The 57,671-nt window shown below is 37.3% G+C and carries 43 protein-coding genes, 1 tRNA gene and 2 pseudogenes (1 of these 46 running past the window's edge); 38 read left to right on the forward strand and 8 right to left on the reverse strand.

What is annotated here, in order from left to right; genetic code table 11:
• The 5 genes and pseudogenes from PVV63_RS06295 to ndk form a co-directional block, all read left to right on the forward strand.
• Positions 1-1,019: autotransporter outer membrane beta-barrel domain-containing protein (locus PVV63_RS06295; protein WP_273791123.1), on the forward strand; the 1,019-nt coding region annotated here is incomplete at its 5' end.
• A 360-nt stretch (positions 1,020-1,379) separates the two neighbouring features.
• On the forward strand, positions 1,380-3,944 hold the full coding sequence (gene bafA / locus PVV63_RS06300; RefSeq protein ID WP_273791124.1) for a BafA family autotransporter: 2,565 nt from the start codon (positions 1,380-1,382) through the stop codon (positions 3,942-3,944).
• A gap of 339 nt (positions 3,945-4,283) precedes the next feature.
• Positions 4,284-4,518: pseudogene (locus tag PVV63_RS10505) on the forward strand (integrase arm-type DNA-binding domain-containing protein); the annotation flags it as partial.
• A 258-nt stretch (positions 4,519-4,776) separates the two neighbouring features.
• Positions 4,777-7,338 carry a BafA family autotransporter gene (gene bafA, locus PVV63_RS06310; protein ID WP_273791125.1) on the forward strand — a complete coding sequence of 854 codons (2,562 nt, stop codon included), beginning with the start codon at positions 4,777-4,779 and terminating at the stop codon, positions 7,336-7,338.
• Positions 7,339-7,723: 385 nt separating this feature from the next.
• Positions 7,724-8,146, forward strand: a complete 423-nt coding sequence (gene ndk, locus PVV63_RS06315; RefSeq protein WP_273791126.1) for a nucleoside-diphosphate kinase — start codon at positions 7,724-7,726, stop codon at positions 8,144-8,146.
• Between the two features lie 328 nt (positions 8,147-8,474).
• On the opposite strand, the gene pgsA is transcribed toward ndk, so the two are convergent.
• From pgsA to PVV63_RS06330, 3 genes are all read right to left on the reverse strand, one after another.
• Positions 8,475-9,056, reverse strand: coding sequence for a CDP-diacylglycerol--glycerol-3-phosphate 3-phosphatidyltransferase (gene pgsA, locus PVV63_RS06320; RefSeq protein ID WP_273723320.1), 582 nt, complete (start codon positions 9,054-9,056; stop codon positions 8,475-8,477).
• Between the two features lie 72 nt (positions 9,057-9,128).
• On the reverse strand, positions 9,129-11,108 hold the full coding sequence (uvrC, locus tag PVV63_RS06325) for an excinuclease ABC subunit UvrC (protein WP_273791127.1): 1,980 nt from the start codon (positions 11,106-11,108) through the stop codon (positions 9,129-9,131).
• Between the two features lie 397 nt (positions 11,109-11,505).
• Positions 11,506-12,369 (reverse strand): 23S rRNA (adenine(2030)-N(6))-methyltransferase RlmJ, encoded by an 864-nt coding sequence (locus PVV63_RS06330; protein ID WP_273791128.1) that lies wholly within the window; start codon positions 12,367-12,369, stop codon positions 11,506-11,508.
• A gap of 1,643 nt (positions 12,370-14,012) precedes the next feature.
• Here PVV63_RS06330 and tatA point away from each other — a divergent pair.
• The 9 genes from tatA (at position 14,013) to PVV63_RS06375 (ending at position 22,769) form a co-directional block, all read left to right on the forward strand.
• Complete coding sequence (gene tatA / locus PVV63_RS06335) at positions 14,013-14,315, forward strand: twin-arginine translocase TatA/TatE family subunit (protein ID WP_273791129.1); 303 nt, start codon at positions 14,013-14,015, stop codon at positions 14,313-14,315.
• 55 nt (positions 14,316-14,370) lie between these two features.
• Complete coding sequence (locus tag PVV63_RS06340) at positions 14,371-14,775, forward strand: twin-arginine translocase subunit TatB (RefSeq protein WP_273791130.1); 405 nt, start codon at positions 14,371-14,373, stop codon at positions 14,773-14,775.
• Entirely contained in the window at positions 14,772-15,554 is a 783-nt protein-coding gene (gene tatC / locus PVV63_RS06345) for a twin-arginine translocase subunit TatC (protein ID WP_273791131.1), read from the forward strand. The genes PVV63_RS06340 and tatC overlap by 4 nt, the downstream gene beginning before the upstream one ends.
• A 61-nt stretch (positions 15,555-15,615) precedes the next feature.
• Complete coding sequence (gene serS, locus PVV63_RS06350; protein ID WP_273791132.1) at positions 15,616-16,893, forward strand: serine--tRNA ligase; 1,278 nt, start codon at positions 15,616-15,618, stop codon at positions 16,891-16,893.
• A 133-nt stretch (positions 16,894-17,026) separates the two neighbouring features.
• A complete protein-coding gene (locus PVV63_RS06355; protein ID WP_273791164.1) occupies positions 17,027-17,686 on the forward strand; it encodes a protein-L-isoaspartate(D-aspartate) O-methyltransferase in 660 nt (219 codons plus the stop codon).
• Between the two features lie 155 nt (positions 17,687-17,841).
• Complete coding sequence (locus PVV63_RS06360) at positions 17,842-19,023, forward strand: peptidoglycan DD-metalloendopeptidase family protein (protein ID WP_273791133.1); 1,182 nt, start codon at positions 17,842-17,844, stop codon at positions 19,021-19,023.
• A 685-nt stretch (positions 19,024-19,708) separates the two neighbouring features.
• The gene (yajC, locus tag PVV63_RS06365; protein ID WP_273791134.1) at positions 19,709-20,161 is read left to right on the forward strand and encodes a preprotein translocase subunit YajC; all 453 of its coding nucleotides are present in this window, start codon (positions 19,709-19,711) and stop codon (positions 20,159-20,161) included.
• Between the two features lie 462 nt (positions 20,162-20,623).
• Positions 20,624-21,010, forward strand: a complete 387-nt coding sequence (locus PVV63_RS06370) for an Mth938-like domain-containing protein (RefSeq protein ID WP_273791135.1) — start codon at positions 20,624-20,626, stop codon at positions 21,008-21,010.
• An 898-nt stretch (positions 21,011-21,908) separates the two neighbouring features.
• Entirely contained in the window at positions 21,909-22,769 is an 861-nt protein-coding gene (locus PVV63_RS06375) for a phytoene/squalene synthase family protein (RefSeq protein WP_273791136.1), read from the forward strand.
• 913 nt (positions 22,770-23,682) lie between these two features.
• Here the strand turns inward: PVV63_RS06375 and PVV63_RS06380 are convergent.
• Positions 23,683-25,572 carry a peptidyl-prolyl cis-trans isomerase gene (locus PVV63_RS06380; RefSeq protein WP_273791137.1) on the reverse strand — a complete coding sequence of 630 codons (1,890 nt, stop codon included), beginning with the start codon at positions 25,570-25,572 and terminating at the stop codon, positions 23,683-23,685.
• Between the two features lie 154 nt (positions 25,573-25,726).
• On the opposite strand from PVV63_RS06380, the gene tpiA reads away from it, so the two are divergent.
• From tpiA to PVV63_RS06450, 14 genes and pseudogenes are all read left to right on the forward strand, one after another.
• Positions 25,727-26,491, forward strand: a complete 765-nt coding sequence (tpiA, locus tag PVV63_RS06385; RefSeq protein WP_273791138.1) for a triose-phosphate isomerase — start codon at positions 25,727-25,729, stop codon at positions 26,489-26,491.
• Positions 26,492-26,573: 82 nt separating this feature from the next.
• Entirely contained in the window at positions 26,574-27,026 is a 453-nt protein-coding gene (gene secG / locus PVV63_RS06390; RefSeq protein ID WP_273791139.1) for a preprotein translocase subunit SecG, read from the forward strand.
• 127 nt (positions 27,027-27,153) lie between these two features.
• Positions 27,154-28,782, forward strand: coding sequence for a CTP synthase (locus tag PVV63_RS06395; protein WP_273791140.1), 1,629 nt, complete (start codon positions 27,154-27,156; stop codon positions 28,780-28,782).
• A 36-nt stretch (positions 28,783-28,818) separates the two neighbouring features.
• Positions 28,819-29,655 (forward strand): 3-deoxy-8-phosphooctulonate synthase, encoded by an 837-nt coding sequence (gene kdsA, locus PVV63_RS06400; RefSeq protein WP_273791141.1) that lies wholly within the window; start codon positions 28,819-28,821, stop codon positions 29,653-29,655.
• A gap of 71 nt (positions 29,656-29,726) precedes the next feature.
• Positions 29,727-31,013, forward strand: a complete 1,287-nt coding sequence (gene eno / locus PVV63_RS06405; protein WP_273791142.1) for a phosphopyruvate hydratase — start codon at positions 29,727-29,729, stop codon at positions 31,011-31,013.
• Positions 31,014-31,105: 92 nt separating this feature from the next.
• Positions 31,106-31,513: an NINE protein gene (locus tag PVV63_RS06410; protein ID WP_273791143.1), complete on the forward strand. Its 408-nt coding sequence runs from the start codon at positions 31,106-31,108 to the stop codon at positions 31,511-31,513.
• 381 nt (positions 31,514-31,894) lie between these two features.
• Positions 31,895-32,340: pseudogene (locus PVV63_RS06415) on the forward strand (TM2 domain-containing protein).
• A 182-nt stretch (positions 32,341-32,522) separates the two neighbouring features.
• Positions 32,523-32,834, forward strand: coding sequence for a septum formation initiator family protein (locus PVV63_RS06420; RefSeq protein WP_012754998.1), 312 nt, complete (start codon positions 32,523-32,525; stop codon positions 32,832-32,834).
• Between the two features lie 136 nt (positions 32,835-32,970).
• Positions 32,971-34,011 (forward strand): pyruvate dehydrogenase (acetyl-transferring) E1 component subunit alpha, encoded by a 1,041-nt coding sequence (pdhA, locus tag PVV63_RS06425; RefSeq protein WP_273791144.1) that lies wholly within the window; start codon positions 32,971-32,973, stop codon positions 34,009-34,011.
• Positions 34,012-34,027: 16 nt separating this feature from the next.
• On the forward strand, positions 34,028-35,395 hold the full coding sequence (locus PVV63_RS06430) for a pyruvate dehydrogenase complex E1 component subunit beta (protein WP_273791145.1): 1,368 nt from the start codon (positions 34,028-34,030) through the stop codon (positions 35,393-35,395).
• A gap of 14 nt (positions 35,396-35,409) precedes the next feature.
• Positions 35,410-36,753, forward strand: coding sequence for a pyruvate dehydrogenase complex dihydrolipoamide acetyltransferase (locus PVV63_RS06435; RefSeq protein ID WP_273791146.1), 1,344 nt, complete (start codon positions 35,410-35,412; stop codon positions 36,751-36,753).
• Positions 36,754-36,966: 213 nt separating this feature from the next.
• Complete coding sequence (gene lpdA, locus PVV63_RS06440; RefSeq protein WP_273791147.1) at positions 36,967-38,427, forward strand: dihydrolipoyl dehydrogenase; 1,461 nt, start codon at positions 36,967-36,969, stop codon at positions 38,425-38,427.
• A 67-nt stretch (positions 38,428-38,494) separates the two neighbouring features.
• A complete protein-coding gene (gene lipA / locus PVV63_RS06445) occupies positions 38,495-39,457 on the forward strand; it encodes a lipoyl synthase (RefSeq protein ID WP_273791148.1) in 963 nt (320 codons plus the stop codon).
• Positions 39,458-39,459: 2 nt separating this feature from the next.
• The gene (locus tag PVV63_RS06450) at positions 39,460-39,921 is read left to right on the forward strand and encodes a type II toxin-antitoxin system RatA family toxin (protein WP_273791149.1); all 462 of its coding nucleotides are present in this window, start codon (positions 39,460-39,462) and stop codon (positions 39,919-39,921) included.
• Between the two features lie 577 nt (positions 39,922-40,498).
• Here the strand turns inward: PVV63_RS06450 and PVV63_RS06455 are convergent.
• The 3 genes from PVV63_RS06455 to rirA are packed head-to-tail and all read right to left on the reverse strand — an operon-like array spanning position 40,499 to position 42,642.
• Positions 40,499-40,987: a CinA family protein gene (locus PVV63_RS06455; protein WP_273791150.1), complete on the reverse strand. Its 489-nt coding sequence runs from the start codon at positions 40,985-40,987 to the stop codon at positions 40,499-40,501.
• Positions 40,984-42,174, reverse strand: coding sequence for a bifunctional 2-C-methyl-D-erythritol 4-phosphate cytidylyltransferase/2-C-methyl-D-erythritol 2,4-cyclodiphosphate synthase (locus PVV63_RS06460; protein WP_273791165.1), 1,191 nt, complete (start codon positions 42,172-42,174; stop codon positions 40,984-40,986). Before PVV63_RS06460 ends, PVV63_RS06455 begins: the two co-directional genes overlap by 4 nt.
• A gap of 24 nt (positions 42,175-42,198) precedes the next feature.
• Positions 42,199-42,642: an iron-responsive transcriptional regulator RirA gene (gene rirA, locus PVV63_RS06465; RefSeq protein WP_273791151.1), complete on the reverse strand. Its 444-nt coding sequence runs from the start codon at positions 42,640-42,642 to the stop codon at positions 42,199-42,201.
• 173 nt (positions 42,643-42,815) lie between these two features.
• Here rirA and PVV63_RS06470 point away from each other — a divergent pair, with 173 nt between their 5' ends.
• The 8 genes from PVV63_RS06470 (at position 42,816) to PVV63_RS06505 (ending at position 53,998) form a co-directional block, all read left to right on the forward strand.
• Positions 42,816-45,083 carry a PAS domain-containing sensor histidine kinase gene (locus PVV63_RS06470; protein ID WP_273791152.1) on the forward strand — a complete coding sequence of 756 codons (2,268 nt, stop codon included), beginning with the start codon at positions 42,816-42,818 and terminating at the stop codon, positions 45,081-45,083.
• A 1-nt stretch (position 45,084) separates the two neighbouring features.
• Positions 45,085-46,443: a sigma-54 dependent transcriptional regulator gene (locus PVV63_RS06475; protein WP_273791153.1), complete on the forward strand. Its 1,359-nt coding sequence runs from the start codon at positions 45,085-45,087 to the stop codon at positions 46,441-46,443.
• A 3-nt stretch (positions 46,444-46,446) separates the two neighbouring features.
• The gene (gene trkA / locus PVV63_RS06480) at positions 46,447-47,823 is read left to right on the forward strand and encodes a Trk system potassium transporter TrkA (RefSeq protein ID WP_273791154.1); all 1,377 of its coding nucleotides are present in this window, start codon (positions 46,447-46,449) and stop codon (positions 47,821-47,823) included.
• Positions 47,824-47,833: 10 nt separating this feature from the next.
• Positions 47,834-48,643, forward strand: a complete 810-nt coding sequence (locus PVV63_RS06485) for a hypothetical protein (RefSeq protein ID WP_273791155.1) — start codon at positions 47,834-47,836, stop codon at positions 48,641-48,643.
• A gap of 146 nt (positions 48,644-48,789) precedes the next feature.
• Complete coding sequence (clpP, locus tag PVV63_RS06490; protein ID WP_273791156.1) at positions 48,790-49,422, forward strand: ATP-dependent Clp endopeptidase proteolytic subunit ClpP; 633 nt, start codon at positions 48,790-48,792, stop codon at positions 49,420-49,422.
• Between the two features lie 183 nt (positions 49,423-49,605).
• Complete coding sequence (clpX, locus tag PVV63_RS06495; RefSeq protein WP_273723371.1) at positions 49,606-50,880, forward strand: ATP-dependent Clp protease ATP-binding subunit ClpX; 1,275 nt, start codon at positions 49,606-49,608, stop codon at positions 50,878-50,880.
• Positions 50,881-51,063: 183 nt separating this feature from the next.
• Positions 51,064-53,490: an endopeptidase La gene (gene lon, locus PVV63_RS06500; RefSeq protein ID WP_273791157.1), complete on the forward strand. Its 2,427-nt coding sequence runs from the start codon at positions 51,064-51,066 to the stop codon at positions 53,488-53,490.
• A 229-nt stretch (positions 53,491-53,719) separates the two neighbouring features.
• Positions 53,720-53,998, forward strand: coding sequence for an HU family DNA-binding protein (locus tag PVV63_RS06505; protein ID WP_273791158.1), 279 nt, complete (start codon positions 53,720-53,722; stop codon positions 53,996-53,998).
• Between the two features lie 1,101 nt (positions 53,999-55,099).
• Here PVV63_RS06505 and trmFO read toward each other — a convergent pair.
• Complete coding sequence (gene trmFO / locus PVV63_RS06510; protein ID WP_273791159.1) at positions 55,100-56,512, reverse strand: methylenetetrahydrofolate--tRNA-(uracil(54)-C(5))-methyltransferase (FADH(2)-oxidizing) TrmFO; 1,413 nt, start codon at positions 56,510-56,512, stop codon at positions 55,100-55,102.
• Between the two features lie 134 nt (positions 56,513-56,646).
• Between trmFO and PVV63_RS06515 the strand changes: the two genes are divergently transcribed.
• Both PVV63_RS06515 and tig read left to right on the forward strand, forming a co-directional pair.
• Positions 56,647-56,729: transfer RNA gene (locus PVV63_RS06515), tRNA-Leu, on the forward strand.
• Between the two features lie 135 nt (positions 56,730-56,864).
• On the forward strand, positions 56,865-57,671 hold the 5' portion of the coding sequence (tig, locus tag PVV63_RS06520; RefSeq protein WP_273791160.1) for a trigger factor. It continues 621 nt past the right edge of the window; 807 of the gene's 1,428 nt are visible here — the first part of the coding sequence; it begins with the start codon at positions 56,865-56,867; the stop codon falls past the right edge of the window.

The following is a 57,671-nucleotide window of genomic DNA, read 5'->3' on the forward strand; positions in this document are numbered from 1 at the left end:
TTTCAGAATCTTCTCACTCTTTAGCCGATCAGATGATTGTGCGTCCAGTTCATAAAGAACAGCCTTCTCCACAATTGAGTGAGACGCTTTCAGTTTCTCACTTTTTGACCACGCCCTCTACAGATGCGGTATTGTCTATGTCTGTAGCTCCAGCGATGGTGTTTCACAACGAAATGCAAACAGTGCGTGCGGGAAGAGGGATTCTAAATAAAAGTAAAAAGAATGCAGCTTTATGGACCTATGCGATTAAATCTAAAGAGAGTATTGCGACAGAGCATATAGATTTTAAGTTAGATCAGACAGGTATTGTTTTAGGGATCAATGGTTTAAGCGAGTGGGAAAATGGAGAATTTTATATAGGTGGTTTTGGCAGTTATGATCGTGTCCGTGTTGCGCATGCACGGGGGGGTATCAGTGGTATCAATACTTATGGTATTGGCGCTTATGTCACTTATTTGGATCATAGTGGATGGTATCTCGATGGTATTTTAAAATACAATCATTATCAAAATACTCTAAAGGCAGTTTCAACGAATGGTTTAGGGATTGAAGGAAGTTATAGGCAATGGGCGGTGGGCGCCTCCTTTGAAGCAGGTTATCGACTTCAGACGTCAAAGAACAGTTGGTTGCAGCCTTATGGACAATTTACATGGTTGCAAGTTGAGGGTAAAGAAATCAAGTTATCGAATGACATGACAGGTGACATGCGTCCATTCACTTCATTACGCAGTGAGGTTGGTTTATCTTTAGGATATGAATTTGGTTCTCACATGGATTCCTCATCGCTTGCGTATATTACAGCAGCATGGTTGCGTGAGAATAAAGATGACAATCAAACGTTAATTAATCAACGGCATTCCTTTACCACGGACTTATCAGGGAATGCAGGTAAATTAGGAATAGGTTTAAGCAGTTTAGTGAGTGAGAAGTTAAAGTTATATGGTGAGGCCCATTATATTAAAGGGCGTAAAACAAAACAGTCCCTTCAGGGAATTATAGGTGTACGCTATAGTTTCTAAATATATGGTTATTTTTTAGTTATCTTTAAATATATGATTGTTTTAAAGGTCTTTAATTAAAGGTTCAGAGAACAATTTTTCAGAGCATGCAGCTTCGTTGTTCATGATAAACTGTATACCCTTATATACTTGATTATGCATTACTTTTTATCTTTGATAAGAAAACTCCGAGAAAATGCTAAAGAAGCACTATAAGAGCGCTCTTATATTCTTGATCAAAAAAGTATTTAAAAACTATAAAGAACGGTTTTTTATGAGATAAGGAGGATTTTTAAGAAGGATTGTTGCAATCTAAGGTTGAAAATATATTTTGTAGAGCTAATTACGTTTAGTGTCTATGCAGGCGTGAAGGGGGAGGATATGGCTCTACAATATAAATGGAAACGACATTGTTGGATACTCATGTTGAGCAGCTGTTTTGTGCAAGCTGCTGCTGCAAATGAGGGGGGAACAGCACTTTTTTGTCAATCTTCAAGTTATGAAAATGATAAAGTATTTCAAGATCAATACAATGAGGATATGAAAACAGGCAGATGCATACTTGGAGCCTCTAATGATGCCATGGTAAGAACGCGCAATGAATTAGACTTTTTGAAAAAGCCTAGCGATTTTATCATGGATAAGGGTGCTAGAGTGTTTGCGAGTCAACAGGAACTTGACAGTAGTCATCGTGACAATGCTGGATATAATGCACAAGAACAAAATACTGCGTTTCTTAAAAAGCCTGAACTTATCTCCATTAAAGATGGGGCAATTTTAGAAAATTATATCCTTGATAATGAAGGTAAAGCATACATTTCAAATGATGGTGAGATTGATAGTCCAGGGCGATCCATTAATAACACTGTAAGGAATGGTGCAGAGCTTTATGTGTATGCAGGAGGACTCAGTGAGAATAGTAAAATTGAACATGGTGGAATTGAAAATGTTCAGGCTTTGAAGGGAAAACAAGGTTTTTCGAAAAATGCTGTTGTTGAAGAAGGCGGACACCAAAGTGTTGGAAATGGAGGAAAAGTAGAAGGGACTAAAATTTATGGTGGTGAGCAGCTTGTTTTCGGCGAGGGGGATATTGGAGGAGAGATTAAAGGGAGTAGTGCTTCTCATACTGTCATTTATGGTCAAGATGAAACACTAGGCCAACAAAAAGTATATGATGGCGGAAAAGTTTGGAATACGAAAGTTATGCGAGGGGGTGTCCAAGAGGTTGGAAAAAAGTCTCAGAGTGCAAAAAATGGTGGTTTTGCATTTGACACAGAAGTTTTTGGTGGTGGTAAACAACGTATCTTAAAAGGCGGTCAGGCTATTGGAGTCACTTTAAATGAGAGTGCTATTCAGGAAATATATACTGATGGATCTGTAAAGAATCTAACAATGAATGATCAAACAAAATCATGGGTGCATGCTGGAGCAACATTAGAAGGCAAGACACAGGTAAACCATTCTGGGCAGATCCATCTTTATGCTGGGAATGATCAACAACGCACCACAGTAGAAGATATTATTTTAAATGGAAAAGATACAAAACTGTACTCTGTTACTGATGAGTTTGATGGAAAAAGTTCTTTGATACAAAAATTAAGTGGTGAAGGGAGTGTTATTTTTTCGTTTACAGGTTCTGATCCATATTATTCTCAGCTTCATGTGAATAATCTTTCAGGAAATTTACATTTCGCGTTCAATACTACGATTGCCCATAACCGTGGTGATTATCTCTTGGTTGAGAAAGGCGCTGGGAAACATACAATAAGTGTTGCTGATTCTGGAGTTGAAATCACGGATCCTTTTTCAAATAAGCGTGATTTAATTACGGATCAAAGTGGTGGTGCGCATTTTACGCTGACAGATCTTAAGGGTGAAAAAATTAACGCCATTGATGGTGGAACTTATATGTATGATTTGAAAGAAAGAAAGGATGAAAATGGGAAAGTTTGGTTTTTATCGGCAGACCGCCTCAGTGGACCAGAGCCTTCTATGCCAGATCCGACAGATCCTTTTTTTCCTGGTGAAACATCAACAACCCCCTCTACAGATGCAGTGTTAACGTTGTCCGTAGTCCCTGGACTTATTTTTAATAATGAGTTGCAAGTTGTACGGAATGGTAGAAAAATTTGGGACAGAAATAAGAAAGATATCGAACTATGGACTTATGGGATTAAGAGCAGAGAACGTGTTGCGACAGGCCATACACACTTTAAGCTTGGGCAGACAGGTTTAGTCTTTGGTGCTGATCAGTTGAGTGAATTAAGGCATGGAGAGTTGTATGTTGGTGGTTTTGGGAGTTATGATCAAGCACGTGTTTCTCATGCACGAGGTGGTGATAGTGATTTGAGCTCTTATAGCATTGGAACTTACGCAACTTATTTTGATCATCGTGGATGGTATATGGATGGTGTTTTGAAATATAATTATTACCGAGATAATTTAAAAGCCATCTCAACGAATGGTTTAGCTATTCAAAGTCATTACAATCAGTGGGCGATAGGTGGATCATTTGAGATTGGCTGTTATTTTGAACCGGCACAGAATACTTGGATGCAGCCTTATATCAAGCTAACAGGTTTGCAGGTTGAAGGTAAAAGAATAAAACTTTCCAATGAAATGATAGGTGATCTAAGCCCATTAAATTCATTCCGCAGTGAAGTTGGATTGACTGCAGGACATGAATTTTTTGTGAATTCAGAAACTTCATTAACAGCTTACATTATGGCAGCTTGGTTGCGTGAGAATATAAATAATAATTATACGACAATTAATAAGCAGTATAAATTTATTACAGATTTATCAGGCAGTGCGGGTAAATTGGGAATTGGTTTAAACGGTACGGTCAATGATAAACTAACACTTTATGCGGAAGCACATTATCTAAAAGGACATAAGATTAAGAATGCTCTTCAAGGTATTTTAGGATTACGCTATAGTTTCTAAATATGTGTGTACACGGCTGATTAATTTTACAAATGTAATTGTTTTGCAAGCTTAAACAGATAACGCCCGGCTATGTCTTTTCGAGAGTATAGGGACTTTCTCAAATAGTAGGAATGTCTTTATACTCTCTCTTTTAAAGGCAACATACTGAATTTATAATAATAATTCATTTCTATGCATGTTGAATGAGAGTCCCGAGTATCATAGGATTCTCTCATTTCAAATCTGTTTATGTTGAATCAATCAAAATTATTCGCCTAGCACATCACAAGCGGGATGAACATGTGTATAAAAACTATATAAGAAAAGAGTAAAAATGTCTCTTATGAATCTTCTCTAGTGTCAAGGGCTATCATAACATTAGGATGGCAAAGTGTATGATGATATCGGCTCGCTTCTTCATAAGCGTAAAGATTGGGGACGCAATGGCTTTACCGGTATACCATTCATGGGATGACGTCGCGAAATGGGTTCGGGTGCGTTGAGAGATGTCTCTTTAAAACAAGCGCGTGAATGTACAATTCAAAGGCGTTTTGTGTTCCGTGAAGGACGTGACCTCGTTAGGCACGAGCATTTTGTTCATCTAACTTCAAATATTGAAAATTGTTCCTTGAACTCAAGTAAACAATTTGAATTTTATTAAGATTTTCAGCCGTAAGTTAGAACTTTCTAGTGGCTTTTATAGAAACACAACTTAAAGTTGTTTATATTAAAAAATACACTTAAAAAGTGTTTCTAAACATAAATAAAACACATTACGATACAATCTAAGACGAGTTACCTACGTAGCCGTGGGATATTTTTCTAAATAATTGAGAGTGGAGTGTCGATAATGCAGTATAAACATAAGTTGAGTTTTTCAGTATTGATGATCAGTAGTTGTCTTGTACAAGTTGCAAGTGCAGTTGAAAACAGGAATGAAGAGTTAAAAAGATTAGAAAATGTGGGAAGTGGAGGGAAGGTACCAAAAGGTTCAGCACTGATTACAACCCTTTTCAACAATAATGTTAAGATCGAAGGTGGTGGTGTTGAAATTGTTGAAAATGGAGCAACTTCTGTAGGTGCCACTATTGAAAAAGGAGGGATGCAAATAGTTACGCGTGGAGGAAATGCAATAGATGCTAAAATCCTTGGAGGTCAGCAGTTTGTTCATGAAGAGAAAAATATTGATCTTACAAGCGTGGAGAGAAAAAGTAGTGCATATAAATCCACAGTTTCGGGGGATAGTGGAGCAGTGGGACAGCAGAATGTGTATGATGGAGCGTGGGTGTGGTATACGAAAGTGGAAAATAACGGAGAACAAAATCTTTATGCAGGAGAAAGAAAAGAGGGGGGAAAATCAATGTATGCTGAGGTCTCTGGAAATGGGAGGCAGCACGTTTTAGCGTTAGGAGAATCTTTTGCTACTAATTTGAAAGATCATGCTATTCAAGTTGTATATCCTGAAGGGTTTGTGGATGGTCTGACTGTTAACAGCTTTGCTAAGTCGTGGTTCCATGTTGGTATAAAAGATGTCGTTGGAGAAGTAAGGATCAATGATCACGGAGAACTTTATTTATTCGCTGGTGATAGGACAAATCATACGACTAAGAAAAAAATTCCTATAAAGGACAGAGTTGAAGAAACAATATTTGAGGTTGGTGAACGGAATATGGGAGAAAAACCTCAGATTGAAATTGAAGATTTAGGGGGGAAGAATGGGACTGTTATTTTTACTTCTATCCCGTATGATCCACGACATATTTCACTTCATGTTGAGAAACTTTCAGGAAGTTTGCATTTTCGATTCAATATTAGTGCTACGGGGGATGCAAGTGATTACTTGTCGATTGATGAAGGTTCAGGTAATCACAAAATAAGCGTTGCAGATTCTGGTCGTGAAATTACAGGTCCTATCTCTCAGAAAAATGGTTGGACCACAGAGATTAATTTAGTTACTAATAAATTTGGAGGCGCTAATTTTATTCTGGAAGATCTTTCGGGTAAGGACATTACAGCTGTTGATGGTGGAGCTTATCAGTATGTTTTACGAAAGAGAGAAAGATGTGCTGATTCTAGTGGTTATTCTACAATTTGGTATTTAAGTTCTGCCTCTGAAGGTACGACACGTTCGAATACTGAAACACAGTGTGTAAACAAGAAAACGAAGATTCCTCTTGCATTGTCTGAGCAAGGTGCTTCTTCTAGAGGAAAAAATACCGGTTCTCGTAAACCTACTACAAAACAACCAGCTAAACTACGGCCTCCACGTCATTTAAGAGAAGCGCAGAATGTCTCTAGTGTTTCTGTATCTTCCTCTCAAGAAAATCAGAATCGTCTGGTGTTTCCTCTAGCCAGTTCTCATCCTCTTTCTGCTGAAGAGCAACAAACTGCTGTTTCAGAATCTTCTCACTCTTTAGCCGATCAGATGATTGTGCGTCCAGTTCATAAAGAACAGCCTTCTCCACAATTGAGTGAGACGCTTTCAGTTTCTCACTTTTTGACCACGCCCTCTACAGATGCGGTATTGTCTATGTCTGTAGCTCCAGCGATGGTGTTTCACAACGAAATGCAAACAGTGCGTGCGGGAAGAGGGATTCTAAATAAAAGTAAAAAGAATGCAGCTTTATGGACCTATGCGATTAAATCTAAAGAGAGTATTGCGACAGAGCATATAGATTTTAAGTTAGATCAGACAGGTATTGTTTTAGGGATCAATGGTTTAAGCGAGTGGGAAAATGGAGAATTTTATATAGGTGGTTTTGGCAGTTATGATCGTGTCCGTGTTGCGCATGCACGGGGGGGTATCAGTGGTATCAATACTTATGGTATTGGCGCTTATGTCACTTATTTGGATCATAGTGGATGGTATCTCGATGGTATTTTAAAATACAATCATTATCAAAATACTCTAAAGGCAGTTTCAACGAATGGTTTAGGGATTGAAGGAAGTTATAGGCAATGGGCGGTGGGCGCCTCCTTTGAAGCAGGTTATCGACTTCAGACGTCAAAGAACAGTTGGTTGCAGCCTTATGGACAATTTACATGGTTGCAAGTTGAGGGTAAAGAAATCAAGTTATCGAATGACATGACAGGTGACATGCGTCCATTCACTTCATTACGCAGTGAGGTTGGTTTATCTTTAGGATATGAATTTGGTTCTCACATGGATTCCTCATCGCTTGCGTATATTACAGCAGCATGGTTGCGTGAGAATAAAGATGACAATCAAACGTTAATTAATCAACGGCATTCCTTTACCACGGACTTATCAGGGAATGCAGGTAAATTAGGAATAGGTTTAAGCAGTTTAGTGAGTGAGAAGTTAAAGTTATATGGTGAGGCCCATTATATTAAAGGGCGTAAAACAAAACAGTCCCTTCAGGGAATTATAGGTGTACGCTATAGTTTCTAAGTATATGGTTATTTTTTAATTGATCTCAATGTGTGTAGAAGGATTTTCAAACCAAGTGTCTAGGTTCGTCCTCTTTAAAGAAGAAGGCTTTCAAAAAGATATATTTTTTGCATGTGAGTTTTTTCTTATGACTTTTTATTGCTTAAATGATAATTTTGATGGGAAGCATTTAAGATTATGAAAGAAGGTTCAATATTTATTGAGAGTCGGTAGCGCATCTTTATGATGGGATGAGCGATTGCAGGTATTTTTATTAAAGTTTTCTTTATAATTCATTCTATATTTTGAGAATTTGTGTAGATTTTTGCAGAGTCACTTGGCAAAGGGCTCCTTGCTCGCTATAGAAACAGTCAGAGAATGTTATAAATGAAATAAAGGTGAGTAAATGGCTTTAGAGCGTACTTTTTCGATGATTAAACCAGATGCAACCCGTCGTAATTTGACTGGCGCAATTACTAAAATGCTTGAGGATGCGGAGCTACGTGTTATTGCGTCTAAACGTGTTTGGATGAGCAAACGTGAGGCTGAAAAATTTTATGCTATTCATAAAGAACGCCCTTTTTTTAGTGAATTGGTTGAATTCATGTCTTCTGGTCCAACCGTTGTACAAGTTTTGGAAGGCAAAAATGCAATAGCTAAAAACCGTGAAGTAATGGGGGCTACGAATCCTAGTGATGCAGAAGAAGGGACAATTCGTAAGGTTCATGCTTTATCGATTGGCGAAAATTCTGTCCATGGATCCGATAGTGCTGAAACGGCAAAAACAGAAATCGCCTTTTGGTTTTCTGAGATAGAAATTGTTGGTTAATAAAGCGTTTATAATAATAAAGCGTATATAAGAAGCAAAAATCCGAAACACTATATTTCGGTTTTTTGCTTATAAGATTATAGACTTTTTTGAAAGCATATGGAGCATTAATTGTTTTTTAGCTTTTAATATTACAGCTGCTTTTACGAAAATATAAAGCCTATTTACTCTTTTTTGAAGAGCTTTTATCTATATACCACCCTTACTTGTAATGTGCAAAAAAGTGCTTGATTGATTTATCATTAATAAAAATAAATCAATCTTATGCTATTCTTATCTCTTATTTAAGTACAAAAAGATAAATTATCATTATAAATCTCCATACTCTTCATAGGATAACGTGTTTTAAACCTGCACGAAAATAATCCCACCCTGTCCACAATGTAAGGAGGGCAGAAATCCACAGCATAGTAATGCCAAACTCTACTGTGTAAGGGAAAATTTTATTACCGGCTGGTCCAGCTAAAAGAAATACAATAGCGATCATTTGTACAAAAGTTTTCCATTTTGCAAGACGAGAGACAGGAACACTAACTTTTAACTCAGCCAAATATTCACGTAATCCTGATACAAGAATTTCTCTGCAAAGAATGATAATAGCTGCCCATAGTGTCCACCCAGCGATGGTACTGTCTGCGGCAAGCAAGAGCAAACAAGCAGAGACGAGAAGTTTATCGGCAATTGGATCTAACATGCGACCAATATTGGATGTTTGTTCCCAAATACGAGCAAGGTAACCGTCAAGAAAGTCAGTAATGGATGCAACGATAAAAATGGAAACAGCAATCCAGCGAGTGATATCACTTGATTGTAGTCGCCCTTCTAAAAAAAAGCATGCAACAACCATTGGGACTGCAACAATTCGTGCATAAGTTAAAATATTTGGAAAAGAAAAAGTATGATTTTTCATGGAGCCATTTTTAATTCTTGTGAAAGAGAATATATTTCCTTAACGTAACAAGTCGAAGGTTATGAAACAAGCCTATTTTTCATGAAAATGGTTATGAATTTTTTGTGCAATTGTCATAGAAATTCCCGTAACTTTTTTTAAATCTTCAAATGAGGCACTAGCAACAGCTTTGGCACTTCCAAAATGATGAAGCAATGCACGCTTTCTTGTCGGACCAATATTTTCGATTTCATCAAGTGGGTTTTTGAATGTTGCTTTTTTTCGTTTTATCCTATGAGTTCCAATCGCAAAACGGTGTGCTTCATCACGCAGACGTTGCAAAAAATAGAGGATAGGATCACGTGGAGGAAGTGTAAAGGGGGGGATACCTTTTATAAAAAATCGTTCACGTCCCGCATGACGGTCAACACCTTTGGCGATTCCAACAACTGTGAAGAGATCATTTAATTGTAATTCAGCAAGTATTGCATGTACGCTGTTGATTTGTCCTTCACCACCATCGATTAAGATAAGGTCAGGCCAAATGGGAAAAAGATCATCATCTTTTATGTCATGACTTCTATTTGGCAGATCATACTCTTTGATAAGGCGTGAAAATCTTCGTTTAATCACTTCTTTCATCATGCCAAAATCATCGCCAGGCGTGATATCTGTTGAGCGAATGTTGAATTTTCGATATTGATTTTTAATAAATCCCATTTGACCAGCAACAATCATAGCCCCTACAGCATTTGTTCCCATGATATGAGAATTGTCATAGACTTCTATCCGGCGTGGAGGAACAGGTAGTTGGAATGTTTTAGCAAGACCTTGAAGCAATTTTGTATGGGTGGCTGTTTCAGAAAGCTTATGTTCAAGTGCTTCATGAGCATTGAGATAGGCACGATTAACAAGAGTTTTTCGTTCACCTTGTTTAGGTAAAGAGAGGGACACTTTGTGATTTGCTTTGAGACTAAATGCCTCTGTAAGAAGTGTCTTTTCTTCAATTTCTTCAGATAAAAGGATGCTTTTAGGAAGTGGTTTATCATCGTAAAATTGGGCAAGAAAACTCGCTAAAATTTCAGTGCGGGAAAAAGAGGGATCTGCTTTAGGAAAATAGGCACGGTTTCCCCAATTTTGCCCCATGCGAAAAAAGAACACTTGAATACAGGTCATTCCTTCTTTTTGCGCAATTGCAAATACATCCGCTTCTTTTATCGTTTGAGGATTAATACCTTGATGGCTTTGTATGTGAGAAAGGGCTGATAAGCGGTCACGATAGGAAGCTGCTTGTTCAAAATCAAGATTTTCTGCGGCTTTATGCATAGCTTGAACCATATCGCTTTTAATAGATTGATCTTTTCCCGAAAGGAACGCTTTTGCTCCTTTCACCAGTTCTTTATAATCACTGTCACTAATTTCATGAGTACAAGGTGCAGAACATCGCTTAATTTGATAAAGCAAGCAGGGGCGTGTACGGTTTTCAAAAACTGAATCAGTACAGGTTCGTAATAAAAAGACGCGTTGTAAAACATGAACTGTTTGTGTCACTGCACCAGCAGAAGCAAAAGGACCAAAATAGTGAGCTTTTCGTATTCGAGCACCACGATGTTTGTAAAGTGCAGGCACTCGATGATCATCTGTAATCATAATATAAGGAAAACTTTTATCATCACGTAGGAGTACATTAAAATGTGGATGCAATCTTTTGATGAGATTGGCTTCTAAAAGGAGTGCTTCTGTTTCTGTATGGGTGACGATAAATTCCATATGATATGTTGCACGAATCATGCGGGTAATACGATTATTGTGTCCTTGTTCACGTGTATAGTTTGAAACACGTTTTTTGAGATTACGGGCTTTGCCAACATAGAGAATATCACCATTTTCACCAATCATCCGGTAAACCCCTGGCTTATGCGGAAGGTGTCTAACAAACTCTTGTATGAACTTGATACCTTGGAATTGATTTTTCTCATTGCTTTGATTAGCATTATGCCATGTAATATTAGAGAGAAAAGAAAGTTTTTCCCGTTCATTTTGCGGACAATTTGTATTACTTTTCAGGACCATTCCGTTTATTACAAATATGTTGTTCGTTTAATGTATGAAATATTCTTTTTTATTAAATAATGATTATTTATGTCTTTATAATTTTTTTCTATAAATAATATCTTATAGCATAAGAGTATGATTTTAGAGAGCCGATCTTTCATAAAAAACATGAGAGTTGTTATTCTAAGACAGCTTTATGAATTTGCCTAATTTATCCATTAAAATGATTGAATAGGAAATTCATGATGATTAAGAGGATAGACTTTCTAAAAGGAAAAAAATTAATTCACGCTGATCGTTATTAGCTTACCATTATAATATGTTGGTATTATCCAAAGAATCAAAGAACTTTATCATTTAATGCCTTTGTATTTTACAACATGATATTTGATTTAGAAAAAATATAGAGAAAAGTCTAACATAATAGATGTTCTTTTTGAAGCCACTTATGCGTTATTTGGGCATTTTCATCTTGTCCCAGACGGTTGATAAGAAAGGGGCTGAGTTTTTTCATTTCTTCTTCCAAAAGGTAGGGAGGGTTAATAATAATCATACCACTTCCATTCATTGTCGGTGGACTTGAACTTTTTCGGATACGCATTTCAAGCTGTAGAATCTTAGGAATTCCGGTTTGATAAAGCGCGTGAAGAAAACTTTCAATTTCTTTGTCATATTTAACAGGATACCATAAAGCGTAGATTCCTCCAGAAAAGCGACGATAGGCTTTCGTTAATCCATCAATAAGGCGGGAAAACTCTCCAGTTTTTTCAAAGGGAGGGTCAACAAGGATAAACCCACGTTTTTCTTTTGGTGGTACATGAGCATTTAAGGAAAGCCAACCATCTAAATGCAGAACTTTTGTCTGATAATCTCCTGCAAAGTTTTTTGCTAAAATATGATAATCTTCATTGTGCAATTCTATTGCGGTGAGGCGATCTTGTTTCCGTAATAATTGACGAATAAGAACAGGAGATCCAGGATAAAATACAATTTCTTTTTCCCCTTTATTGAGGGCATCAATGATATCACACCATGGACAAAGGAGTGTTCTTAAATCTTCTGGGATAGGAGTTGAAAAAAGTCGTTGGACACCTTCGCGCCACTCTCCTGTTTTATATGCTTCTAAAGAAGAAAGGTCATAAATACCGATTCCAGCATGCGTATCTATAACGCGAAAAGCTTTTTCTTTGCGTTTGAGATATTCTACAATGCGAGTGACAATAATGTGTTTAAAAACATCAGCAAAATTGCCAGCATGATAAATATGCCGATAATTCATGGAGTAAACTCTATCATATGTATAACTGTACCGGATTATTAGCATAGAATAATAGAATTGATATCCATAAAAATATTCTTATAGAAATCAAACAATACCCTCACTCCCACATTATACACTACAGAAAAAATATTAATGTCATCGGAGCATTTATTCACAAGGCTATTTTTATATTATGAGATTAATCGTTAAAATTTTAAATTTTTTATATGAAAGATAGACAAGAAGAGATCAAACATTTCAATAGAGATATTTATGTTGTAAGAGATTTTTCTTTATGATCGCGGACTCTTCCAGGAAGACTATAAAAAACACTCAATTAACGAGAATATTAGTGAAGTTTGTTGAAAAATTGAAGGGTATCTTTCAAATTCATTCATAAATTTTCTTGTTTAAAGATTAAAGAATTTCAAATGCTTGATAAAAACATTGTTACATTTATAAGTTTTTTTAGCGAGCGTAAAATTATGGATAGAGCAATAAAGTGCTGGTGTTATAGTGATAGATTTTTGTAAAAGTGTGAATGAATCTCATTGCTTTAAGCGGAGCCAAAGCTTTACATTATACACGCTAAATAGCTAGGTTATTGTGTATGATGCTAAAATAAAACTTTTAAAAATTGATATGTGCTCTGCAAGCTATCTCAATCAAAATGAGGAATTTTAAACTAAAGTAAATAGGTTTATCTATCTCTAACACTGTATTATCGAGCGGCTTTATGAGGTAATCTTATAAAAAAGGCTAGGATAAGAAATTCTTTTTATATGGATTATGCTTCGATACCATGCCTTTGATTGAATGTAATTTTCTATTCCTGCCCATTCTGTTTTCAATACTGAGATAGGTTAAACACATGATATTATGAGAACGCATGCCCAGAATCCGGAGACGTGTAATAGTTAGAGCATACAGTGGCTTAGAGAGCTGGTTATATGGAGGTATTTTCTGAATAAAGGCGCAAGCTGGTACCTTTTTTATTTTTTAGCAGTATTGCCATACCTCTTGGCACTTGAGTTAGTTCATAAAGTGCATTTTTACTCTTTCCGCTAATAGTTTTTATTTATACGCCAGATATTTAACTGAACGCGATGATGGCTCATATTTCGTATTGTACATAGAATAATGAATGATAAAATTCCTACCCCAACGCAAAGAATAAATGTTGTGCGTAAGATGATAGTTTTTGAAGAGACTGATGATGTGTTAAGAAAGTTTTTTAGAGATTTTTCTTTCTGAATTTTTTAATTGAATACGTAAAGTATTTTACAACATGTTATGATCTTTATCAGTAAAGGATAATTTGACGGAAATGTTTGTAATGATACGTAAAACATTGTGTAAAAGGAGAGACATTAGTTATAGTATTTACAGGAAGATGAGTAACCTAGGAGATCAGATGAAGTTATTTTAGAAAAGTTTTTAAGTGTTTTGAATTTTGTATGAGGCGGTTTATCATTGTTGAATAGTTTGTGTTATAGTACGCTAAAAAGGGATGAGAGGATAAAAAGTTCTTTTGCAATAAAAGCGTGTAATTGTTTTTAAGTTAAGAAGAAAATATACAAGTAAGATATTATTTTGATACATTCTTCAGAGGAAGCATGAATAAATGAAATCAAATTTAAAAGCATAAGTTAGAGAGAGTAATGGGTAATATTTTTTCACCAACGCATTTAATTATAATTTTATTGATTATCTTTGTGCTTTTCGGTCGCGGTAAAATTTCTGAATTAATGGGCGATGTTGCTAAGGGAATTAAAGCCTTCAAAAAAAATATGAAGGAAGAAGATGACAGCATTGAGGATAAAGTTGAAATGGCTCCTACTTCCCAAATAATTGATGTAGAATCTCAACAATCTCAGCCGTTATCGGTAAAACATGCAACAGCGCGCAGAAAGGTTTCTTCTGCTTCTAAAAAAAGCAAAACATCTGTTGCTAAAAAACAGTAACAAAAACGCAATCATCATTGTGCATTATTTTTTGATGAGAAAGTCGAATTAAGAGATGTTTGGGATTGACGGACCAGAGTTTATCGTAATCTTACTTGTTCTCATCATTGTCGTTGGACCGAAAGATTTACCTAAAATATTAAAGACAGTAGCAAAGATAAGAGCGTATGTGTATTCAACAGCAAATGAACTTCGTCATCAGTTTGATGATGTAATAAAACAAATCGAGCGCGATGATTTGCAAAAAGTATGTTCGGATATTAGCGATTCAAGCAAGAAGTTGGCAGAAACTTTTGATCCCATTCAAAATACATTAGAAGATATCCACGATAATTTGGATGTTAAGGCAACACACCATAAATCAAAAAAAGATAAAGAAATTTTGGAATGCGATCAAAACGTAACCAATAAAGATACGACAGTATCTATTGCTTCTAAAGATAAAGAAGATATGTCATGAATGTTAAGAAAGATGAAGTTGATGCCCATATGGCACCACTTTTAGAACATTTAATTGAACTTCGTCAGCGAATTATTGCTGCCTTGGTTGCATTTATGATCGCTTTTATGATGTGTTTTCTTGTTAAAGATTATATCTTAAATTTTTTACTATGGCCATATCAGTGGGCAATGAAAATAGCAGGGGGTAATCCTGAGGGTATTCGTTTGCAATCAACGCAAGTATGGGAAACTTTTTTAACGAAGATGAAGCTTTCTGCTTTTGGGGGAATTATTTTATCTTTTCCCTATACGGCTTTTCAGTTTTATAGTTTTATTGCACCAGGGCTTTATAAAAATGAGCGGATGGCTTTTTTACCATTTCTCATTGGGGGGCCTATTTTATTTTGTATTGGGGGAGCGTTTGTTTATGGTCTATTAGCGCCAATAATACTATGGTTTAGCCTTTCTCAACAATTTCTTCCAGATGTTCATTTAAAAATAGAGTTTATAGTGCGTATTTCTGATTATTTGGGCTTTATGACATCGTTTATCCTAATTTTTGGTTTGATTTTTCAATTACCTCTTGTCATCAGTCTTTTAACAAAAATTGGATTTTTAACGTCTTATGATTTGGCGTCTAAACGAAAATGGGCTATTTTGCTCTCTTTTATTATTGCGGCAATCATAACGCCGTCGGATTTTTTTACGATGTTTGCAGTGGCTTTACCAACGATAGCACTTTACGAGATTTCAATTTTAATTGCTTACAGTATAGAAAAGAGAAGAAAATCCGCTTAAGAAAAGTGTATAATCTTATGCGATAAGGAATGAATAAAAACAATATAAATGAGGAATTTTTATGCTTGATATTAAGTGGATTCGTGACAATCCTGAGAAATTAGATAAAGCACTCGTAAGTAGAGGTCTTGAGCCACAAGCTGAAAGGTTAATACAACTTGATCTTGCACGTCGGTCGCATATTGCTAAGGTGCAATTGGCGCAGAAACGTCGCAATGCTGTTTCAAAGGAAATAGGACAGGCTTTAGCGGTATCGGATCAGCAAATGGCTGAACGTCTTAGAGCTGAAGTTGAAGAGATTAAAGCTTTTCTTTCCTCTGCAACAGTGGAAGAAAAACAGCTGACGGAGAGTCTTGAGAAAATTCTTTCAGCACTTCCAAATATTCCATTAGATGATGTTCCAGAAGGTAAAGATGAAAGTGATAATGTCGTCATTCGACATTTTGGTACACCTCCAACATTTAATTTTACACCAAAGGAACATTTTGATCTTGGTCAAGATCTCAAGCAGATGAATTTTGAACGAGCTAGTCGTTTGTCTGGAACACGTTTTACAGTACTTTCAGGGGCATTAGCACGGCTAGAACGAGCATTAGGCCAGTTTATGCTTGATGTGCATGTCAATGAGAATGGTTACACAGAAGTCTCAATACCTCTTCTTGTTCGTGATGAAATTGTTTACGGAGCAGCACAATTACCGAAATTTGCTGAAGACCTTTTTCGTACAACAGATGGTCGATGGCTTATTTCCACAGCAGAAGTGCCATTAACCAATTTGGTCAACGATGAAATTCTTGAAATATCAGATTTACCACTGCGATTTTCTTCTTTATCTCCTTGTTTTCGTTCAGAGGCGGGAGCAGCCGGTCGTGATACGCGCGGTATGTTGCGTCAGCATCAATTTTGGAAAGTTGAAATGGTCTCGATTACCAGTGAAGAGCAGTCTTTAATTGAATTAGAACGTATGACGGAATGTGCAGAAGATATATTAAAGCGGCTTGGTTTGCCTTTTCGCACAGTGGTTCTTTCTACTGGTGATATGGGGTTTGCAGCGCGTAAAACCTATGACATCGAGGTTTGGCTTCCTGGTCAAGAATGTTATCGTGAAATTTCTAGCTGTTCAGTTTGTGGAGATTTTCAAGGTCGTCGTATGAATGCGCGCTATCGTAAAGAAGGCGATAAAAAATTGCATTTTGTTCATAGCCTTAATGGTTCTGGTACGGCTGTTGGACGTTGTCTTATTGCCGTACTTGAAAATTATCAACAGGCTGATGGATCAATTATTATTCCAGATGTTTTACAACCTTATATGGGAGGCATGCGCTGTATTACTGCTTAATTTTACGAAAGGAGAGACAATATGCGTTTATTGCCAAGAGGTGATGATACACAGACGCAAGTTTTTGCCATTTTAAAAGAAGCAGTTTGTCAGTATGATAAAAGTGTACCTCCATTGGAGATTGAATGATACTATGGGGCAAAAGGGTATTTTACAATTTCGTGAGGAGTTAGCCGCTCTTGTACTGAAAATGCGTAGCAAAGGCATTGATGACGTGCGATTTTTTTCGGCATTAGAGAAAATTCCGCGTCAACAGTTTGTTGCTGCTCCTTGGTTCAATAGTGCTTATGATAATAAAGTTATTCCCCTTGAGTGTGGTGAATATATGGAACGTTTGGAAGAACAACTCTTAATTCTTTCGGCATTATCGTTGAAAAAAAGGCATCGTGTCTTAGAAATTGGTACAGGATCTGGTTTTTGTACTGCTCTTATGGCATGTCTGAGTGACCGCGTGACAACGATTGATCGTTATAAAACGCTTGTTGATTTAGCACGCCAAAAATTTCAAACTTTAGGAATTGAAAATATTGTTATAAGGCAGATTGATGGAAGTCATAGTGTGACAGGCTTAGGATCATTTGATCGCATTCTTATTTGGCCATCACGTTTTGATGAACCAAAGGAATTTTTAGAACTTTTAGCTGAAAATGGAATTCTCATTCAGGCGATAGGACCTGACGAAGGGGTACAAACGGTGACGCGCTATACAAAAATTGGTAGTCGATTTGAGTGTTTAGAACTATTCCAAGTGCGTTACCAACCTTTTATTAAAGGCATTGCGGAGATACTTTAATTTTTAAAAGCTAAGAAGTTTCTGCAAATTGTCTACGTTAAATTCATTTTGATCTTATATAAAGATATTTATGAATAAAACATCTCATTTTAACTCTTCGGTAATTTAAAAAAGCTTTAATGGAGTGAGTTGATTATTGATGAGTGAGCAAAACGATGTATCTAAAAGCTTTGGATAATATTTTCCAGCATAATTTTCAGAGAATAACTTTTTTAGCGGTGGTAACTATTGTTGCTGGTTGTAGTTCTGGTACACAGCGTTTTTCCAATACGTTCTCTCATCGTACGGTATCATCTCAATCAAATATATCAAGCACTATGTATACAGACCCGCGAATGCTATCATACGGTAGTGGTATGATACAAAGCACTGAATTGCCACCTGTGGAATCAGGTGATGATTCGTGGGGAGATGACAATTCTCCCTATAATTTTCCACATCAAGATAGGATAACTTCTTCTGATGGTCGCGTTATGGGCTCCCCTCCACGTAATCTTGGAACACTTTCTCGTTCACAAATGGATAAATCTCCTATTTTTCGGCGGAATTCTTATATTGTCCAGAGTGGAGATACACTGCTCAGTATTGCACGACAAGTAGGGGTTAGTGTTGAGGCATTAAAATTAGCAAACGGTATAAACAGCAATTCCATTTATATCGGTCAGGTACTGGTTGTTCCAAGCAGGCGTACATTATCAGCTTCAAATGCACACAATAATAACGATTGGGCAGTGTCAACTACAGAATCTACATCCCAATCTCAAGTGATGTCCTCTATAAAAAACAAGAAGTCCTCTCCTATATATAAAGCTCCTGTAACAACGCCACCCTCTGCAAAGATGAACAAATCAAGTTCTGAGAAAAATTTTTCTAAACAGATGACGCAATTGAAACATGAGACTCGTTTGTCAAGTACTGTTACGAATACAGATAATATGACGACTCCGCAAGCCACAGGAATTTCTAAGATGCGTTGGCCAGTACGAGGGCGTTTATTAAGCCAGTTCGGTCAAAAAAAGGGAACAGTAATGAATCGAGGAATAGATATTGCAGTGCCTGAAGGGTCTTCGGTAAAGGCGGCAGAAAATGGTGTGGTTATTTACGCGGGAGATGGATTAAAAGAGCTTGGTAATGTTGTGATGATTCGACATGAAAATGATATTATCACTATTTATGGATGTAATAGTAAGCTTGTTGTTAACAAAGGACAAAGGATAAGGCGCGGTGATGAGATTGCTAAATCTGGTGTTTCAGGAAATGTTAAAACGCCACGTGTCTATTTTGAGATGCGTAAGAATTCATTACCTGTTGATCCCCTTAAATATTTAGAAAACTAATTTATTGATGACTTTTACATTTGAATAGTCTTACAGTTTATAGAAAATTCATGAAAAACAATTGATTTTCTTAAATCAATAACATAGCAGCAAAAAATCATTGGTTTCAGGAGAGTAGTTCGTGGGGGGCGTTAGATATTACCATCTTTGTATTTATGAAAGTGTAAGAAATAGTATCATACTATTTGTCAGCTTTGAGTGTTCCAATTGCTCTTGCATTTGAGAGAAGCATGAAAAAAAATATTTCACGCCTTTCTTAAAAAGTTTTTATCTACAGGCTCATTTCATATGTGTGACGTGCAAGAAAATCGTTTTGATTAATTCAGAAGGTTTGAAATAAGAGCGTTTTATTGTATTTAGATCTGTCGTTCGATATCAAAAACGATAAATTATCTATATAAATTAAAGTTTGTTCATTAGAAAAATTATCTTGTATAATTTATTGAGTTAGTGAAAAGATTTATATTGTAGGATATACAATAGGGGAAAGTGAATCTATTTTTTAAGATTTTTCTCATTGTATTTTGGTATTCTGCCTCTTAAGGATTTATTGTATTTTTGTAAAGCTGTGATTAGATTATGTAGTTATTGCTTTTTATGATAAATTCTTTAGGAATTTTTTCTGTATCGGAATTTCATTTTAATAGAGTGGGAAATACCTGAGGTTTAACTATAGGAGATAAAAATGTTTATTACGAACGCTTATGCTCAAGTTGCAGGCGATGTTTCCGGTGGAATTTCATTTGCTAACGCTGTCCCATTCATTTTAATTTTTGCAATTATGTATTTTTTTATCATTCGTCCACAGCGTGCCCAAATGAAAAAACGCCAAGAAATGCTTAATGCAGTACGTCGTGGTGATACAGTTATAACGGGTGGTGGTATTATCGGCAAGGTTACGAAGGTTCACGACGAGAGTGGTGAATTAGAGGTTGAAATTGGTGAGAGTATAAATATTCGTGTTATTCGCTCAACATTAGCTGATGTGCGCGTTAAAGGTGAGCCGATTGCAGAAAAAAAATCAAAACTTAATGCTAAAGCAAAAACACCACAAAAGTCTAAATCTAAAACGACAACGAAAGAAGATATGAGTATCTCTGAAGAGAAAAAAGCTATATCAAAGGAAAATGCATCTTAAGGTGTAATGGCAGTTTATTACATTTTTTAAGCATTTTTGTAAAAAGCTTGGCAAGATCAAGACAATTTCATTGGAAAAGGGGCTTTTATAGTGGCTACAGAAAATGGAGTTTTTGTTTTCTTTAGATTATTAAAATAGTTGCTTTATTTATAGAATATTACGCAATTTTTTTCTGTTTTTTAAATAAGATCATTGTTTTTATAAAAAGAAATTTGTGAGTAAATAAGCTGAGGAAACTTTTTAAAAGATAGATTTATTGAAGCAGGTATAGCAATTTATCGCGATTTATTACCAAATTTTCCTATATTTGTTGTATGAGAAGATTAGGGTATTATATAAAAATTTTTACTTCAGTACTAGGTTATGGTTAACATATCAATGTTTATATCAGCCTTACTTTAATTTTTATGGTGAGAAGTAGCAAAGACAATTGGATTATTCAAAAATAAAAGGTGCTTATTCATGTTCGATGCAATTCAAATTCGTGAAGCACATTTTCCAAGTCGCGCACCTATTGATGCTTATGGAAATGGTGGGTTTCGTTTTGCTGATATGTCTCATAGAGGTTCTATTATTTGTGTACCATCAGGTATTTATGGCATTGACATGGCAGGGCCTATTCCCACTCAAGGGGATATATCTCGTGTTTTAGAAGAAGCTTCTGAAATCGAAGTTTTATTAATAGGTACTGGAATTGAATTATTACGATTACCTGAAGAGTTACGGGTGCTTTTAGGGGAAAAACGTATTTCATCAGATACAATGAGTACGGGAGCGGCGGTGCGTACATTTAATGTTTTATTGGCTGAAGATCGCGCTGTTGCGGCGTTATTATTTGCGGTAGAATAGAGTATTGTTTAATAAAACAAATGCTCTCGTCTAGTATGAAAGACTTGTGCGATTATTTTTCTGCGCCGTAAAGTACCGTCGTTTAAGGCGGTGATATAAGGGTATAGAATATACATAACTTAACATATTAAAGTGTTTTTAAATACAAAAGTGTTTTTAAATACAGCGGCAAGTATTTAGGACAAAGCTTGCTCGTCGTTCCTAATGAATCACATGAGTGATCAACTCTTGGCACTTGAGACAGTTCATAAGAGGCATTTTTAATTCTTTCTTATACAGTTGTTACCTACAAGCCAGTTACGCTTGGGACGTGCAAGGGAATGGTTTTTATTAATTTAACATGGAATTGGTTTGAAATGAAAGCATATCTACGATATTTGGGATTCTAATTTAACATACAAAACAACAAATTATGATTATAAATCAATGTATTGATAGTAACAGAAACTCACCGAGAGCAATTGGACTTTTTACAAATTGGTGTTGGTAAGAACCTTTGTCTTTTAGGATGGGGAGGAGGTCAATGATTTGATGAAGTTTTTGTGATCAGTGCATTTTTTATAAAATAACATTGTCATCCATCCACTGAAAAAGTGTTTTTCGTTGTTTGTTGTTCAAGTTTTACTATGCATGTTACGATTGTTTTTTAGCTTTTTTACTGCAAATGAAAACTTGAAGTCCTATAAGATAAGTTTTATCAGAAAAATTATTTATTTAATTTTTTTCTTTCTAAAACGAAAAGTGACTAGAAAAGAAACTTTAATTCACAATACAGTTAAGAGACACATTTAAAAATCTTATTTTCTGAACTGTATTTGCGTATCCTTCATTTTTTAATATGAATAAAAAGAGGATATTAATTTAATTGCTAAAAAAGGGACGTTAATAGGTTCATAGAATGATAGGCTCTCTTCCTTATTGTCTTGATATTTTACGTACCATAGATCGTGATCGCTATATATCGGTTTTATTTGCGCCTAAAAAAAAGCGCCAAGCATTGGCTGCTCTTTATGTATTTAATGCTGAAATTTCTCGTATTCGCGAAAGTGTACATGATCCACTCATAGGAGAAATACGGTTACGTTGGTGGTATGATACTATTGCTCATGGTGAAATGCAAACGAGTGGAAACAATCCGATTTTGAATGATTTATTAAAAGCAATGACTCTTTTTAATTTACCTAAGACAGCTTTTTTACGTTATTGTGATGCGCAAATTTTAGATCTTTATCACAATCCAATAGAAACACTTCATGATCTAGAGCATTATTGTGGTGAGACAGCAGGCATAATTTTACAGCTTTCTTGTCAGATATTAGATCCTGAAACTGCACAAGAGTTTACAGATATCTATGAACATGGAGGGATTTCTCAAGGGTTAAGCGGTGTATTGCGTCTTTTATCATTCATGCAATCACGATATCAATATTATTTACCTACTGATATATTAAAGGCTGTAGGAGTGAATAGGGAAGATTTGGAATCCCATCGTCTCAGTGATCAACAAAAGGGTCGTATTGTTGAAGCTATGGTAGCATTATCGCGCGATCATTATACCCAATTTTACGAGTATTCTTGTACTTTACCTAGAATTCTTAAGCCAGCTTTTCTTCCATTGGTCATTGTACCGGCTTCTCTTCAAAAAGCTATACAGCTGGGGGCAGCAATTTTTCAAGAGAGTGCAACTTTGCCATTGATATATCGCTATTGGTTGATAACAAGGGCAGCAATAAGCGGCAATTTTCCAAAGATACTGTAAAAGAATATTACTACGTTGGAATGCGTAACATGGAGACTGATTTTCTCATATGAAGATAAAAGGAGCCATTGTGATTCCAAACCATTTTTTTGTTATAAAAAATGTTGATGTTTTGGTTGTTATGAACGCAAAAGAATAAGAAATTTTATGATCTTGAAAATACAGTGTATTTCTTCATCAGTAATATGTTTTATTCAGTGTATTGGATGGGTGAGATGCAGATAAAGAAAAACATGAGATAAATCTTAATACATTGGTTTGTTGGATGAAGAACTTTTAAGTACTCTGCATGTATTGATTGTAGCTCATTTGCAAATGAAATAAAATTTCTATTTTATGAGAGAAGTTATCTTAGCAGTCTATAAGTCTATAAAAAACTCTTATTTTTGAGAAATTATAACATCATAATTGATGACTGTTATGATTTATGAATATATTGATTTATAATGATAATTCGTTTTTTCTCATATTGAATGAGAGTCTTGAATAGAAAAAGATTTCTCCATTTTTATAATGAATTTTAAAAATAGTTTTTTTGTATATTATAAGTTTGGTGTGTAAATGAAATCATTTAAGGAAGAAGCAATATGCTCCTTATGAATGATATTAAGAGTAGTAATATGATGAGCTATAAATGAGTGACGATAGGGATGATATTTATAGCTTAATGGGCGACAACCTTTACAACCTTTGGATGAATAATGTTTTTTAATGCGTTGCAAAAACGACTCTACATTCCATTGACTATTTTCTCGCAAATCCATACATGCACTGATTTGCGAGAGAATGAATCATTATACAAGTGTTTGATCCTAAGATATGCAAACAAGAGATCTATCTTACCTCTTCAACTATAGACGAAGAGCTGACGGAAACTTTATCAAATAAGTTCTTTAAATTATGTAAAATCTTTTTATTGGAGAGCGTTAAAGATCTGATTATAATTTGTGCTATTAATTTCCAAAGGATGTTCTTTATTGGCAACTTGTAGCATTTCTAGCTTGAGATCTTCTCTTATCATCATATCTATATTGGTGCGGACTTCAGTTGAAAGAGTATGAGACGTGATATCTTTAGGCATGGTTACAGTCTTTATTTGATAAATGATACGGTTTGTTGCAACCGGACCTTTTATGATGCCATAATGACCTTTGGGAGCGGAAAATAATGCTTTAATGCCTTCAACGCCAAGGGTTTCAGATGAGTCTTGACGCCGGAGGGTGGGTGTTGTTTGTTTTGTAACACCAAGACTACGAGCAAGAGCAACAAGACTTTTTCCTTCCGTGAGCTGTTTGAGAGCATTTTGGGCTTTTTCATCAAGAAGACGTTGGATTTCCTCATTTTTCCATTGAGAAAGAACATCTAGCTTAGCCTCTTCAAGTGTCTTATCACGGGCAGGAATAATTTTATCGACCTTGTACCAGAGATATCCACCATTTTGAAAAGAGAGAGGATCAAGATCGACTCCTTCGTTTGATTGATAGATGGCATTCAGTAAAATATCTTTTTGAGGTAAATCCGTGAGTATTGCACCTTCAAGCGTTTTTCCTGTTTTATCAATGGTAATTGTGCGCAAAGATAACTTGTATTGGTCAGCTAACTCTTTGAGAGAAGCACCCTCAAAACGAGCATTTTCAATGGCTGCATAATTGTTACGGATATCATCAGTAGCACGATTTTTGGCAAGTGTTTGGCGAATATTTTCTTCTACACTTTCAAAAGGAAGAGAGCTTGAGGGTTCAATATGCGTGACGCGAATGATAACAGGTCCTTGTAAGTCATTTATCACAGAACTGACTTGGCCTTGTTGAAGTTCAAAAATTTCAGATGTCAGATGATTAGGAAGTTCATTTTCTGCGAGAGGCCCTTTTTTTATTTCATTAAGAGTCTTTTTTTCAGCTTTTACCAGTTCATCAAAACTCAATCCATCAGCTATTTTTTTTGCTGCATTATCGGCTTCTTCGCGTGAGGGGAATCGCAGTTCTTCGAATGTACGCTTTTCAGGCGTTACAAAACGTGAAGCATTTTGTGTATAATAGGCTTTCGCCTCATCTGTTGAGATATCTTGAGGTTTTACAAAATCATTAAGTTCTATAGATAGCAAAGAGACAGTGCGGTATTCTGGAGCACGAAATTGACTTTGATGTGTTTCAAACCATTTTTGTAATGTTGCGTAATCAGGATCAGCAATTGTTTTCTTTTCTTTTAGATCAATAACAAGATAATCAGCAATACGCATTTCTTCTTGATAAAGAGCAAGTGCTTTATAAAAGAGATTTGGTGCCTTCATATCAGAAAGTAAAGCAGCAATAAGCTGATTACGCTTTTCTTGTTTGGTGTAATAATTAAGAAAAGCACTTTCACTAATACGTAAATGCTGAAGATAGTTATAAAACAAGTTTTTATCAAAAGTGCCATTTACCTGGAACATCTTATCAGAACCAATCGTATGAGCTATTGTATCTTTTGAAAGACTTATTTTCATTTTACGTGCTTGTTCATCAAGAAGTACATTTTGTTGTAATTGATTAAATACAAAAGCAGGAATTTGGTATTGCTGCATTTCATTTGCTGTAAACATTCGTCCAAGATGAGCTGCATATGCTAAACGTGCGCTTTGATCGGCGAGTGCAAGACGATAATCATCGATAGTTACTGTGGACTTTCCAGATGTAATAAGATCTCTTTCACTTTTTTTGTGTAACTGCGGTACCCCCCATAAAAGAATGAAGCATAAGAGTAAAATAGCAAGGAAAATTCTAAAAATCCAAGAATTTGTAGCATTTCTTATGATGTCAAGCATTGTTCAGGTCCATTTTTAATGTGAGTTATTATCAAAGCTGTAATGGAATTTGCAATAAAGAGATGAAAGATGCAAGCTTTAAAGACTTGCTTTCATTTTATAATTTGGTAACTACAGATAAACAATGTATTGTAAGAGCTCTTGAGGTGAAAATATGTCTCAAAATATTCGGCCTTTTCTTGCTGGAAATTGGAAAATGAATGGAACGAGTGAATCGCTTGGAGAGTTGCGTGCTATTGCTACAGGCGTTAGCTCTGATCTAGGTCATCTTTTTGAGGCGCTTATTTGTGTTCCAGCAACGCTTTTATCGCGTGCTTCTAATACGCTGAATGGTGAAAATCTCCTTTTAGGAGGACAAAATTGTCACTTTGATGATCATGGTCCTTATACTGGAGATGTTTCAGCTTTTATGCTTAAAGAAGCGGGAGCAAGTCATGTTATTATTGGGCATTCAGAACGTCGTACAGTGTACCAAGAAAATGATGCGATTGTCTGTGCCAAAGTACAAGCTGCGTGGCGAGCAGGTCTTGTGGCTCTTGTGTGTATTGGTGAAACATTGGAGGAGCGTAAGAATAATAAAGTACTGGATATTCTCACGCAGCAGCTTGAAGAATCTTTACCAGATGATGCAACAGAAGAGAATACCATTATCGCTTATGAACCAGTTTGGGCGATAGGCACCGGCAATACAGCGACTCCAGAAGATATTGCAAAAGTACATCATTTCATTCGTGATAAGGTGCGCTCTCGTTTTGGTGATGAAGGCAATAAGATTCGTTTGCTTTATGGTGGATCCGTAAAGCCATCCAATGCATTTGAGCTTTTAAGCATTGCTCATGTTAATGGTGCTTTGATAGGTGGAGCAAGCTTAAAAGCGATTGATTTTTTAACTATTTGCGATGTTTGTCGTAAACTATAGCAGAGAAATTTGAGTTTCCCCTTGGATTGTGCGTTATTTATGTGTAAATAGCTATTAAAGAGTTATTTGAAGAGCAGGGTTTATGCAAACAGTACTTATAGTTATTCATTTTTTGATTGTGATTACTTTGGTTGGTGTTATATTAATTCAACCTTCAGAAGGTGGTGGGCTAGGTGTGAGTAATAGCTCAGGGTTGATGAAAACTCGTGGATCTCGAAACCCTTTAACACGTTTGACTGCTATTTTAGCCTGTTGTTTTTTTGTTGTGTCTATTGGACTTACCGTGGTGGGTAATATATCAAATTCTAGTTCTGATATCTTAAAGCGTATACCGGTTAATTCAGAACAGAATTCTACCGATAAAGGCTCAGGCTCAGTTCCATCATCAAATGATGAGTCTTCCCCTTCTGTTCTTGAACAGCTAGGAGGCACTTCGAATTCTCCGCAGGAACAGAAACAGTCCACAAATCCTGAAGCAGAAAGTCCAGTTCCACAGGTTCTTGAAAACACAGTTCCGGATAACAGTACAAAATAGTTTTTTAAGAAAATATAGACTTTTTAAAAAGGTGATTTTTTCACCTTTTTTATTTTAGAAGAAAAATTGTTTCTTTTTGCATTTTTTGCTGGAAAAATCATTATAAATTGCTTATCACCATAAGCCCATGGCACGTTATGTTTTTATTACTGGTGGTGTGGTTTCTTCCCTTGGAAAAGGCATCGCAGCGGCGGCGTTAGCAGCGTTATTACAGGCTCGTGGTTATCGCGTACGTCTTCGCAAACTTGATCCTTATTTAAATGTTGATCCAGGTACGATGTCACCTTATCAACATGGTGAAGTATTTGTGACCGATGATGGTGCAGAAACGGATCTTGATCTTGGTCATTATGAGCGTTTTACTGGGCGTTCTGCAAATAGCCAAGATAGTATTACAACAGGGCGTATTTATCGCAATATCATTGAACGAGAGCGGCGTGGTGATTATTTGGGGGCAACAGTCCAAGTTATTCCTCATGTTACAGATGAAATTAAGAGATTCATTACGATGGGAAATGAAGAATTTGATTTTGTTTTATGTGAGATAGGTGGAACGGTTGGTGATATTGAAGCAATGCCTTTTCTAGAAGCGATTCGTCAGCTTCGCAATGAGTTACCGAGACAAAATGTCGTTTATGTCCATCTCACATTAATGCCTTATATTCCTTCAGCAGGTGAATTAAAAACGAAACCAACACAACATTCTGTCAAAGAATTGCAAGCAGTTGGTATTTCTCCTGATATTTTGCTTGTACGTGCAGATCGATCTATTCCAGAAACAGAACGGTGCAAATTATCACTTTTTTGCAATGTTCGCTCCAATGCAGTCATTCAGGCATTAGATATGCCAACGATTTATGATGTTCCTATGGCATACCATAAGGAAGGTTTGGACTCTGAAGTTCTTTGCGCTTTTGGAATCGATTCGGCACCTTCCCCCAAGATGGATCGTTGGGAGGATATTACGCATCGTATTCACAATCCTGAAGGAGAAGTCACGATTGCTATTGTAGGGAAATATACGGGCTTAAAGGATGCTTATAAATCTCTTATTGAAGCGATTGCGCATGGTGGTTTAGCGAATAGAGTGAAAGTTAATATTGAGTGGATTGATTCGGAACTTTTTGAAAAAGAAGATTCTGTTTCAGCTTTACAAAAAGCCCATGGTATTTTGGTTCCAGGTGCTTTTGGGGCACGTGGGGCAGAAGGGAAGATTCGAGCAATTCAATTTGCACGAGAGCGTAAAGTTCCATTTTTAGGGATTTGTTTTGGGATGCAATTAGCTTGTATAGAAGCTGCGCGCAATATTGCACAGATTGAGAATGCTTCATCGAGTGAGTTTTGCGAAACAGACAATCCAATTGTAGGTTTAATGACAGAATGGCTTAAAGGAGACGTCCTTGAAAAACGTACAAGAAATGGTGATCTCGGCGGTTCGATGCGCCTTGGTGCTTTTGCTGCTGAATTAAAAGAAGAGAGTCATATTGCTCAAATTTATGGGATGACCAAGATTGTCGAGCGACATCGTCATCGTTATGAGGTCAATATTGATTATAAGGATAAGTTAGAACAGTGTGGTTTGATTTTTTCTGGGATGTCTCCTGATGGTATTTTACCAGAAACGATAGAATATGTAGATCATCCATGGTTTATTGGTGTTCAATATCATCCAGAATTAAAATCCCGTCCTTTTGATCCACATCCGCTTTTTTCTTCTTTTATTGAAGCTGCTGTAGAACAAAGTCGATTAGTTTAATGCATAAATTGGGTTACTTTGCTCTTGAGGGATAAAATGACTAAACCAAATGCCCGTGTGAAAGTTGGAAATATGATTTTTTCAAATGAAATGCCTCTTTCATTAATTGCAGGGCCGTGTCAGATGGAAAGTCGTGATCATGCTTTTGAAATGGCTGGTCGTATTAAAACAATTACCGATCAGCTTGGTATCGGGTTTGTTTATAAATCAAGTTACGATAAAGCCAACAGAACCTCTTTGGGGGCGGCACGTGGTATTGGTCTTGAAAAAGCAATGTCCATTTTTTCTGATTTAAAAAAAGAGTTTAATTGTCCCATATTAACTGATGTGCATACAGAAGAGCAATGTACAATTGTTTCTTCTACAGTTGATATTTTACAAATACCGGCTTTTTTATGTCGTCAAACAGATCTTTTGGTAGCAGCAGCCAAAACAGAATGTGTTATTAACATTAAAAAAGGTCAGTTTTTAGCGCCGTGGGACATGGAGAATGTTTTAAAAAAGGTTGTTTACAGTGGTAATCCGAATGTTATGCTTTGTGAGCGAGGCACGTCATTTGGTTACAACCGACTTATTTCTGATATGCGTTCGTTGCCTATTTTACGTTCATTTGGTGCTCCTGTTATTTTTGATGCAACGCATTCTGTTCAAGAACCTGGAGGGCAGGGGGCTTCATCTGGTGGGCAGCGTCAATTTGTTGAAATTTTAGCGCGTGCAGCTGTCTCTGTTGGGGTAGCTGGTATTTTTTTAGAAACACATCAAGATCCAGATAATGCACCTTCTGATGGACCCAATATGGTTAAAGTTGATGATTTACAAAGATTGCTTGAGACTTTAATGGAATTTGATTATCTGTCAAAAAAGTTGAGTTGAGAAGAGAAAAAATATTTCATTAATAGGGCATTATAAATGAATCGAGACTTTTATTGGATAAGGAAACACATATGACTATAATTGTCGATATCATTGGGCGTGAAGTTCTTGATAGCCGTGGTAATCCAACGGTAGAAGTTGATGTTCATTTGGAGAATGGAGCTTTTGGTCGCGCTCTGGTTCCTTCGGGAGCTTCAACAGGAGCACACGAGGCTATAGAGCTTCGTGATGGTGGTTTGCGCTATCAAGGGAAAGGTGTTGAAAAAGCGGTTGCTGCAGTTAATGGCGAAATTCTTGAAGAACTTGGTGGGCGGGATGCAACAAATCAAATTGCTATTGATCAAGCAATGATTGCTTTGGATGGAACGCCAAACAAAGCCCGTCTTGGTGCCAATGCACTTCTTGGTGTTTCATTAGCTGTTGCAAAAGCAGCTGCGGATTCATTAAATTTACCTTTGTATCGTTATATTGGTGGTACACAAGCGCATATTCTTCCAACCCCCATGATGAATATTATTAATGGTGGCGTTCATGCTGATAATTTGATTGATTTTCAAGAGTTTATGATTATCCCTATAGGAGCTCCTACTGTAAGAGAAGCTATCCGTTATGGCGCTGAGATTTTCCATGCATTGAAAAAGCGTTTAAAAGATGCGGGTTATAATACCAATGTTGGTGATGAAGGTGGTTTTGCACCTCAATTTAAAAGTGCTGATCAAGCAATTGATTTTATTATGGAATCTATCATGATATGTGGCTATAAACCAGGTGAACAAATTGCCATTGGTTTAGACTGTGCTTCAACCGAATTTTATAAAAATGGTTCATATTTTTATAAAGGTGAGGGGAAATGCCGTGACATCCAAGAGCAGGTAGATTATTTAGCACATCTTGTGAAAAATTATCCTATTATTACAATTGAAGATGGAATGGCAGAGGATGATTGGGAAGGTTGGAAGCTACTTACTGACACAATTGGAGAAAAATGTCAGCTTGTTGGCGATGATTTGTTTGTAACGAATTCAGCACGTTTGCATGATGGTATCAAAATGGGGGTAGGCAATTCTATTCTCATAAAAGTTAATCAAATTGGTACATTGAGTGAAACACTTGATGCTGTAGAAGTAGCACATAAAGCAGGTTATCGTGCTATTATATCTCATCGTTCAGGCGAAACAGAGGATTCTTTCATTGCAGATCTTGCGGTTGCAACGAATTGTGGACAAATTAAAACAGGTTCTCTTGCACGTTCGGATAGATTAGCCAAATACAATCAACTTATTCGTATTGAAGAAATGCTAGGAGCCCAAGCGCGTTATGCTGGTGATTTAGTGTATAGTTCTGAGCACAAAATATGAAAGTATAAGATCATTTAGATTATGAAATTGAGATTTCTTATCAAAGGCATATACGCAATAATTTTTAAGTGTTTAAATTTATAGGGATTAAGATGAGAGGTATAATTATTAGTCAAGATCAAGGAACTTATCTCGTTGCTGGTGATGATGGTAAACGTTATCAGTTTGCGACTTGGGATTGGTTGGGAAAGAATCCACCAAGGATTGGTGATGCTGTTGATTTTGTCTGTGAAGGGGGGGGTGTCAGTTCTGTTTTTCCATTGTTGAGATCAGGTACAGAGAACACAAAGATAATGTTCGCACTGCTTTGTTGGGTTGCAGGTATCTTTGGTGTCCATCGCTTTATGGTTGGTAAAGTTAGGACTGGTGCTTTAATGCTAGTTCTATCTTTATCATTGTTTGGATTGATAATTACCGGCATTTGGGCAATTGTTGATTTTATAGTCATTCTTGGTGGAAGATTTACGGATAAAGATGGAAATCAGATTACAGATTTGTGAAAATCTTATAATAAAAAAAGGTAATTTAGCTCGCTTTTTATTTTTATAAATATATTAAGTTGCATAATGCAAGATTATTGTACTCTATTTCTTTAATGTGAGATATTAAGAGAAATATGCACAATTGAATAAAAGTATTGAAAAAGACTGTGCTATTTTATGTGGGTAAAACAACGACGTAAATCAACTAAGGTTGTTTTGTATTGCTGCTTATAGCAGCAGAAAGCGTTAGATCATTGGAGGGCAAAACTATTTTAATTTCATGTTTATCACGGTGAGTACGAATTGTATTTACACCGTGAGGTTAATCCGCATATTATCGAATTGAAATTAATCTCTTTATGAATAACACATAAGGAGCAGCTTTATAGGTGGGCAAGAATGAAAGGTAAGATTATTGGTCATGATCAAGGAGATTATTTCATTTCAGGGGCTGATGGTAAGCGCTATCAATTTGCGAATTGGGATTGGTCAGGAAAAACGCTGCCGAAGGTTGGTGACGTCGTTGATTTTGTGTGTGAAGGTGATACCATTAAATCTATTTTCCCTATCTTGACTGAAGGTCAGTCACAGCAATCAAAAGTGACGTTAGCGGTCGTTTGTTTTTTCTAGGTGGACTAGGGATTCATCGTTTTATTGTTGGTAAAGTTGGAACTGGCATTGTAATGCTTCTTATAAATATACTAAGTATAATCAGTCTACCATTTACTTTTGGGTTAGGGATTATAGGGATTATTTTTATAATTACACCTTGGGTATTGATTGATTTTATAGTCATTTTAACAGGAAATTTTAAAGACAAAGATGGGTGTAAAATCACAAGTTAGTGGGATATCCAATATTTGTAATACAAAAAGTGGGGCATTCAGCTTACTTTGATTGTATTAAGGGGGGATAAATTGAAATAACAAATTATTTTGGTGTAGATTTGGTAATGAGGTATTAATCAAAATCATGCATAGTTGAGCAAAATATTAAAAAATTTGTGCTGTAAAGACTGTGCTATTTTATGTGGACAAAGCAGAAACGTCGATCAATCAAAGTACGCTTTGTACTACCTCTTATGACGGTGGGAGTCTTAAGCTATTTCAGTTATCACATTTATCATGGTGAGTATGGATTGTATTCACGCAGTGAAGTTAATCAGCATATTAGCGAATTAGAAAAGGAGCTTCATAAAATAGAAGCTGAGCGGATATTCATGGAAAAGCGTATTTCTCTTTTACGCAATGGGCATATAGAAAAAGATATGTTGGATGAGTATGTCCGAAAGAATTTGAACTTTTCTAAGCCAAATGAACTGACAATCTTAATACCTTGAAATTGATACTAAAGGTAAATGAAAAATCGCTTAATTTAAACAACAATCAGCAATGATATTGTTTAAGCCGATTGATAAGGCTTGTAACTTTTGTTCGTAAAGGTTATTCCTAAATAATCATAAAAGGGAGTTTAATATGGCAGAACGACTTAAAAAAAATTCTGCGTCGGCGGCGCGCACTGCATTATCAAGCACCACAAAGAAAGCACCAATAGCAGATTTTACAAAAGAAGAAGAAATTGATGCTTATCGTGAAATGCTTTTAATTCGCCGTTTTGAAGAAAAAGCAGGACAACTTTATGGTATGGGGCTTATTGGGGGATTTTGTCACCTTTATATTGGTCAGGAAGCCGTTGTTATAGGAACATTGAAAGCGGCAAAAGAAGGTGATCAGGTTATTACGTCTTACCGTGATCATGGTCATATGTTAGCGGTTGGGATGAGTCCGCGTGGTGTCATGGCAGAATTAACGGGGCGCCAAGGTGGCTTTTCCAAAGGGAAAGGTGGCTCGATGCATATGTTCTCTAAAGAAAAGAACTTTTATGGAGGACATGGTATTGTTGGTGCGCAGGTTCCCATTGGTTCAGGTTTGGCATTTTCGAATCAGTACCTTGGTAAAGATAATGTGACATTGGTTTATTTTGGTGATGGTGCTGCAAATCAGGGGCAGGTTTACGAGAGTTTTAATATGGCTTCACTTTGGAAGCTTCCCGTTGTTTATATTATTGAAAACAATCAGTATGCTATGGGAACGTCAGTTTCACGTGCATCTGCAGAAACTGATTTTTCCCGACGTGGTCTTTCTTTTGAAATTCCAGGTATTGTTGTTGACGGTATGGATGTTCGATCAGTAAAAGGAGCTGCTGATGAAGCAATTTCTTGGGCACGCTCAGGTAAAGGACCGATCATTCTTGATATGCAGACCTATCGCTATCGTGGTCATTCCATGTCTGACCCAGCAAAATATCGTTCAAAGGAAGAAGTCCAAAAAATAAAAGAGGAGCACGATCCGATTGATCAAGTAAAAAGTCGGATTCTTAAAAAAAATTGGGCGAGCGAAGACGATTTAAAATCTATTGAGAAAGAGGTCCGTGCAATTGTTGCTGATGCGGTAGATTTTGCACAAAGTGATCAAGAGCCAGATGCTTCTGAGCTCTATACTGATATTTTAGTTTGATGCGAGGGAAGCAAGTATGTCTATTGATATTTTGATGCCGGCGCTTTCACCAACTATGGAAGAAGGTAAACTGTCTAAATGGCTCAAGAAAGAAGGTGATAAGGTTAGCTCTGGCGATGTTATTGCTGAAATTGAAACGGATAAGGCTACAATGGAAGTAGAGGCCGTTGATGAAGGTACTCTTGGTAAAATTTTTGTGCCTGAAGGTTCAGAAGGCGTAAGGGTTAACACTGTTATTGCAATTTTGTTAGAAGAAGGTGAGCGTGCTGAGGATATTTCGCAACCTACGGATACAGCACAAAAACCTAAGGAATCTGCTCTTTCTCTACCTTTGTCAGTTCCGCAGGCTGCTCCTACTTTTGATACATCTCTTAATTTTGATATTCCAGCGGGAACACAAATGGTTACAATGACAGTTCGTGAAGCGCTTAATCAGGCTTTGGCTGAAGAAATGCGGCGTGATGAAACAGTTTTTCTTATGGGGGAAGAAGTCGCGCAATATCAAGGTGCCTATAAGGTTAGTCAGGGTTTGTTGGAAGAATTCGGAGAACGCCGAGTTATTGATACCCCAATTACAGAGCACGGCTTTGCTGGGCTGGCTGTCGGGGCTGCTTTTGGTGGGTTACGTCCTATTGTCGAGTTTATGACTTTTAATTTTGCGATGCAGGCGATGGACCAAATTATTAACTCAGCAGCCAAAACACGTTATATGTCTGGTGGACAAATGACCGCTCCTATGGTTTTCCGAGGTCCCAATGGTGCGGCTGCCCGTGTTGGTGCTCAACATTCTCAATGCTATGCTGCATGGTATAGTCATGTACCAGGTCTGAAAGTTGTCATGCCTTATAGTGCTGCAGATGCAAAAGGTTTGCTGAAAGCTGCTATTCGTGATGATAATCCTGTTATTTTCCTTGAAAATGAGATTTTGTATGGGCATCAATTTGATGTTCCTCAACTGGATGATTTTCTTTTGCCTATTGGTAAGGCGCGTATTCATAAGTCTGGACAAGATGTGACGATTGTTGCATGTGGAATTGGGATGCATTATGCTGTTCAAGCGTTACCAGAAATTGAAAAACTTGGTATTGATGTTGAATTGATTGATTTACGAACCATTCGCCCTATGGATCTTCCAACAATTCTTTCGTCAGTTAAAAAAACAGGTCGTTTGGTAACAATTGAAGAGGGATTTCCTCAGTCATCCGTGGGAACTGAAATAGCAACGCGTGTTATGCAGCAGGCTTTTGACTATCTTGATGCGCCAATTGCTACGATTTCTGGCAAAGATGTTCCGATGCCTTATGCCGCTAATCTTGAGAAGTTGGCTTTGCCTAATACTGCTGAAATTATTGAGGCAGTTCAGGCTGTGACATACAGAACATAACGGAGGAAAGCATAATGCCCATTAAAATTACAATGCCAGCGCTTTCCCCTACGATGGAAGAGGGAAATTTAACAAAATGGAATATTAAGGAGGGAGATAAGGTTTCCTCTGGTGATGTTATTGCTGAAATTGAGACGGATAAAGCGACAATGGAAGTCGAAGCCGTTGATGAAGGTAGGGTTGCTAAAATTGTTGTTCCTGCTGGAACACAAGGCGTTAAAGTAAATGCTTTAATTGTTGTTTTAGCAGAAGAAGGTGAAGATTTAGCTGAAGCTGCAAAAGTTACAGAAGAAATCTCTTCTTCTACAAGACAAGAATCAGAGGGCATCAAACAGACAGATTCTCTGAAACAGACGGACTCAAAGGGAATAAAAATGTCTCATGAATCATCAACTGGGCAATTAATACAGCAAGATAAAAAAGAAGCTCGTCTTTTTGCCTCTCCCTTAGCGCGGCGATTAGCATCTCAGGCAGGTCTTGATTTATCCCTTATTTCTGGAAGTGGTCCGCATGGGCGTATTATTAAGCGCGATGTGGAAAAAGCTGTGAGCAGCGATATTTCTAAAGTGTCTTATTCATCACAGATAGGGGAGCTAACAGCTACAGGTGCTTCAGACAAACAGATATTGAAACTCTTCAAAGAGGATGAATATAGCTTCGTTCCCCATAATAATATGCGTAAAACAATCGCGACACGTTTGGTGGAATCAAAACAGAAAGTCCCACATTTCTATGTAACGGTAGATTGTGAACTTGATGCGCTATTAGCACTGCGTACACAACTGAATGCTGCTGCACCAATGGTTAAAAGGCAAGAAGAAACTCAGCCTACTTATAAGCTTTCTGTTAATGATATGGTGATCAAAGCTGTCGCACTTTCTTTGAAAGCGGTTCCTGATGCGAATGTCTCTTGGCTTGAAGGTGGGATGATTCATCATAAACATTGTGATGTTGGGGTTGCTGTTTCCATTCCCAATGGATTAATTACACCGATTATTCGCCATGCAGAGGAAAAGCCGTTATCACTTATTTCCAAAGAGATGAAGGATTTTGCAAAGCGTGCGCGCGAGGGCAAGTTAAAAATGGAAGAATATCAGGGTGGAACAACAGCTGTATCAAATATGGGGATGTATGGTATAAAAAGTTTTTCTGCTATTCTTAATCCACCGCATGCGACGATTTTTGCGATTGGAGCAGGGGAGCAGCGCGCCGTTGTTAAAAATGATGCATTAGTCGTTGCGACAGTTATGTCAGTTACGATTTCTGCTGATCATCGTGCTGTCGATGGTGCTTTAGCAGCAGAGATCGCGCGGACTTTTAAGAAGATGATTGAAAATCCATTAGCAATGTTGGTTTGAACTGTTTAACAGTTCTTCACGTAAATTGTGAGAGAGTGTATTAAGAGAATAAAAGCAAATTTAACGAGTTTGAAGAGCAATGTTATTGCTATTTCTGGTTTGGGTAAAGCATTTACGTAAGCAAAAGACATAAGATAATTCTGTCATGTTATTTTGCAGACTTAAGTTCAAAAAGTGCATATCCGTTTTATATATATCCATGGAGGAATTACTGTGGCAAATCTTTATGATGTAATTGTGATTGGATCAGGTCCAGGCGGATATGTAACCGCAATTCGTGCAGCACAATGTGGCTTTAAGACTGCGATTGTTGAACGTGAACATTTGGGAGGGATCTGTTTAAATTGGGGATGTATTCCAACAAAGGCCCTTCTACGTTCAGCGGAAATGAAACATTTTGCTGAACATGCGAAAAATTATGGACTAAAAATTAATGGTTCCATTGAGGCAAACATCAAAGATGTTGTGGCACGTTCACGCGGTGTTTCAGCACGTTTAAATGCTGGTGTTGATTTTCTAATGAAAAAAAACAAAATTGATATTATTTGGGGTGAAGCAAAGCTTACTAAAGAAGCAAAGGGAAGCCATCCTGCGGAAATTATGGTTTCTTCATCCTCCAAGCCGATTATGCAACCGCAAAATCCAGTCCCTAAAGGGACGTTAGGGGAGGGAACTTATCAAGCAAAACATATCATTATTGCAACAGGTGCACGTCCTCGTGTCCTTCCTGGTATTGAGCCAGATGGAAAACTCATTTGGACTTATTTTGAAGCTATGATACCGTCATCAATGCCAAAATCGCTTTTGGTTATAGGGTCTGGGGCTATTGGCATTGAATTTGCCTCTTTTTACCGTGATATGGGGGCGACAGTAACTGTTGTTGAAATGATGCCCCATATCATGCCTGCTGAAGATATTGAAATTTCAATGTTTGCTCGTAAACAGTTAGAGAAAAGAGGTTTACGCATTCTTCGTCAAGCAAAAGTAACAAAGGTTGAAAAGTCTTCCGATTCTGTGACTGTACATATTGATGTTCAAGGTAAAATAGAGACAATAACTGTTGACCGGTTAATTTCCGCTGTAGGGGTGAAAGGTAATATTGAGAATCTTGGTTTAGAATCTTTGGGAATAAAAACCGATCGCGGGTGCATTGTAACTGATGAATGGAGTTGGACGGGGGTGGAAGGCATTTATGCTATTGGTGATGTAGCAGGTCCTCCTATGTTGGCCCATAAAGCAGAAGAAGAAGGAGTGATATGTATTGAGCATCTTGCAGGTTTGAAGAGTGCTCATCCGCTTGATAAAAGAAAAATTCCAGGGTGTACATATTGTACACCACAGGTTGCCTCTGTAGGGCTTTCAGAAGCGGCTGCAAAAGAAGCAGGTTATGATATACGTATTGGTCGTTATTCTTTTGCTGCGAATGGTAAGGCGATTGCTTTGGGTGAAGATCAGGGGTTAGTAAAAACGATTTTTGATAAAAAAACAGGACAGCTTCTCGGGGCCCATATGGTAGGGGCTGAGGTAACAGAATTGATACAGGGTTTTGTTATTGCTATGAATCTTGAAACAACAGAAGAAGAATTAATGCATACTGTCTTTCCACATCCGACCTTATCGGAAATGATGAAAGAAAGTGTATTAGATGCTTATGGTCAAGTTTTAAACGCTTGATGACTGGATTGTATGAAAAATTTTATATTTTTGATTGTTACTTCGTATTTATAAGGCAAAGGCTTAAATGGTTACGGTTGTTGATAGAGTTACAAATAGACGTTTGCGTCATCCTGAAAAGGCACATCGTCCTGATACAAGCGTTCAAAAAAAGCCAGATTGGATTCGTGTAAAAGCGCCAACATCACCAATTTATAAGGAAACACATGGTATTGTACGTACGCATAAGTTAGTGACTGTATGCGAAGAAGCTGGTTGCCCTAATATTGGCGAATGTTGGAGCCAGAGGCATGCTAGCTTTATGATTTTAGGTGAAATATGTACGCGTGCTTGTGCTTTTTGTAACGTTGCAACAGGTATTCCACTTGCCGTTGATGATAATGAGCCAGAACGTGTCGCCGATGCTGTTGCACGGATGGAATTAAAACATGTTGTCATTACATCTGTTGATCGTGATGATCTTGCTGATGGTGGTGCTGAGCATTTTGCAAAAGTTATTTATGCGATTCGTCAAAAAACTCCTAAAACAACAATTGAAGTTCTTACACCTGATTTTCGTCATAAGGATGGCGCTTTAGAAGTTGTTGTTGCTGCTAAGCCTGATGTTTTTAATCATAACTTAGAAACAGTTCCTTCTAAATATTTGAAGGTCCGTCCAGGGGCGCGTTATTTTCATTCAATTCGTTTATTACAACGCGTTAAAGAACTTGATCCAACAATTTTTACAAAATCGGGAATTATGGTTGGCCTTGGGGAGGAGCGAAATGAGATTTTGCAATTGATGGATGATTTGCGCGCTGCTGATGTTGACTTTATGACAATTGGACAATATTTGCAGCCTACACGAAAACATCATCCAGTTGTTCGTTTTGTGCCTCCTGAAGAATTTGAGTCTTTTGCCAAGATTGGTAAAGTAAAAGGATTTTTACATATGGCTTCCAATCCTCTGACGCGTTCATCTCATCACGCTGGAGATGATTTTGCCATTTTGCAAAAAGCGCGTGATGAAAAATTTTCCTTACAGAGATAATTATGCCGATTTTTACAATACATCGGCAGATCACCCATAGTGCCAGTGAAATGTTTGATCTGGTTTCAGATATTGAGCGTTATCCTGAATTTTTACCAATGTGTGAGTCTTTAATAATACGTTCTCGAAAAGAATATGGAAAAAAAATATTGCTTCTTGCGGATATGACCGTTGGCTATAAGATTATTCGTGAAACTTTTACGACTCAAGTATTTCTTCAGCCGGAAAAAAGTCTTATAGAAGTTAAATATATTGATGGTCCATTCAAATATCTTGAAAATCGTTGGGCCTTTCATGATATTGAAAATACCAATGCATGTAATGTAGAGTTTTTTATTGATTATGAATTTAAAAGTAAAACGCTTGGATTAGTGATGGGCTCAATGTTTGATATTGCGTTTCGTAAATTTACCGAGGCTTTTGAGAAGCGTGCGCATCAGATTTATGGCTCTACGGTAACATAGTCTATTCTGTTATTTTTTAACAATACGTATTGCTTATAACAGCGTGAAGGTGAAAACCGGTTTCCATCTTTACTATTTGTTTTTAATTCAGCTTTCAAAAGCATATTGAAGGAACATCATTTTAAATGATGAAGATGATGTACAGCTTCACTCTTTTGTTTCTCTCTTTTTTAATGGATACACATCCGTTAAACAGAACGCCCAAATAGAACATACTTGCGTCATACCCATTTCATAATAGTGCTCATAATAAATAGTATAGATCCTTCGTAAAAGCATATAAACTCCACATCTGTACGTTTATGAACAAGTCAGCCTGCACCATTTATTTGCCATCTCTCAAGATGTTGCGCCAGCTCTTAGCACTTGAGAGAGAGGTACAAGTGTCCCTTTCTTTAATCATTTTATTTACTACAGTTTTTTTCTCTTGTGGCGTGCAAGTGAATAAATTTGATTAATTCAACCTACACAGGGCTGAAGTGAGATAACTTTACGCTATTCAGGTCTTTCATTTTCAAGTTGTGGGCGACTATAGACTCAATGTGGAATAGAGAATTTTGAAATTAGTATGGGGAATTCAGTGAAGTAATTCCAGAATCATTTTAAAAACATTTTCAACAGTTGCATGGCGGATAGCATTGCGATTAAGATGAGCAAAGTGCATTTCTTTGTGCAGGGGGGGGTGATTTTTATAAGCTATTGCGCAATGCACAAGTCCTACAGGTTTATCAAGACTTGCACCTCCTGGACCAGCAATCCCTGTTACAGAAACTGCAATGTCAGCTTGTGAATGTTTTAATCCACCCTCCGCCATTACAAGAGCAACTTCTTTTGAAACGGCACCATAGGTTCTTATAAGTTCAGCACAAACGCCAACAAGGCGTGTTTTGGATTCATTTGAATAAACAACAAATCCACAATCGAGAACATCTGACGATCCTGCAATATTTGTGAGGCTTGCAGCAATGAGTCCCCCTGTACAAGACTCTACAGTTGTTAACAGTAAACCTTTTTGGCGAAAGGTATTAAGGACTTCATGTGCTTGTTTTTCACAAAGATATGTCATTGGGGAATTTCTCCTGAATAAAGAACGCTCGCTGTTGCAAGAGCAGCAATTCCCTCACCACGACCAATAAATCCAAGCTTTTCATTTGTTGTTGCTTTGATAGAGATTCGATCAGGTGTCATTGCAAGTATTGTCATAAGATTTTCTGTCATAGCATGACGATAGGGACCAATTTTAGGATTTTCAGCGATAATTGTGATATCAACATTGGCGATACGACCATCTGCTTGTTTTATAATATCGAGAGCATGACGGAGAAAAATTTCTGATGATACATTTTTCCATTGAGGATCAGAGGGAGGAAAATGTGTACCGATATCTCCAGCACCTTGAGTTGCAAGAAGGGCATCTGTTAATGCATGAAGAGCAACATCCGCATCGGAGTGTCCATTTAATTTTTTATGAAAAGGGATTTTTATACCACATAATATAAGAAAATCACCATCTTCAAAAGAGTGAACATCATAACCATTGCCGGTACGGATATCAGGAAACATTTGCATTTTCTTTTGGAGATATAAATGTGCAGTATTAAAATCTTCATGCCATGTAATTTTTATGTTGTTAGGATCCCCAGGAACGGTACGCATAGGAATTCCAAACCATTCGGCAATTGCAGAATCGTCAGTGAATTCTTGTTTGCAAGCTTGTTTTGCTTGTTTATGGGCCGCTAAGATATGTTCAAAGGGAAAACACTGTGGAGTTTGTGCACTATAAAGATGGGTACGGGGAATTGTTTCTAAAACATGCTGATTATTTATACGTTTAAGGGTATCAGAGATGGGCAGAACAGGAAGAACACCTTCTTGAGGCGTGATAGTGTTGTGAATGTTATTAAAAAGCTTGTTTTCAATAAAAGGGCGTGCACCATCATGAATATGCACATATTGGGGGGAAAATTTTTTAAGTGCCTGAAGTCCATGTAAGGTAGAGATTTGACGTGTATTGCCTCCTTCAACAATAATAAGGCGCTCTTTAAAATCGCCAATAGCTTGTTCACAGATTTGACGATCTTCTGGATGAATAACAAGGATAATTGTTGTGATAGCTGGATGCTGCAAAAAACAATGCACGGTATGATAAATAATCGGCTTTTGTCCTAGAAGCCGATATTGTTTTGGAATTTTATAGGGAGATCCTGCTCTTTCACCCCGTCCAGCGGCTAATATTATTGCTGCAATAGAAATACTTAATCTCCTTGTATTATAATCTTAGTTTTCTTTTTTGTCATTAATTTTAAAATGATTTTGAAAGGATGGTTGTTGTAGATCAGCAAGGGATATCATGGACAACACCTCAAAAAAAGCATTTAATGCTTTTTGAAGTGCGGTATTTAAACCACAAAAATCAAACAAGGGGCAAGTTGGTTCTGCAGTATCGAAACATTCTGCTAGGGAAAAGTTGTCTTCTGTTACTTTCACAACATCAGCGACTGAAATCTCTGCTGCGGGTTTAGCCAATCTAACTCCACCATTGCGTCCACGCACTGTTTGTATAAAACCTGCTTGAACAAGCAGCTGAAGGATTTTAAATAAAAAAAGTTCTGAAACGGCATATGCTTTAGCAATTTCTGGAACACGACTGAGAGTTCCCTGATTATCTGCACAATACATGAGCATTCGAAGAGCATAATTTGTTTGTTTTGTTAATCGCATCTCATTTCCTTCGTAAAGTATCGTCGAACACAGTCTATTTTAAAGATATTTTGCAAAATATAGAAGCTTTTCCTCATTGACTATATTTGCCCTATTTTAAATGTAGTATTAGTATTGTCAATTTTTGCTACAAAAGGTTATATGAGAATAATGGGATAAGGGTATGTAAGCTCATGACGAATATAACATCTGTGACGAATCTTCAAGACATAGATAAAAATACTTATAACGATGAGTTGTATCGTTTAAGTAAGGTATATATTTTTTTAGGGATTACAATTATTGTATTGGCTTTACTTACGGCCTCTGTTTCGTTTATTATTCTTATTGGATTAACTCCTGTTGTTCCCAGTAGAACGGTAACCCTTATTCTTATAGGGATTAATAGTTTTTGGGTTTTAGGGCTTATTGTCATCGTTTTTTATGAGATGATTCCGATCATTCGTGCTTGGCGTTCAAGGCGTGCAGGATCGCGTCTTCATGTGCGTCTTATTTCATTGTTTGCACTTGTTGCGACAATGCCAGCTGTTGCTGTAGCTCTTGTATCGGGTCCAGCACTAAATTTGGGACTTGATCGATGGTTTGATACAACAACGCGGCAAATTGTGGGCTCTTCTATTGATTTAGCAAATGCTTATGCAGATGAAATGCTTCAAAATTTAAAAAATTTATCCTACGCGATGGCATTTGCACTTGATAACAAAAAACTCTTAGAACGTAATCCAGCTGAATATAGGATGCAATTGACGCGTCATGCTATAGGACGCAATTTGCGTGGTGCATTTTTGTTAAGTTCTAGCGGAGCTATTTTTGTATCGAGTGCTCTTGGTGATGAAGATAAACTGCCAATTCCTCCTTCTCATCTTATTGAACGTGCAACCAGTGCGAGACCTTTTTCTTTTCAACCAGGCGTTCATGATTATTTTGGTATTATTTTAAAATTTACCAACATTCCAAACACATTTTTATATTTGGTGCGTGACGTTGATAAAGGTGTTTTATCTGCTTTGCGTTTGACAGAAGTTAATACAGATCGTTATCGTGATTTAAATGAAAATCGCCTGCTGACACAGATTGCATTTGGTATGCTTTATTTGTGTCTTTTTTTTAGTTTATTCTTATCAGCTATTTGGGCTGCTATTGCTGTTGCTGATCGTTTAGTGCGTCCTATTCGTCTTCTCATTAGTGCTGCCGATGATGTTGCTTCTGGAAATATGGAAATTTTCGTGCCAGTACGAGCAAAAGATGGAGATATTGGGCAATTATCCAAAACTTTTAATTACATGGTCAGTGAATTGAAAAGTCGGCGTAATGAGTTGATTGCAGTGCGTGATCAAATTGATGAAAGACGGCGTTTTTCTGAAGCTGTGTTATCGGGTGTAACAGCGGGAGTAGCAGGTATAGATGATAATGGTGATATCACCATTATCAATCGGTCTATTGAAGCGATGTTTGATATTCGCTCTGAGCACGTTGTTGGACAAAGTCTTTTATCTTTAAGCGCTGAAATTTGGCAGGTTTTTCAGTTTGTGCGTTCATTAGATCGTAAAAACCATCGTGAACAGGTCACTTTAAACGTTGCAGGAAAAGAGCGTGTCTGTAATGTTCAAGTTACGATGGAGGAGGATGATGGACAGGGGCAATCTTGGGTTCTAACAATTGATGATATTACTGACCTTGTTGCAGCGCAACGTACAGCGGCGTGGGCGGATATTGCGCGGCGTATTGCGCACGAAATTAAAAATCCTCTTACACCTATTCAGTTATCCGCTGAACGCATTCGTAAACGTTATAACAAAGCTATTACACAAGATAGAGAGGTTTTTGAGCGGTGTATTGACACGATTATTCGGCAGGTTGGAGATATTGGGCGTATGGTTGATGAGTTTTCCTCTTTTGCACGTATGCCCAAACCCAAAATGCATATTTTAGATATACGAGAATTGTTGCGCGAAGCATGTTTCTTGATAGAGGTGACGCGACATGATATTCATTTTGAGCAAGATTTAGGAACTCTACCACTTATGGGTGCATTTGATAACCGTCTCATTGTACAGGCTTTCTGCAATGTTATCAAAAACGCGAGCGAATCCATAGATTCAGTTATGCGAGAGGAAAATATTCACGGTCATATTCTTGTCCGTTCTTATCGACAGAAAGAATGGGTGGTTGTGGATGTTGTTGATAACGGGAAAGGACTTCCTAAAGAGCAAAGACAAAAGTTATTAGAACCCTATATAACAACGCGGGAAAAAGGAACAGGACTGGGGTTAGCCATTGTGCGCAAAGTTATTGAAGATCACGGTGGTTTCATGGAGCTTCATGATGCACCGGAGAGTTTTTATGAAGGTCGTGGTGCGATGATCCGTTTGATATTTCCTGCGGATGGGGGTAAGCAGGGTAATATTATACAAGCCATAAATCATAAGATAGGGGAATAGTATGGTATCAGATATCTTGATTGTTGATGATGAAGCAGATATTCGTGAGCTTGTTGCTGGTATTTTAGAGGATGAAGGTTATGAAACGCGCGTTGCTTGTAACTCTGATGAAGCATTGGCTCAAATTAGTGAGCGTATTCCAAAGCTCATTTTTTTGGATATTTGGCTACAGGGTAGTCGTCTCGATGGTTTAGCACTGCTTGATGAAATTAAAACACAATATCCGGCTCTTCCGGTCGTTATGATCTCTGGTCATGGTAATATTGAGACGGCTGTTTCCGCTATAAAGCGAGGGGCATATGATTTCATTGAAAAACCTTTTAAAGCTGATAGACTTGTATTGGTTGCAGAGAGAACACTTGAAAATTCAAATTTAAAACGTGAGCTTTTAGAATTACGAAAGCGTTCGAACGAGACATTAGAGTTGCTCGGAAAATCGACAGTTATAAAAAATTTGCGTCAAATCATAGAAAAAGTAGCACCAACCAATAGTCGCATCATGATAACAGGTCCTTCAGGGGCAGGAAAAGAGACTGTTGCACGAACTATTCATGCGCTTTCAACGCGTTCGAATGGGCCATTTGTTACAATAAATGCTGCAACGATTACTCCGGAAAGAATGGAAATAGAGCTGTTTGGCAGCGAAATGGAGGGAAGAGAGCGTAAAATCGGTGCCTTAGAGGAAGCTCATGGTGGTATCTTATATCTTGATGAAATTGCTGACATGCCGCGTGAGACTCAAGGGAAGATTCTTCGGGTTTTAACGGGGCAAACATTTGAGAGAATTGGCGGCACAAAACGTGTTAAGGTGGATGTCCGTATCATTTCTTCGACAGCGCAAAATCTTGAAAACCTCATTTCTGATGGGCGCTTTAGGGAGGATCTTTTTCACCGTCTTTCCGTTGTTCCTATTGTTGTTCCTCCCCTTTCAGCGCGTCGTGAAGATATTCCAGAACTTGTACATCATTTTGTAAAAACAATATCACAGCAGGTTGGGATTAAACCGCGTGCAATCAGTGATGATGTGATTGCTATTTTGCAAACGCACGCTTGGCCGGGTAATGTGCGGCAATTACGTAATAATATTGAGCGTCTTCTTATTCTTGTGCGGGATGGTGATGGTCCTATAACAGCGGACTTTCTTCCCAGTGAAGTAAGTGATTCTTTGCCACGCCTTCAAATGGATTCAGATGAAAGTATAATGGATTTGCCGTTACGTGAAGCTCGAGAATTGTTTGAAAAGAGATATTTAGTGGCGCAGATTGGGCGTTTGGGTGGAAATATATCACGTACTGCTGAATTTATAGGCATGGAGCGTTCAGCTTTGCACCGTAAACTTAAAGCGCTTGGAGTTTCTTAAGCGATGCGTGTTATTATTTGTGGAGCAGGACAGGTTGGTTATGGGATAGCAGAGCGTCTTGCTGCTGAAAATCATGATGTTACTGTTATTGATATCGAAACGAGATTAATTGAAAAGATTCGCGATACATTGGATGTGAGAGGTTTTGTTGGTCACGGTTCACGGCCTGAAGTTCTTTTGGCAGCAGATGCAGACAAAGCTGATATGTTGATTGCTGTTACTTTGTTTGATGAAGTCAATATGGTAGCTTGCCAAGTAGCACATTCATTATTTAATGTGCCCACAAAAATTGCTCGTATTCGCTCACAATCTTATTTAGAGCCACGTTATAAGACGCTTTTTTCCAGAGAGAATATTCCCATTGATGTGGTTATTTCGCCAGAAGTTGAAGTTGGGGAAATGGTTTTGCGCCGTATTGCTTTACCTGGTGCAATAGATGTTCTTTATTTTTGTAATGATGATATTGTTGCGCTAGCCTTGGAATGTATGGAAGATTGTCCAGTTATTAATACACCTTTGCGTCAATTAACAGAGCTTTTTCCAGATCTTCATACGACGGTTACCGCTATTAAACGTGGCGCGGAATTATTGGTTGCACATTCAGAAACGCAATTACGCGTTGGTGATATAACCTATCTTGTTGTTTCTCGTGAACAGATGCGTCGTGCTGTTGGGCTTTTTGGTCATAAAGAACAAGATGCACACCGCATGATTATTGCAGGGGGTGGTCACATTGGCCTTTATGTTGCACAGGCGATTGAAAAGCGTTTCCATAAATTAAAATTGAAGATTATAGAATCGCATAGAGAAAGAGCTCTTACAATTGCTGATCAGCTTGAAAAAACGACAGTCTTATACGGTAACGTGTTAGATCCAGTGATTCTTCAAGATGCGGGAATTGATCAGTCCGATTTAATGATTACATTGACCAATCAAGATCAGGTTAATCTCTTAAGCGCTATTATTGCTAAAAGATTGGGCTGCAAAGCCAATATGGTATTGATTAATAATGTTGCCTATCAAGAATTTAGTCGTGCTGTTGGTGTGGATGCATATCTTAATCCCCATAGCGTTACAATATCGAGAATTTTGCAACAAATGCGCCGTGGGCGTATTCGTTCTGTTCATTCAGTTTTTAATGGCCGAGCAGAAATTATTGAAGCTGAAGTGATGCAAACATCTTCATTAGTTGGTAAGTCATTATCAGAGCTCAATTTATCAGATGGTTTGAGAATTGGTGCAATTTATCGCAATAAGACAATAATACAGCTTTCGGCAGATACGCGTATTTTGTCTGGTGATAGAATAGTGATTTTTGCTCTTGCTGATAGGGTTCGTGATGTTGAACAACTCTTTCGCGTAAGTTTAGAATATTTTTGATGTATTATCTATGGATATTTGTACTTTTTGGTATAGTGGACAATTAAGATTGGTGGATAGGCTTTGTTTGTCTTCAATGGTTAAAACTGGACAGCGCGTTAAGCTTTTTAGTTATGATAAAAAAATAGATAATCTCCCTGCTGGTGTTGAGCTGCATGAAGCCGAATCAATTTTACCACGCTCAGCAATTTATCGCCTTGATCCCGATTTTTCTGATGATAAACTAGGGTGTACAATTGTTCAGTTCTCGGATTTTTTTCGTGTTATGCTGATGAAATATCAACAAGGTGTTTGGTTAGATACAGATGTTTACCTTGTTAAACAATTTCATCCAGATGCCGATAAGGTTTGGTTGGCAAGAGAAAATAATACAAGAGTAGGCGTTTCTGCACTTTATTTTCCGCCCAATAACCCTATTATAAAAATATTTGAAGATTATTGGGCAGGCACAGAAATTATTCCTCATTGGCTTGGGTTTAAGCGTCGTGTTTGGAGACCGTTCTGGTTAAAGAGGAAAAAAATGCCGATTTTACCGGGAAATCTTGGCGTTACAATATTTGGCAATGATGGTATTTCACGATTAGCAAAACGATATGGTTTTTTTCATGAAGCAAGGGAAAAGGAAACTTTTTATTATTGGACTGGGCGAAAAACTGAACGTATTTTTGAACCAGCTTTTGGCGTAAAGCCGCTTACAGATTCACGCTTGATAGGCTTTCATATTCACAGAAAGACAAAGACCACGAAAAGACCTCAGGAAGGAAGTTTTTACCATTGGGCGGTATCTCGCATTCCTGATGTTCATCATTTGTTTAGGTAGAGTTATTATTGCTATTTTAACTATTGAGATTTTAATCTATCTTATACATCTCTTGATTGTAGCTTGCACAAGAGAGTAATGTTAGCATATGGATAAAAACATTGAATGTGTAAAGAGCGGTTGTTATATGAACGGAAAGTAAAAATATGAGTGATCCAATGAAAACAGCATTAAGCCTTGTTCCTATGGTTATTGAACAAACCAATCGTGGTGAGCGGGCCTATGATATTTTTTCCCGTCTTTTAAAGGAGCGGATTATTTTTATTAATGGTCCTGTTGAAGATGGTATGGCAATGCTTGTTTGTGCACAATTGCTTTTCTTAGAAGCGGAAAATCCTAAAAAAGAAATTAGTCTTTATATTAATTCTCCAGGTGGTGTCGTAACATCTGGTATGGCTATTTATGATACTATGCAGTTTATTCGCCCTCCTGTTTCTACGCTTTGCATGGGGCAAGCGGCATCTATGGGGTCTTTATTGTTAACAGCTGGAGCAAAAGGTCATCGTTTTACATTGCCAAACGCACGCATTATGGTGCATCAACCATCTGGAGGTTTTCAAGGTCAAGCTTCAGATATTGAGCGACATGCGCAAGATATTATAAAGATGAAACGGCGTTTAAATGAAATTTATGTCCAACATACGGGGCAAGATTATGAGGTTATAGAGAAAACTCTCGATCGCGATCATTTTATGACAGCAGAAGAAGCCAAAGCGTTTGGCTTAGTTGATGATGTTATACAATATCGTGCAGAAACTGAAAAAGAAGAAAAAGATTAAGAATTTTTATAGAAAAAACAGCTACTTTAAATCAAAGAGTTTTATAAAAAATATCGCAAAATAAGAGAAACACCTAAAAATATTGAGACATGCATGGTTTTCTATATGTCTTTTAGTTTTCATGATGAAAAGCTTCCTTTGAAAAGGCAAAGTATTCATATATCGTGGTGAAAGGAAAGAAAAATGAGCAAAATTAGCAATAGCGGGAACGAATCAAAAAATACTCTCTATTGCTCGTTCTGCGGCAAGAGTCAGCATGAGGTGCGTAAGCTCATTGCGGGGCCTACTGTATTTATCTGTGATGAATGTGTAGAGCTTTGCATGGATATTATTCGGGAAGAAAATAAGTCTTCTGGGGTTAAGGTGCGTGATGGTGTTCCTACGCCACAGGAAATTATAACAGTTCTTGATGATTATGTTATTGGTCAGCAGCATGCGAAGCGTGTTCTTTCTGTTGCTGTGCATAATCATTATAAACGGTTGGCGCATCAGTCTAAAAGCAATGATATTGAGTTGGCAAAATCAAATATTCTTCTTGTTGGTCCAACGGGCTGCGGTAAAACTTATCTCGCACAAACATTAGCACGTATTATTGATGTACCTTTTACGATGGCGGATGCGACCACTTTGACTGAAGCAGGTTATGTGGGGGAAGATGTTGAAAATATTATTCTTAAGCTCCTTCAAGCAGCAGATTATAATGTTGAACGTGCACAGCGTGGTATTGTTTATATCGATGAGGTTGATAAGATTTCTCGTAAAGCAGATAATCCTTCTATTACAAGAGATGTTTCGGGGGAAGGAGTTCAGCAAGCGTTATTAAAAATTATGGAAGGAACGATTGCTTCTGTTCCTCCTCAAGGTGGACGTAAGCATCCGCAACAAGAGTTTCTTCAGGTTGACACCACAAACATCTTATTCATTTGTGGGGGAGCTTTTGCAGGTTTAGAACGGATTATTTCAGGGCGTGGTGAAAAAACTTCTATTGGTTTTTCTGCGACCGTTAAGGCTCCTGATGAGCGTTGTGTCGGTGAAATTTTTCGTGATTTAGAGCCTGAAGATCTTATAAAATTTGGTTTAATACCAGAATTTATTGGACGCCTTCCTATAGTCGCTACCTTAGAGGATTTAGATGTTAACGCCCTCATGCAAATTTTATCACAACCTAAAAATGCATTAGTAAAGCAATATCAGCGTCTTTTTGAAATGGAGAATGTCGAGTTAGCATTTCATGAAGATGCTTTACGTGTTATTGCAAAGAAAGCAATTGAACGTAAAACTGGTGCTCGTGGTTTGCGTTCAATTATGGAGAAGATCCTTCTTGAGACGATGTTTGAGCTACCGGCTCTTGAAGGCGTTCAAAAAGTGGTTATTTCGAGTGATGTCGTTGATGGGAAAGCGCGTCCTCTTTATATTTACTCAGAACGTGCAGAAGATAAAGAAAATGTATCAGCATGACATTGTGCGATGCACAATATAAAAGGTGGTAATGAATGGTATTTGATGGGTGTTTCTAATAATATCATTATAATGCTTGATTTATGTATGAGTAATTACCACTTCATGTACAGTGAAGAGCTGAGGTTTTCTAAAGGTGAGCTGGTTGTTGTAGGTAGCTCATAGGCTCCAGAAAGGAGAGTTATGCAATATATTGATGAAAAGACAGATGAAGTAAGAGATGGGGTTTATGCTGTTTTACCTCTTCGTGATATTGTTGTCTTCCCCCATATGATTGTTCCACTTTTTGTGGGCCGCGAAAAATCAATTCGTGCTCTTGAAGAAACGATGGCGGTTGATAAGCAAATACTATTGGTGACACAAAAAAATGCTTCTGATGACGATCCAAAATCAGAGGATATTTATCATATTGGTACATTTGCTAATATTCTTCAACTTTTAAAGCTTCCTGATGGTACTGTAAAGGTTTTGGTTGAAGGAACTGCACGTGCAAAAATTAGTCAATTTGCTTTAAGTGAAGGTTATCATCAGGCTTTTGCAACTGTTACAGAAGAACCTAGAGAGAGTGATGTTGAGATTGAAGCTCTTTCAAGGTCAGTGATTGCTTATTTTGAAAACTATGTAAAGCTTAATAAAAAAATCTCTCCTGAAGTTGTGAATGCGATTGGCCAGCTTGATAATCCTTCTAAGCTTGCCGATACGATTGCTTCTCATTTGATGATTAAACTTGCAGAAAAGCAAGAAATATTAGAGCTCTTACCTGTGCGGGCCCGTCTTGAACGTGTTTTGTCCTTCATGGAAGGAGAAATTTCTGTTTTGCAGGTTGAAAAACGTATTCGTTCGCATGTTAAACGGCAAATGGAAAAAAACCAACGAGAATATTATCTCAATGAGCAGATGAAGGCTATTCAAAAAGAGTTAGGAGCAGGTGATGATAGCCGAGATGAACTCTCTGAATTAGAAGAACGTATCAAGAATACAAAACTATCCAAGGAAGCGCAGGAAAAAGCTGGAGCAGAATTGAGAAAATTACGGAATATGTCTCCTATGTCTGCAGAAGCGACAGTTGTACGTAACTATCTTGATTGGTTATTAGCAATGCCTTGGGGTAAAAAATCTAAGATTAAAAACAATTTAGATTTTGCTGAAAAGGTCATGAATAATGAACATTTTGGTCTTGAAAAAGTTAAGGAGCGAATTATTGAATATTTGGCCGTACAAAGTCGCGCGTCAAAGATAAAAGGTCCCATTATTTGTTTGTTAGGTCCTCCAGGTGTAGGGAAAACATCATTAGCGCGCTCTATTGCAAAGGCAACGGGACGTGAGTATGTTCGTATCTCATTGGGAGGTGTCCGAGATGAAGCAGAAATTCGTGGACATCGCCGAACATATATTGGATCGATGCCTGGAAAAATTATCCAGTCTATGAAAAAAGCAAAAAAATCTAATCCGCTTTTCTTGCTTGATGAAATTGATAAAATGGGCCAAGATTTTCGTGGTGATCCTTCATCCGCTTTATTAGAAGTTCTTGATCCTGAACAAAATGGTACATTCATTGATCACTATTTGGAAGTTGAATATGATCTTTCTGATGTCATGTTTATCACAACTGCCAATACGCTTAATATTCCAGGTCCGTTAATGGATCGTATGGAAATTATTCGTATCGCTGGTTATACTGAATGTGAGAAAATGGAAATTGTTAAACAGCATCTTTTACCAAAGGCACTAAAAGATCACTGTTTGTCTAAAAAAGAACTCAGTATTTCTGATGGAGCACTAAGGTCAATTATTCAGTTTTATACACGTGAGGCAGGCGTTCGTAACCTTGAACGTGAACTCATGAAAATTTCCCGCAAATCCGTTACAAAAATTCTCAAAACACATCAAAAATCTGTAAAAGTTACAGAAAGTAATATTCATGATTTCTTGGGTGTTAAACGTTATCATTACAATCAGATTGAAGGAGAAAATCAAGTTGGTGTTGTAACAGGTCTTGCGTGGACAGAAGTCGGTGGAGAGTTATTGACCATTGAAGGAGTTATGATGCCCGGCAAAGGTAAGATGACTGTAACTGGAAATTTACGTGATATTATGAAAGAGTCCATTTCAGCGGCCGCATCTTATGTGCGTTCTCGTGCTGTTGATTTTGGTATTGAGCCTCCACTTTTTGAAAAACGCGATATCCATGTTCATGTTCCAGAGGGGGCGACACCAAAAGATGGTCCCTCTGCTGGGATTGCAATGGTGACAGCAATTGTGTCGGTCCTTACAGGAGTAGCTGTGCATAAAGATATTGCAATGACTGGTGAAATTACTTTACGTGGACGCGTTTTACCCATTGGTGGATTAAAAGAAAAACTCTTAGCAGCTCTTCGAGGAGGGATAAAAAAAGTACTTATTCCTGAAGAAAATGCAAAAGATTTGGTTGATATTCCTGATGATGTCAAAAATAATATGGAAATTATTCCGGTAAATCATGTGAGTGAAGTTTTGAAACACGCTTTGGTTCGTTTTCCAGATACTATTGAATGGAAAGAACCCTCTACAGTGGCTGTCCCAATCCGGTCAGAGAGCAGTGATAGTGACGGAATACAGATTGCGCACTGATTCACTTATCTCATTTATAACGGCATTTTTTAGGTGGCAGAAGGCGTTGTTGAGGTTATTATTTTGTTTTTTGTTGGAAAAAGTGAAAAATTCCGTGAATAACTGTGATTATTGCTAAAAAAACAATGTTTTGGATAAAAATAAGACTTCTGTTTGCTGTACTTTTCAATAAACTGACCAATAACATGATTAAGTCATGTTCAGGTAATATAGGGAAAGGAAATATTTTATGAATAAAAGTGAATTGGTTAGCTCCGTTGCTGAAAAGGCAGGTGTTTCGAAAGCGCAAGCTGGTGCTGTTGTTGATGCTTTTATGGCTTCTGTAACAGAAGCTTTAGCTTCAGGGGGAGATGTTCGTCTTCCAGGTTTTGGCACTTTTGAAGTTTCTCATCGTGCTGCAACAAAGGGGCGTAATCCTTCAACTGGTGCTGAAATCGATATTCCAGCACGTTCTGTACCCAAATTTTCTGCAGGAAAAAGCCTTAAAGAAGCAGTTAATAAAAAATAATTTAAGCTACATTAAAAAAACCCGATTTATTTATAAGCGGGTTTTTTTAACACATGTGTTATGCGCATTTTTCATATAAAACTTTGAGATCTTTGCGATACTTTTTATTTTCATGTATTGCTGGTATTTTTGAAAATGATTTTAAGTTTTGTATAAAATACTGTCAGCTTAAAATATATTGTTTTTAGTCATTTTCAATGAAATATTGCACCGTATTAATTGAGCACTGGTATGGCTTATAAAATGTAATATTAACTTTTATTACGCTGAAGTGTTACGGTATTTATTTCAAAACAAGATCCGTAAATAATATGAGGCGGAAAACTCTGTAAAGTCCATAAAAGTTATTATATATCACCATTTACGCTTAATAAAAGTGCATGTTGGTGCCACCGTGCTATCTATTTTCTTAGTTCCTATAATGTTGCGACTAGCCCCAGATATCTGAGACGAGTGCATAAGGGATAGTTTTATTCTTTTACTCTTATACGCCAACCTTGCTTGTGACACACCAAGAGGATAATTTTATTGATTTATTAGAGAGCCTGAAATGAAAGAATCTTTTGATATTCAGATTTGGTTTTCAATATTGTGATTTTTCTTGGCATTTGAGAGGGGAGAGATAGCTCCAGCTCTATCCTACAAATATTTTTTCCATATCTTTATTTCACTTGTGATATGCAAGCGAGTATTTTTCCTTCATCATACAAGAGTTAAAATGAGAGAACATCACAAATTTTGAGGGAGGAAGTTACAAAACAGAAAAATTACTCTTATAAAATAATATACATTACGTAATATAAAAACTATTAATAAAGATAGTACAGTATTACGTGTGTATTTTTCATCTATTTTTTTGATTATTCATAATATATTTATATGATTATTTTTTTTAGTCATTAAATCATATTAAATTGTTTATAGCGGTAAAGGTTTTTTATAGCCAAAAGTTATTTCACAGCACCTACATAATTGAATAAATGATGAAATGTAGGTAGTATTTATTGATTGGAGGAGACAGTCTTTAAAAGGCTTTAGAATGATTTTTTCACGAGAGTCATAAAGATCTATTCAGTAGGTGAGAGGCGAATCGTATGTTTTTTATAAACAGGAGCTCTTTGATTCTTTATCTGCTAACCACTGAGTACAATCATTGAGAGCTCTCGCTGTTATGGCTTGTTTTTTTACTAATTTTTTTTCTTTACTTGGTAAGCGTTTCCCTGAATGTTTAATAGAAGCAATAGGGGGAAAAAGTCCGAAATTGATATTCATTGGCTGAAAAGACTGTGTTTCTGCTTTTTCATCTATGATGTGTCCCCCCGTAATATGATTCAAAAGGGCTCCGAATGCTGTAGTTTGTGGGGGGAGGCAAGGGGAAATATGATGATATTCGGCAGCAGCAAAACGTCCAGCAAGAAGCCCTATTGCCGCTGATTCTACATAACCTTCACATCCGGTAATTTGCCCTGCAAAGCGTAGTTGTCTTTTTTGTTTTAAACGAAGGGTTTGATCAAGAATAATTGGCGAGTTGAGGTAGGTATTGCGGTGAAGACCACCAAGACGCGCAAACTCTGCTTTTTCAAGACCGGGAATCATTCTAAAAATACGAATTTGTTCACCATATTTCAGTTTTGTTTGAAAGCCGACCATATTATAAAGCGTTCCAAGTTTATTATCTTGGCGTAATTGAACGACAGCATAGGGTTTAACTGTAGGGTTATGGGCATTAGTTAAGCCCATAGGTTTCATAGGACCATGTCTTAACGTTTCAAGTCCGCGCTCAGCCATAATTTCAATGGGGAGGCATCCATCAAAATAGGGCGTTTTTTCAAAGTCACGAAACTCTGTTTTTTCAGCATTTTTTAACGCTTCAACGAATGTTTCATATTGTTCTTTGTTGAGGGGACAATTAAGGTAATCTTTTCCCGTTCCCTCAGGACCAATTTTATCATAGCGAGATTGATACCAACAAATGTTGATATCAATACTGTCGGTATGGATAATAGGTGCAATCGCATCAAAAAAAGAAAGAGCTTTTATACCGGTTATTGCTTGTAATTTTTGAGCAAGTGCAGGCGATGTAAGGGGGCCCGTTGCAATGACAACATGTTTCCAAGCTTTAGGAATTTCTTGAACTTCTTCACGTTTGATTGTTATAAGGGGGTGGTTTTCGAGTGCTGTCGTAACGGTTTTTGAAAATCCATCACGGTCAACAGCAAGAGCACTCCCTGCGGGAACTTTGTTGGCATCAGCAGCTTTCATAATTAACGATTTTGCTAATCGCATTTCAGCATGTAAAAGCCCTACGGCATTTGTTAATGAATCATCGCAACGAAACGAATTTGAACAAACCAGTTCTGCCAATTTATCGGTTTTATGGGCATCTGATTTTTTTTCGGGTCGCATTTCATGCAAAACAACAGGAATTCCTGATTGAGCGATTTGCCAGCTCGCTTCACACCCCGCAAGACCGCCACCGATGATATGAATTGGGATATCAAATGTCTTTAACATAATTGACTTTTAGCGTAAGCAGTTATGTATGAAAAGCATAGATTTTGTTTTTTTTAATATATTTGTTTGCTTTTTTTCTGTAATTAATGGTATAGAAACGCCGCTTGTATAAGGTTATTAGCTTGTAAGTTTGAGCGGATGTGGCGAAATTGGTAGACGCACCAGATTTAGGTTCTGGCGGGAGACCGTGGGGGTTCGAGTCCCTCCATCCGCACCAAAGCAATCCCTTAGGTGCTACGGATTTCTACGTGTCTGAAATTCCGCTTCATGGTAAATGTAACACTCGAAGTGTTAGAATGTAATGATTATTAGAGTGGGTTGATCCCTCTCCTTAGAAAAATGAAGGTGTTTAATGCAGGTTACCGAGACGCTTAATGAAGGACTGAAGCGCGAAATTAAGATCGTGGTTCCAGCGAAAGATTTAGAAGAAAAGTTGAATGAACGATTGGATGATACCAAGGGAAAAATCAAGCTTAATGGTTTTCGTCCCGGTAAAGTGCCTAGTGGGCATTTGCGAAAAATGTATGGTAAATCCTTTATGGCGGAGATTCTCAATGAGATACTCAGTGATGCACCCCGTTCTATTTTAGCAGACCGCAATGAACGTGCAGCGATGCAGCCAAAAATTGATATAGATGAAGATGAAAAAATTCTAGATGGCAAAGCTGATTTTACTTTTAGTTTAAAGTATGAAGTTTTACCAAAAATTGACATTAAAGATTTTGAACACATTACGGTTATCCGTGAAATTGCAACTGTTCCTGAACAGGATATTGATGATCAAGTCAAACGCGTCCTTTCTTCTACGCGTAATTATTCCCTAAAAGAGGGGAATTCTGAAGAAGGTGATCGTATTACCATAGATTATCAAGGTAAGCTTGAAGGCGTTCCATTTGAAGGTGGGGCAGATAGTGATGCACAACTGATTCTTGGGTCAAAACAATTTATTCCTGGTTTTGAAGAGCAATTGGTTGGTGTGAAAGCTGGGGATGCAAAAACGATTTTTGTTAAATTTCCAGATAATTACAGTGCGGCACATTTGGCGGGACGGGAAGCAGAGTTTGACATTACTATCAAAGCTGTCTTTAAACCAGATGAATTAAAAATTGATGATGAAGCAGCGCAAAAAGTTGGTTTAGAGTCTCTAGATCGCTTACGT

This window comes from Bartonella sp. CM31XJBT (assembly GCF_028618555.1).
Classification (GTDB): domain Bacteria; phylum Pseudomonadota; class Alphaproteobacteria; order Rhizobiales; family Rhizobiaceae; genus Bartonella.

Coding starts and splice junctions, on each gene's coding strand:
- PVV63_RS06360 (WP_273791133.1), top strand. CDS start 17,842: ATGTATCTAAAAGCTTTGGATAATATTTTCCAGCATAATTTTCAGAGA.
- trkA (WP_273791154.1), top strand. CDS start 46,447: ATGCGTGTTATTATTTGTGGAGCAGGACAGGTTGGTTATGGGATAGCA.
- PVV63_RS06450 (WP_273791149.1), top strand. CDS start 39,460: ATGCCGATTTTTACAATACATCGGCAGATCACCCATAGTGCCAGTGAA.
- clpX (WP_273723371.1), top strand. CDS start 49,606: ATGAGCAAAATTAGCAATAGCGGGAACGAATCAAAAAATACTCTCTAT.
- tatC (WP_273791131.1), top strand. CDS start 14,772: ATGAATGTTAAGAAAGATGAAGTTGATGCCCATATGGCACCACTTTTA.
- PVV63_RS06370 (WP_273791135.1), top strand. CDS start 20,624: ATGTTCGATGCAATTCAAATTCGTGAAGCACATTTTCCAAGTCGCGCA.
- secG (WP_273791139.1), top strand. CDS start 26,574: ATGCAAACAGTACTTATAGTTATTCATTTTTTGATTGTGATTACTTTG.
- PVV63_RS06420 (WP_012754998.1), top strand. CDS start 32,523: ATGTGGACAAAGCAGAAACGTCGATCAATCAAAGTACGCTTTGTACTA.
- tpiA (WP_273791138.1), top strand. CDS start 25,727: ATGTCTCAAAATATTCGGCCTTTTCTTGCTGGAAATTGGAAAATGAAT.
- uvrC (WP_273791127.1), bottom strand. CDS start 11,108: ATGGTCCTGAAAAGTAATACAAATTGTCCGCAAAATGAACGGGAAAAA.
- PVV63_RS06435 (WP_273791146.1), top strand. CDS start 35,410: ATGCCCATTAAAATTACAATGCCAGCGCTTTCCCCTACGATGGAAGAG.
- PVV63_RS06455 (WP_273791150.1), bottom strand. CDS start 40,987: ATGACATATCTTTGTGAAAAACAAGCACATGAAGTCCTTAATACCTTT.
- lipA (WP_273791148.1), top strand. CDS start 38,495: ATGGTTACGGTTGTTGATAGAGTTACAAATAGACGTTTGCGTCATCCT.
- eno (WP_273791142.1), top strand. CDS start 29,727: ATGACTATAATTGTCGATATCATTGGGCGTGAAGTTCTTGATAGCCGT.
- bafA (WP_273791125.1), top strand. CDS start 4,777: ATGCAGTATAAACATAAGTTGAGTTTTTCAGTATTGATGATCAGTAGT.
- bafA (WP_273791124.1), top strand. CDS start 1,380: ATGGCTCTACAATATAAATGGAAACGACATTGTTGGATACTCATGTTG.
- PVV63_RS06485 (WP_273791155.1), top strand. CDS start 47,834: ATGGATATTTGTACTTTTTGGTATAGTGGACAATTAAGATTGGTGGAT.
- lon (WP_273791157.1), top strand. CDS start 51,064: ATGCAATATATTGATGAAAAGACAGATGAAGTAAGAGATGGGGTTTAT.
- trmFO (WP_273791159.1), bottom strand. CDS start 56,512: ATGTTAAAGACATTTGATATCCCAATTCATATCATCGGTGGCGGTCTT.
- PVV63_RS06470 (WP_273791152.1), top strand. CDS start 42,816: ATGACGAATATAACATCTGTGACGAATCTTCAAGACATAGATAAAAAT.
- serS (WP_273791132.1), top strand. CDS start 15,616: ATGCTTGATATTAAGTGGATTCGTGACAATCCTGAGAAATTAGATAAA.
- PVV63_RS06475 (WP_273791153.1), top strand. CDS start 45,085: ATGGTATCAGATATCTTGATTGTTGATGATGAAGCAGATATTCGTGAG.
- PVV63_RS06380 (WP_273791137.1), bottom strand. CDS start 25,572: ATGCTTGACATCATAAGAAATGCTACAAATTCTTGGATTTTTAGAATT.
- kdsA (WP_273791141.1), top strand. CDS start 28,819: ATGACTAAACCAAATGCCCGTGTGAAAGTTGGAAATATGATTTTTTCA.
- PVV63_RS06330 (WP_273791128.1), bottom strand. CDS start 12,369: ATGAATTATCGGCATATTTATCATGCTGGCAATTTTGCTGATGTTTTT.
- PVV63_RS06410 (WP_273791143.1), top strand. CDS start 31,106: ATGAGAGGTATAATTATTAGTCAAGATCAAGGAACTTATCTCGTTGCT.
- tatA (WP_273791129.1), top strand. CDS start 14,013: ATGGGTAATATTTTTTCACCAACGCATTTAATTATAATTTTATTGATT.
- rirA (WP_273791151.1), bottom strand. CDS start 42,642: ATGCGATTAACAAAACAAACAAATTATGCTCTTCGAATGCTCATGTAT.
- PVV63_RS06340 (WP_273791130.1), top strand. CDS start 14,371: ATGTTTGGGATTGACGGACCAGAGTTTATCGTAATCTTACTTGTTCTC.
- PVV63_RS06505 (WP_273791158.1), top strand. CDS start 53,720: ATGAATAAAAGTGAATTGGTTAGCTCCGTTGCTGAAAAGGCAGGTGTT.
- PVV63_RS06355 (WP_273791164.1), top strand. CDS start 17,027: ATGGGGCAAAAGGGTATTTTACAATTTCGTGAGGAGTTAGCCGCTCTT.
- pgsA (WP_273723320.1), bottom strand. CDS start 9,056: ATGAAAAATCATACTTTTTCTTTTCCAAATATTTTAACTTATGCACGA.
- pdhA (WP_273791144.1), top strand. CDS start 32,971: ATGGCAGAACGACTTAAAAAAAATTCTGCGTCGGCGGCGCGCACTGCA.
- PVV63_RS06430 (WP_273791145.1), top strand. CDS start 34,028: ATGTCTATTGATATTTTGATGCCGGCGCTTTCACCAACTATGGAAGAA.
- PVV63_RS06395 (WP_273791140.1), top strand. CDS start 27,154: ATGGCACGTTATGTTTTTATTACTGGTGGTGTGGTTTCTTCCCTTGGA.
- yajC (WP_273791134.1), top strand. CDS start 19,709: ATGTTTATTACGAACGCTTATGCTCAAGTTGCAGGCGATGTTTCCGGT.
- clpP (WP_273791156.1), top strand. CDS start 48,790: ATGAGTGATCCAATGAAAACAGCATTAAGCCTTGTTCCTATGGTTATT.
- ndk (WP_273791126.1), top strand. CDS start 7,724: ATGGCTTTAGAGCGTACTTTTTCGATGATTAAACCAGATGCAACCCGT.
- PVV63_RS06375 (WP_273791136.1), top strand. CDS start 21,909: ATGATAGGCTCTCTTCCTTATTGTCTTGATATTTTACGTACCATAGAT.